Annotated in this window: 51 protein-coding genes (2 of these 51 running past the window's edge); 21 read left to right on the plus strand and 30 right to left on the minus strand. The window is 59.1% G+C overall.

Annotated features, from left to right (window positions below; translation table 11 throughout):
• On the plus strand, positions 1–882 hold the 3' portion of the coding sequence (locus ACIPY9_RS20825; RefSeq protein WP_400705809.1) for a hypothetical protein. Its footprint begins 135 nt before the window's first position; the window shows 882 of its 1,017 coding nt (coding positions 136–1,017); its start codon lies off the left edge, out of view; it ends in the stop codon at positions 880–882.
• A 187-nt stretch (positions 883–1,069) separates the two neighbouring features.
• Here ACIPY9_RS20825 and ACIPY9_RS20830 read toward each other — a convergent pair whose 3' ends face one another.
• Positions 1,070–1,525 carry a hypothetical protein gene (locus ACIPY9_RS20830; RefSeq protein WP_400705817.1) on the minus strand — a complete coding sequence of 152 codons (456 nt, stop codon included), beginning with the start codon at positions 1,523–1,525 and terminating at the stop codon, positions 1,070–1,072.
• A gap of 631 nt (positions 1,526–2,156) precedes the next feature.
• Here ACIPY9_RS20830 and ACIPY9_RS20835 point away from each other — a divergent pair.
• The 3 genes from ACIPY9_RS20835 (at position 2,157) to ACIPY9_RS20845 (ending at position 4,349) form a co-directional block, all read left to right on the plus strand.
• Positions 2,157–2,705, plus strand: coding sequence for a Bro-N domain-containing protein (locus ACIPY9_RS20835; RefSeq protein ID WP_400705820.1), 549 nt, complete (start codon positions 2,157–2,159; stop codon positions 2,703–2,705).
• Positions 2,706–3,225: 520 nt separating this feature from the next.
• Complete coding sequence (locus tag ACIPY9_RS20840) at positions 3,226–3,873, plus strand: hypothetical protein (protein WP_400705822.1); 648 nt, start codon at positions 3,226–3,228, stop codon at positions 3,871–3,873.
• Positions 3,870–4,349 (plus strand): surface-adhesin E family protein, encoded by a 480-nt coding sequence (locus ACIPY9_RS20845; protein ID WP_400705824.1) that lies wholly within the window; start codon positions 3,870–3,872, stop codon positions 4,347–4,349. Before ACIPY9_RS20840 ends, ACIPY9_RS20845 begins: the two co-directional genes overlap by 4 nt.
• A gap of 204 nt (positions 4,350–4,553) precedes the next feature.
• Here ACIPY9_RS20845 and ACIPY9_RS20850 read toward each other — a convergent pair whose 3' ends face one another.
• The 5 genes from ACIPY9_RS20850 to ACIPY9_RS20870 form a co-directional block, all read right to left on the minus strand.
• On the minus strand, positions 4,554–5,309 hold the full coding sequence (locus tag ACIPY9_RS20850; RefSeq protein WP_400705827.1) for a hypothetical protein: 756 nt from the start codon (positions 5,307–5,309) through the stop codon (positions 4,554–4,556).
• Between the two features lie 240 nt (positions 5,310–5,549).
• Complete coding sequence (locus ACIPY9_RS20855) at positions 5,550–5,768, minus strand: DUF6124 family protein (protein ID WP_400705830.1); 219 nt, start codon at positions 5,766–5,768, stop codon at positions 5,550–5,552.
• A gap of 383 nt (positions 5,769–6,151) precedes the next feature.
• A complete protein-coding gene (locus tag ACIPY9_RS20860) occupies positions 6,152–7,558 on the minus strand; it encodes an AdeC/AdeK/OprM family multidrug efflux complex outer membrane factor (RefSeq protein ID WP_400705833.1) in 1,407 nt (468 codons plus the stop codon).
• A 2-nt stretch (positions 7,559–7,560) separates the two neighbouring features.
• On the minus strand, positions 7,561–10,716 hold the full coding sequence (locus ACIPY9_RS20865; RefSeq protein WP_400705836.1) for an efflux RND transporter permease subunit: 3,156 nt from the start codon (positions 10,714–10,716) through the stop codon (positions 7,561–7,563).
• 3 nt (positions 10,717–10,719) lie between these two features.
• A complete protein-coding gene (locus ACIPY9_RS20870) occupies positions 10,720–11,862 on the minus strand; it encodes an efflux RND transporter periplasmic adaptor subunit (protein ID WP_400705839.1) in 1,143 nt (380 codons plus the stop codon).
• A gap of 562 nt (positions 11,863–12,424) precedes the next feature.
• On the opposite strand from ACIPY9_RS20870, the gene ACIPY9_RS20875 reads away from it, so the two are divergent.
• From ACIPY9_RS20875 to ACIPY9_RS20885, 3 genes are read left to right on the plus strand one after another with little or no spacing between them, the layout of a single operon-like run.
• Positions 12,425–12,745: an antibiotic biosynthesis monooxygenase gene (locus tag ACIPY9_RS20875; protein ID WP_400705841.1), complete on the plus strand. Its 321-nt coding sequence runs from the start codon at positions 12,425–12,427 to the stop codon at positions 12,743–12,745.
• A complete protein-coding gene (locus tag ACIPY9_RS20880; RefSeq protein ID WP_400705843.1) occupies positions 12,735–13,019 on the plus strand; it encodes a LysR family transcriptional regulator in 285 nt (94 codons plus the stop codon). The genes ACIPY9_RS20875 and ACIPY9_RS20880 overlap by 11 nt, the downstream gene beginning before the upstream one ends.
• 33 nt (positions 13,020–13,052) lie before the next feature.
• Positions 13,053–13,766, plus strand: a complete 714-nt coding sequence (locus ACIPY9_RS20885) for an NADPH-dependent F420 reductase (RefSeq protein ID WP_400705845.1) — start codon at positions 13,053–13,055, stop codon at positions 13,764–13,766.
• Between the two features lie 58 nt (positions 13,767–13,824).
• On the opposite strand, the gene ACIPY9_RS20890 is transcribed toward ACIPY9_RS20885, so the two are convergent.
• Complete coding sequence (locus ACIPY9_RS20890) at positions 13,825–14,715, minus strand: LysR family transcriptional regulator (RefSeq protein ID WP_400705847.1); 891 nt, start codon at positions 14,713–14,715, stop codon at positions 13,825–13,827.
• A gap of 164 nt (positions 14,716–14,879) precedes the next feature.
• On the opposite strand from ACIPY9_RS20890, the gene ACIPY9_RS20895 reads away from it, so the two are divergent.
• Positions 14,880–15,869 carry a zinc-dependent alcohol dehydrogenase family protein gene (locus ACIPY9_RS20895; protein WP_400705849.1) on the plus strand — a complete coding sequence of 330 codons (990 nt, stop codon included), beginning with the start codon at positions 14,880–14,882 and terminating at the stop codon, positions 15,867–15,869.
• 47 nt (positions 15,870–15,916) lie between these two features.
• On the opposite strand, the gene ACIPY9_RS20900 is transcribed toward ACIPY9_RS20895, so the two are convergent.
• Positions 15,917–16,501 carry a hypothetical protein gene (locus ACIPY9_RS20900; protein ID WP_400705851.1) on the minus strand — a complete coding sequence of 195 codons (585 nt, stop codon included), beginning with the start codon at positions 16,499–16,501 and terminating at the stop codon, positions 15,917–15,919.
• 159 nt (positions 16,502–16,660) lie between these two features.
• The gene (locus tag ACIPY9_RS20905; RefSeq protein ID WP_400705853.1) at positions 16,661–17,788 is read right to left on the minus strand and encodes an alkene reductase; all 1,128 of its coding nucleotides are present in this window, start codon (positions 17,786–17,788) and stop codon (positions 16,661–16,663) included.
• 126 nt (positions 17,789–17,914) lie between these two features.
• On the opposite strand from ACIPY9_RS20905, the gene ACIPY9_RS20910 reads away from it, so the two are divergent.
• Positions 17,915–18,832 (plus strand): LysR family transcriptional regulator, encoded by a 918-nt coding sequence (locus tag ACIPY9_RS20910; protein ID WP_400705855.1) that lies wholly within the window; start codon positions 17,915–17,917, stop codon positions 18,830–18,832.
• A 49-nt stretch (positions 18,833–18,881) separates the two neighbouring features.
• On the opposite strand, the gene ACIPY9_RS20915 is transcribed toward ACIPY9_RS20910, so the two are convergent.
• Both ACIPY9_RS20915 and ACIPY9_RS20920 read right to left on the minus strand, forming a co-directional pair.
• Positions 18,882–19,046, minus strand: coding sequence for a DUF2986 domain-containing protein (locus ACIPY9_RS20915; RefSeq protein WP_400705857.1), 165 nt, complete (start codon positions 19,044–19,046; stop codon positions 18,882–18,884).
• A gap of 136 nt (positions 19,047–19,182) precedes the next feature.
• Positions 19,183–19,761, minus strand: coding sequence for a TetR/AcrR family transcriptional regulator (locus tag ACIPY9_RS20920; RefSeq protein WP_400705962.1), 579 nt, complete (start codon positions 19,759–19,761; stop codon positions 19,183–19,185).
• 164 nt (positions 19,762–19,925) lie between these two features.
• On the opposite strand from ACIPY9_RS20920, the gene ACIPY9_RS20925 reads away from it, so the two are divergent.
• A complete protein-coding gene (locus ACIPY9_RS20925) occupies positions 19,926–21,020 on the plus strand; it encodes an alkene reductase (RefSeq protein ID WP_400705859.1) in 1,095 nt (364 codons plus the stop codon).
• A gap of 66 nt (positions 21,021–21,086) precedes the next feature.
• Complete coding sequence (locus ACIPY9_RS20930; protein ID WP_400705862.1) at positions 21,087–21,875, plus strand: SDR family NAD(P)-dependent oxidoreductase; 789 nt, start codon at positions 21,087–21,089, stop codon at positions 21,873–21,875.
• A 136-nt stretch (positions 21,876–22,011) separates the two neighbouring features.
• On the opposite strand, the gene ACIPY9_RS20935 is transcribed toward ACIPY9_RS20930, so the two are convergent.
• The 11 genes from ACIPY9_RS20935 to ACIPY9_RS20985 all read right to left on the minus strand — a co-directional run bounded on the left by ACIPY9_RS20935 (position 22,012) and on the right by ACIPY9_RS20985 (position 32,418).
• Complete coding sequence (locus ACIPY9_RS20935; RefSeq protein ID WP_400705865.1) at positions 22,012–22,428, minus strand: Imm50 family immunity protein; 417 nt, start codon at positions 22,426–22,428, stop codon at positions 22,012–22,014.
• Positions 22,429–22,739: 311 nt separating this feature from the next.
• On the minus strand, positions 22,740–23,141 hold the full coding sequence (locus tag ACIPY9_RS20940; protein WP_400705867.1) for a hypothetical protein: 402 nt from the start codon (positions 23,139–23,141) through the stop codon (positions 22,740–22,742).
• The gene (locus ACIPY9_RS20945) at positions 23,107–25,341 is read right to left on the minus strand and encodes an ATP-binding protein (protein ID WP_400705870.1); all 2,235 of its coding nucleotides are present in this window, start codon (positions 25,339–25,341) and stop codon (positions 23,107–23,109) included. The genes ACIPY9_RS20940 and ACIPY9_RS20945 overlap by 35 nt, the downstream gene beginning before the upstream one ends.
• Positions 25,338–25,952, minus strand: coding sequence for a biliverdin-producing heme oxygenase (locus ACIPY9_RS20950; RefSeq protein WP_400705873.1), 615 nt, complete (start codon positions 25,950–25,952; stop codon positions 25,338–25,340). Before ACIPY9_RS20950 ends, ACIPY9_RS20945 begins: the two co-directional genes overlap by 4 nt.
• A gap of 218 nt (positions 25,953–26,170) precedes the next feature.
• Positions 26,171–27,100, minus strand: coding sequence for a CDF family Co(II)/Ni(II) efflux transporter DmeF (dmeF, locus tag ACIPY9_RS20955; RefSeq protein ID WP_400705876.1), 930 nt, complete (start codon positions 27,098–27,100; stop codon positions 26,171–26,173).
• Between the two features lie 77 nt (positions 27,101–27,177).
• On the minus strand, positions 27,178–27,453 hold the full coding sequence (locus tag ACIPY9_RS20960; RefSeq protein ID WP_400705879.1) for a metal/formaldehyde-sensitive transcriptional repressor: 276 nt from the start codon (positions 27,451–27,453) through the stop codon (positions 27,178–27,180).
• A 66-nt stretch (positions 27,454–27,519) separates the two neighbouring features.
• Complete coding sequence (locus ACIPY9_RS20965) at positions 27,520–29,553, minus strand: LTA synthase family protein (RefSeq protein WP_400705882.1); 2,034 nt, start codon at positions 29,551–29,553, stop codon at positions 27,520–27,522.
• Between the two features lie 131 nt (positions 29,554–29,684).
• On the minus strand, positions 29,685–30,269 hold the full coding sequence (locus ACIPY9_RS20970; protein ID WP_400705885.1) for a hypothetical protein: 585 nt from the start codon (positions 30,267–30,269) through the stop codon (positions 29,685–29,687).
• On the minus strand, positions 30,266–31,564 hold the full coding sequence (locus tag ACIPY9_RS20975) for an exo-alpha-sialidase (RefSeq protein WP_400705887.1): 1,299 nt from the start codon (positions 31,562–31,564) through the stop codon (positions 30,266–30,268). Before ACIPY9_RS20975 ends, ACIPY9_RS20970 begins: the two co-directional genes overlap by 4 nt.
• 42 nt (positions 31,565–31,606) lie before the next feature.
• On the minus strand, positions 31,607–32,152 hold the full coding sequence (locus tag ACIPY9_RS20980; RefSeq protein ID WP_400705889.1) for a cytochrome b/b6 domain-containing protein: 546 nt from the start codon (positions 32,150–32,152) through the stop codon (positions 31,607–31,609).
• Complete coding sequence (locus ACIPY9_RS20985) at positions 32,152–32,418, minus strand: PepSY domain-containing protein (protein WP_400705891.1); 267 nt, start codon at positions 32,416–32,418, stop codon at positions 32,152–32,154. The genes ACIPY9_RS20980 and ACIPY9_RS20985 overlap by 1 nt, the downstream gene beginning before the upstream one ends.
• 168 nt (positions 32,419–32,586) lie before the next feature.
• On the opposite strand from ACIPY9_RS20985, the gene ACIPY9_RS20990 reads away from it, so the two are divergent.
• Both ACIPY9_RS20990 and ACIPY9_RS20995 read left to right on the plus strand, forming a co-directional pair.
• Positions 32,587–33,249 carry a response regulator gene (locus ACIPY9_RS20990; protein ID WP_400705893.1) on the plus strand — a complete coding sequence of 221 codons (663 nt, stop codon included), beginning with the start codon at positions 32,587–32,589 and terminating at the stop codon, positions 33,247–33,249.
• A complete protein-coding gene (locus ACIPY9_RS20995) occupies positions 33,246–34,631 on the plus strand; it encodes an ATP-binding protein (RefSeq protein ID WP_400705896.1) in 1,386 nt (461 codons plus the stop codon). Before ACIPY9_RS20990 ends, ACIPY9_RS20995 begins: the two co-directional genes overlap by 4 nt.
• Positions 34,632–34,770: 139 nt before the next feature.
• Here ACIPY9_RS20995 and ACIPY9_RS21000 read toward each other — a convergent pair whose 3' ends face one another.
• From ACIPY9_RS21000 to ACIPY9_RS21010, 3 genes are all read right to left on the minus strand, one after another.
• Positions 34,771–36,162, minus strand: a complete 1,392-nt coding sequence (locus tag ACIPY9_RS21000) for an amino acid permease (protein ID WP_400705899.1) — start codon at positions 36,160–36,162, stop codon at positions 34,771–34,773.
• Positions 36,163–36,436: 274 nt separating this feature from the next.
• The gene (locus ACIPY9_RS21005) at positions 36,437–37,723 is read right to left on the minus strand and encodes an NAD(P)/FAD-dependent oxidoreductase (protein WP_400705902.1); all 1,287 of its coding nucleotides are present in this window, start codon (positions 37,721–37,723) and stop codon (positions 36,437–36,439) included.
• Between the two features lie 63 nt (positions 37,724–37,786).
• The gene (locus ACIPY9_RS21010) at positions 37,787–39,277 is read right to left on the minus strand and encodes an aldehyde dehydrogenase family protein (RefSeq protein ID WP_400705905.1); all 1,491 of its coding nucleotides are present in this window, start codon (positions 39,275–39,277) and stop codon (positions 37,787–37,789) included.
• Between the two features lie 145 nt (positions 39,278–39,422).
• Between ACIPY9_RS21010 and ACIPY9_RS21015 the strand changes: the two genes are divergently transcribed.
• From ACIPY9_RS21015 to ACIPY9_RS21030, 4 genes are all read left to right on the plus strand, one after another.
• Complete coding sequence (locus tag ACIPY9_RS21015; protein ID WP_400705908.1) at positions 39,423–40,334, plus strand: LysR family transcriptional regulator; 912 nt, start codon at positions 39,423–39,425, stop codon at positions 40,332–40,334.
• Between the two features lie 149 nt (positions 40,335–40,483).
• Positions 40,484–41,734, plus strand: a complete 1,251-nt coding sequence (locus ACIPY9_RS21020) for an aspartate aminotransferase family protein (protein WP_400705911.1) — start codon at positions 40,484–40,486, stop codon at positions 41,732–41,734.
• A gap of 42 nt (positions 41,735–41,776) precedes the next feature.
• On the plus strand, positions 41,777–43,147 hold the full coding sequence (locus ACIPY9_RS21025; RefSeq protein WP_400705914.1) for a VOC family protein: 1,371 nt from the start codon (positions 41,777–41,779) through the stop codon (positions 43,145–43,147).
• Positions 43,148–43,541: 394 nt separating this feature from the next.
• Positions 43,542–44,870 carry a DUF3100 domain-containing protein gene (locus tag ACIPY9_RS21030; RefSeq protein ID WP_400705917.1) on the plus strand — a complete coding sequence of 443 codons (1,329 nt, stop codon included), beginning with the start codon at positions 43,542–43,544 and terminating at the stop codon, positions 44,868–44,870.
• Positions 44,871–44,917: 47 nt separating this feature from the next.
• Here the strand turns inward: ACIPY9_RS21030 and ACIPY9_RS21035 are convergent, their stop codons facing one another.
• Positions 44,918–45,835: a LysR substrate-binding domain-containing protein gene (locus ACIPY9_RS21035; protein WP_400705920.1), complete on the minus strand. Its 918-nt coding sequence runs from the start codon at positions 45,833–45,835 to the stop codon at positions 44,918–44,920.
• A 128-nt stretch (positions 45,836–45,963) separates the two neighbouring features.
• Between ACIPY9_RS21035 and ACIPY9_RS21040 the strand changes: the two genes are divergently transcribed.
• From ACIPY9_RS21040 to ACIPY9_RS21055, 4 genes are all read left to right on the plus strand, one after another.
• On the plus strand, positions 45,964–47,340 hold the full coding sequence (locus ACIPY9_RS21040) for an L-serine ammonia-lyase (RefSeq protein WP_400705923.1): 1,377 nt from the start codon (positions 45,964–45,966) through the stop codon (positions 47,338–47,340).
• 297 nt (positions 47,341–47,637) lie between these two features.
• Entirely contained in the window at positions 47,638–49,557 is a 1,920-nt protein-coding gene (locus ACIPY9_RS21045) for an IucA/IucC family protein (RefSeq protein WP_400705926.1), read from the plus strand.
• Positions 49,547–50,752, plus strand: coding sequence for an MFS transporter (locus tag ACIPY9_RS21050; RefSeq protein WP_400705929.1), 1,206 nt, complete (start codon positions 49,547–49,549; stop codon positions 50,750–50,752). Before ACIPY9_RS21045 ends, ACIPY9_RS21050 begins: the two co-directional genes overlap by 11 nt.
• 23 nt (positions 50,753–50,775) lie before the next feature.
• A complete protein-coding gene (locus tag ACIPY9_RS21055) occupies positions 50,776–52,884 on the plus strand; it encodes a TonB-dependent receptor (RefSeq protein WP_400705932.1) in 2,109 nt (702 codons plus the stop codon).
• Between the two features lie 62 nt (positions 52,885–52,946).
• Here the strand turns inward: ACIPY9_RS21055 and ACIPY9_RS21060 are convergent, their stop codons facing one another.
• The 4 genes in view from ACIPY9_RS21060 to ACIPY9_RS21075 are tightly spaced (at most 14 nt apart) and all read right to left on the minus strand, a layout consistent with a single transcriptional unit that may run on beyond the window.
• On the minus strand, positions 52,947–54,104 hold the full coding sequence (locus ACIPY9_RS21060) for a M20 aminoacylase family protein (protein ID WP_400705935.1): 1,158 nt from the start codon (positions 54,102–54,104) through the stop codon (positions 52,947–52,949).
• A 5-nt stretch (positions 54,105–54,109) separates the two neighbouring features.
• A complete protein-coding gene (locus ACIPY9_RS21065) occupies positions 54,110–55,627 on the minus strand; it encodes an aldehyde dehydrogenase family protein (protein ID WP_400705938.1) in 1,518 nt (505 codons plus the stop codon).
• Between the two features lie 3 nt (positions 55,628–55,630).
• On the minus strand, positions 55,631–56,521 hold the full coding sequence (locus ACIPY9_RS21070; RefSeq protein WP_400705941.1) for an NAD(P)-dependent oxidoreductase: 891 nt from the start codon (positions 56,519–56,521) through the stop codon (positions 55,631–55,633).
• A gap of 14 nt (positions 56,522–56,535) precedes the next feature.
• Positions 56,536–57,189, minus strand: the 3' portion of a protein-coding gene (locus tag ACIPY9_RS21075; RefSeq protein WP_400705944.1) for a VOC family protein. Its footprint extends 237 nt past the window's final position; only the last 654 of its 891 coding nucleotides appear in the window; the start codon falls outside the window, past its right edge — the gene reads right to left on this strand; the stop codon is at positions 56,536–56,538.

A 57,189-nucleotide genomic window follows, 5' to 3' on the forward strand; every position in this document is an offset into this window, starting at 1 on the left:
GACGAGCAAAAAGAGATTCGCATAAGACGTTATTGCAAGGCATTGGTCAATTGCATATCGACTGCAGACTATACGGCTGCCAATGAGTTGGCTACAGATATTGAATTCGCCGATCTACTGCAGGCTTGTGTGAATGATAGCGACAGTAATAAATCTGAGGCCTATGCGCAATTAACAATTACATTGAAATTTGGCTCTCTAGATAAAGAATATCGTCGTCACTTCATGCTTTCGCTCAAGCAGCTTGCTCATGAAGACCTAGAACTGTTAAGGCTTGCACACATATCGACTAAACATGAGTTGATCCCTAAGCATGGATACGGGGTCCTTTCCCAAAGTGACATATTTAACGACCACAAACTTGGAGTGATTAGATCGCTTTCAGTTCAGACTCTACGCCAACTGGGGCTGATTAAGCCTGAAGGCATTACAGATCTAGGAAAACTATTTATCAAATCTATATATAGCAGAGAGCTTTGTGATCATCATGAAGACTTTAAGATATGGCAGAGCCCTCCGGTTATCATTTTGACGGGAGGAAAGAAAGACAGTCATAACGACACCGTAATCGATAATTTTAAAAGTCTGCGGGTTCGTTGTGTCACTGTACCTATCCTCAGCTTCCCCAAAGGAATTGAGCAGAATCGGCCATATAAAGCGATAATTTTCGCAGGTAATTACGAAGGGCTCACCTTTAGCAAATATAGCGAATTAGAAGCTTTTACTTCCTCAACCCCTAACCAATGCATAAATTTAGGGTACACGCTATCAAGCACCTCTCACGGGATGTGTTCTCGACATATCGACTTCAGTGAAACTCAGACAGTGGCAGAGCAAGTTGCAAAGGTTGCCCAAACCCTGGGGTTTTTCGTTGACGCATAGATATTGTTTATATCAGCGAGCGCAGCTTTTCCTTTATGCTTAATTAATTCATTCGATGTAATGAATGACTGCTTAGGGTCGCTAGCCGCCCTAAGTGGCAGATAGATAGAACTGCATTTACGTTAAACAGCCGACACAAAAAATCCCACTTTTCGGGCTTTTTTCGTACACGGTGTAAAAGCTCTAATTACTTGTTCCGCAATAGCACATACGCTTCACCGCCGTTGCGGTCATGATGAAGAATAAAGTTGTTGTCCTGGATACGCACCTTCGATGGCACACGATCTGCTACCGGCGTTTGCGAGTAAGTCTGCGCGGCACTCAGCAGTTGGCGGGTCAGGCTGTCGTCGGGTTGCTTCGGAGTGGTAACGACGCATTCCTTTTCGGAAAGTTGCACGGAGAGATTTTTGTCTGCGGTGAAGCCGGTGCGCGTGAAGCCCATGTCCAGGAGGTCGTTGATGCCGAACCGCTTGGCCGCTTCTGCAGAGCCGGCGAATGAGGGGGCGGTCTTCAGACAGATGTCGACGAAGGCTTCGATGGCCTTGGAGGTGACAGGCGTCGATGCGGTTGGCGTTGCAGTGGTGCAGCTGGCGAGGACGAACAGACTGGACAAGGCAAGTGTGCGGAACAAAGTATTGGACATGAAGCGGGGGTCCTTCCATTTGAAATTCGGAGTGCAGGCGTGGGCTGATCGGCGCCGGAACGGACTGCCTGCGAATGGTAAATTAAAATGGAGCACTGCGTTTACGACTTTGTGAACCCCGGCGCTTGCTGGCAATGCGCTCACGACGGTAGGCAAATTCGCTTACCAACAGATTGCATAACAGCGACTGACAATAGCCTCTCGATTTCGGGAATGCTGACCGGTCGCTATGGGTCGACAGTGTTGAATTGATAATTTCTTATTCTTCTTACTCGTGAAGCCAACGACATTATGGCCTCTGCCCCCGCGCTTATTCCCTTTCCCTTGAGTGAAATTTCCTAGAAAATCCCGACCGCTTGCGTGTGTCGATTTGGGGATTTAGTGTGCTGCGTCGCTGCAAAATCAGCGACCGGATTTAGCGATCCGAATCCCAAGGCACAGCAGTGCTGCATGACCTGTATCAGGCAACGTCCTTGCCTGAGGCACGTGTTATGGCGGCTGTGCGTCGGAGACCTTCGGGTCTGCCGGTGTGCCTTTGGGGCCGGTTCGCTAACCGTCGTACAGTCGCCACCCTTATGCGTTTAGCGACGTATCGGGTGGTTCATCATCCCCCCAAAGGAGTTTTACCCTCATGGACCTTCCCTACCCGTCACCTCCCTGTACCGATCACTTTGAACCCACCGTCTTCATCCGCCATCACCGCATGCTGCGTGCCGTGATCCTGGACGCTCAGGTCTGGTTTCCCTTGTCGGATCTGGCTCGCCTGATGGGCAAACAGCTGGACGAGCGCGCCACCCTCAAACTCGACGCCGATCAACGTCGCACGGCATGGCTATTGACCCATGGGCAATGGGAGAAATGTCTGATGATCAGCGAGTCAGGTGCATTTGCGTTGTTGGTGCATCACTACGTCCCCGAAAACCGGGCATTACGCCGCTGGTTATCGCAGGAAGTGTTGCCCACTCTCGACGCTCAAATCGCGGATGCCAACGACCAGCCTCAGCTGTATCAGATGCGCTGGCAGGGCCATGTATTGGGCGCACTGCAATGGCATGGAGAGTTGTGGATGAAATTGCGTGATGTGCCCGAGCTGGTTCAAATACAGCCTGATACGACAAGAGAGCCTTGGTGGCGAAAACTGGTCGCAGGAATCCGCAAAAGGCCCACTGCATTGACCTGACGCCTGAACGAATTCCTCAACGACTGTTCGCTGCTAAACAAACAAGGGTGGCGGCTTTGACGCGGGTTAGCAGACCGGTGGGAACAAGCGCAATTAACCGGCGCACCCGAAGGTGCCCCACGCAAAGCCGCCATAGGCGGTACTCACGGCACTTGTCATCCACAAACAGGCTGCTAAACCCGATCACTGAAATTCAGCGACCGACGCAGCCTAGTGCTGAGAATTTACAGGCGCAAGGGCTGGAGATTTTCTAGGAAAGCTCATACGGAATAAAGGGCAATGGACGCAGGAAAGGTCCTGCAAACACGGGATTTTCGTTAGCTGAAGTAACGAATACCCATCAGCCGCGTAGGAGCGAATTCATTCGCGAAGACGGTGCTTCAGACGACATATACCTGTTGTGTGATTGATTGGCGAACTCCCTTTACCACCAGCCTCCTTTTCCGTTTCTTTCAATTTGTAACAACGTCCTGACGCTATTAAGATCGCGTCTTTGCAGCCCACCAGGAATCTCCAGGCAATGGACATGCGTCGCCGTTTATCCTTCTCCTACAGCAAAGCGGTACTACCCCTTTTCCTCGGACTGTGTTCCGGTAATGCACTGGCCAGCAGCCTAAGCGAAAGCCTGGTCTCGTGTGAGCCGTCATTCTTCACACACCTGTATTCCCAACGCGCCGATATGGGGAAGACCGTCAAGCTGGCCCGCAACGATCAGCGCGGTCTGGCTTGGCTACCGGTGCCAGACCGCCGCAACTTCGACACCGCGTTCCAGCATTTCACCCCTGTTGTCGACGACCAAGGCCTGCGCCTGACCAGCTACTACGACCGGATCATGGATCTGGACGAGCAAGGCACTTACTACTTCTGGGGTTTTGAAATCGATGCCAGCCGCGAGCAAGTCATGGCCAAGTTGCCGAATGCGAAATGGCAGGAGGCCGGCGAATACTTCATTTCCAGACCACGGATCAAGGCGAACGCCAATTCTGCTTGGCAGGACAACCTTGCGGCGGCTTCAGGCATCGCTCCGATGGCGGGTTCCGCGGAAAAGCTTCTGATGCTCAGCGTCGAGAACGGGAAGACCCGCCTGCTCTGTTCGTTGCAGGGCAGCGTCGATGAGCGCCTGTTGCAGCAGGAACGCCCGGACATAGCGCAAGGAACCACACGATGAAGCGCCTGCCATACTTGGCCGCGATATTGCTTCTGGGCGGCTGCGCCCAAGGCACTGTGTCGCAGAAAGCCGTGGCCGAAACACCGACCACGCCCCCTGCTGGCATGTTCAAACTGCTTGCGGACGCCGAACTGGCAACCTACTTCGACGCCCATTCGGTCACCCTGTACCAGGGCAATCCGCATTTGCGCCAGTTCTCCCTAATCAACAATTACCTCGGACCCGCCGCCCCCAGCGATAAACTTCCAGATATCCGCAGTTCGCGGGCGATCCGGGTGATCAACTGCGAGCGGGACGAAATGGCGCAGTTCGGCCGGGTATATTTCTCCCAGCCCTTTGCCCGAGGGAATGAAGTGGCACGCAAGAGCGATATTCCGCAATGGGAACCGTTGGAGCGGCAGTCGCTGATCGGGATGTTGCGCGACTCGGTATGCAAGATCAATGCAGCGCATCTTCGGGCGGGTAATCCGGGGTAGCTGGATCTGTGCATGAGCAGGCGGCTGTCACGGCACGCCTGCTTTATTGCGTGGGCAATCTTGCGATAAGTCACAGGCCGGCCAGATATTGTGCAATTTTCGACCTGTTGGTGTCCTGCCTTTCGCGAATGAATTCGCTCCTGTCAGGTTCTACGTGCTTCAGCCCACCCCTCACTGTCTGTAACACATCAGGCAGCCTCAAACTCATTGAACCTTGTCCTCCATGGTATTGAACAATACTCCGAGGCTCATGGGGTCCAGACAGTCTGGTGCCAGAATTTGCACCTGTTTGAAATAATCCCGCGCTGCCGATTTTTCGATATCCCCTTTGAGGGCAAGCAGGTAGTAACCGTCTGCGCGAAACTGTTTAAAACTCAGATTCGTCGGGGTGTATGTCTCCTTCAGCGAGGTCAGCGGTCGTTTACTGTCAATCGTGGGCATCTTCAGTTCTTTGAAACAGAGTGAATTCATTGCGGGCAGCGGGTAGTGCTCCGAGTATGGGTCTGGCGACTCCAAAGTCTTTATAAGCTGGTTCCGCAGTCGTACAAGCTCTGGATCATCAAACTTGAAGCGCTGGAAAGCTGTGTCACAGGAGCGCAATAGAGTCACTGCCCCGGCCAATAAGCCTTGATCTGCAGCCGTCTGGTACAGCGCACAAGCTTCAGCATGTTTCGCAGCATCCCCTTCTTGCATGTTTGCCAGCAAATAAGTAGCGACGGCATGCCCTGCGCCGCTGGCTTTGCGCAGTTCGCTCTGGAACGACTGGATGTTGTGCAGCATTTTCTGCAGGTTATCGACCTGCATCTTTTTATCTGTCTGCACCTGTTGCTCCTGCTCTATCAACAGATCAAGCCATTGCTGATTTGCTTCAGCCATGCGCATCGCATTTTGAAAAACCGCTTCAGTTTCAGCGGTAGATGCAGCCTCTGCGGCAGAGCACAAGACAAGGCTGAGCAACAAGGTTGATAGGTTCCGTATCAATGGCATGTCCTCTTTGAATGGATAGAAAGATATGTTCTTCGACTCTCTTCTGTATCAGAGAATCTCGCAAGTTGAAAAAGTGTCGGGCAGAACAGACTGAAGTAACAAATACACTGGAGGCATGCAGGAACGAATTCATTCGCGAAGACAGTGATTCAAACGACATATATCTATGGGATGCACTTCACCAGCCTCTCGCGAATAAATTCGCTCCTACAATCAGGCTCTGCGTACCTCAACATGCGCCAGCGAACGATCCAGCTCAGCCTTAGCCATGCCGATCAAATGCACGACCGAAAAAGCCAGGTCCCGTTTGGGACCGTTGAGGGTATCGCCGGTTTCATAGGCTGTTGCGGCGGCGCAGCGTAGTAGTTCGCTGACGTGCAGCAGGGACTCTTCAAGGGAGAAAACAGGGGGTGCCGGGGTTACTTCGATCATTGGGAAAACTCCGATGGAGCCACCGAATGCTTGCTGCTAAACAGACAGGGGTGGCAGCTTTGACGCGGGTTAGCAGACCGGCAGTTTTCCCAATTCCGGCGCACTCGAAAGTGCCCCACGCAAAGCCGCCATAGCGGGACTTGCGTCGGGAAAAACTGAAACAGGCTGCTAAACCCGATCACTGAAATTCAGCGACGGACGCAGCCTAGTGTCGGGAATTCACAGGCGCAAGGGCTGGAGATTTTCTCGGAAAGTTCATACGGAAGAAAGAGCAATGGGCGCAGGAAAGGTCCTGCAAACGCGGGATTTTCGTTAGCTGAAGTAACGGTTGAGTCGATCCTCATGACTGAGGGGCAAGGCCCCTCAATCACGCTGGCCGGGGCTCAGAGTTCCCAACCGCCTCCCAAGGCCCGATACAGATTGACCTCGGCCGTCAGTTGCGCCAGGCGGTCGCTGATCAGGGTCTGCTGATTGCTGAACAGCGAGCGTTGCGCATCGAGGAAGGTCAGGTTGCTGTCCACACCGATCCGATAACGCCGCTCCGCCAGGCGGTAGTAGTCCTGGCTGGCTTGCACCAGATCGTTCTGGGCCTGCATCTGTTCGGTGTAGGTCTGGCGTGCGGTCAGGCCATCGGCGACTTCCTGGAAGGCGGTCTGGATTGCCTTCTCGTAGGTCGCAACGTTGATGTCCTTCTGTAGCCTTGCGTAATCCAGATTCGCCTTCAGTTGCCCGGCATTGAAGATCGGCAGGTTGATGGTCGGTGTGAAGGTCCAGCTGCCCTGCCCGCCCTTAAGCAGGTTGCCCAGTTCAGTGCTTGCCGACCCCGCACCGGCGGTCAGGCTGATACCAGGGAAGAACGCTGCCCGTGCCGCGCCAATGTTGGCGTTGGCGGCCTTCAGGTTGTATTCGGCCTGAAGGATATCCGGGCGGCGGGTCAGCAGGTCTGATGGCAGGCCTGCGGGCACTCTGGCCAACTGCTCCATATTCAGCGGCTGAGGTGCGGGCAGGTTGGCGGGCAATGCCGTGCCGAGCAGCAGTACCAGAGCGTTTTCATCCTGGGCGACCTGACGCTGATAGCGCGCCAGCGAAGCTCGGGCGCTCTCGACCGATGTGCGTGCCTGGGCCAGATCCAGGGCCGACGCCACGCCGACTTCGCTGCTGCGCGAGGTCAGCCGCAGGCTCTGTTCGTAGGCGTCGAGGGTGTCCTGGGTCAGCTTGAGCAACTCACGGTCGGCCTGCCAGGTCAGGTAGGCGTTGGCGACGCTGGCCACCAGGCTGATCTGGGTGGAACGGCGCGCCTGTTCGGTCGCGAAGTAACTTTGCAGCGCCTGATCGGTCAGGCTGCGCACCCGGCCGAACAGGTCCAGTTCATAGGACGAAAGGCCGACCTGAGCCGAGTAATTACCGCTGATCGTGGGTTGGCCCGAAGTGCTCAGGTCACCCGGAGTGCGCTGGCGCGTCCCAGAGACCTGGGCTCCGATGGCCGGGAACAGGTCGGCACGCTGAATGCGGTACTGGGCCTGGTAAGCCTCGACATTCAAGGCCGCGACCTTGAGGTCGCGGTTGTTGCTCAGGGCCGTCTGCACCAGTTGCTGCAATGCCGGGTCACGAAAGAACGTGCGCCAGCCTTGCTCCGAAGCGGCCTGATCGGCGGCATGTACCGCCGAGTAGCCCGGCCCTTGCGGGTATTGGCTGGCAACCGGTGCGTCCGGTCGCTGGTAGTCGGGTATCAGCGAACAGCCGCCAAGCACGATGGCGGTAACCGCCAGGGCCATCAAGGACTTGTTCATGCTCATGGCTCGTTCTTCTCCGGGTTCGAGGTATTGTCCTGGGGCATGCGGTTGCCTTTGAACAAAGAGGAAACACCGACAAAGAACATCGGCACCCAGAAAATCGCGAGGACCGTGGCGGTGATCATGCCGCCGATCACCCCTGTACCAATGGCGTGCTGACTACCGGAGCCGGCACCGGTGGAGATGGACAGCGGCACCACGCCGAGGATGAACGCCATGGACGTCATCACAATGGGGCGCAGACGCATCCGGCAGGCCTCGGTGGCCGCCTCGACCAGCGAGCGGCCTTTTTCGTGCAGTTCCTTGGCGAACTCGACGATCAGGATCGCGTTCTTCGCCGCCAGCCCCACCGTGACCAGCAGGCCGACCTGAAAGAACACGTCGTTGGACAGCCCGCGCAGGCTGGTGGCGATCAAGGCACCGATAACGCCCAAAGGCACCACCAGAATCACCGCGATCGGGATCGACCAGCTTTCATACAGAGCCGCCAGACACAGGAAAACCACCAGAACCGACAACGCATACAACGCCGGAGCCTGGGAACCGGACAAGCGCTCTTCAAACGACAGCCCCGTAAACGAAATGCCCACGCCCGGCGGCAGTTCCCTAGCGATACGTTCAACTTCGGCCATTGCCTGCCCCGAGCTGTAGCCAGGTGCCGGAGTTCCGAGAATCTCCACCGCCGACACGCCGTTATAACGCGACAGTTTCGGCGAACCGGTAATCCACTCGGCGCTGGCGAAAGCCGAGAACGGCACCATGCGGCCCGTGGCGTTGCGCACATACCATTTGTCCAGATCCTGAGTGGTCACCCGCGAGTCCGGCTGGCCCTGCACATACACGCGCTTGACCCGGCCACGGTCGACGAAGTCGTTAACATAGCTGCTGCCGTACGCCACCGAAAGCGTGGTGTTGATGTCGTTCAGCGACAGCCCCATGGCCCGGGCGCGTTCGTCGTCGATGGTCAGGTGGTACTGCGGCTCATCCTTCAGACCGTTGGGGCGAACACCGGCCAGGATCGGGCTTTGGGCGGCCAGTTCCAGGAACCGTGCCTGCGCCTCCATGAGCCTTACATGGCCGATGCTGTCCTGATCCTGCAGGAAGAAGTCAAAACCGGTGGCGTTGCCCAGCTCCAGCACCGAAGGCGGCACCACCGCGTAGACCATGGCGTCACGGTACTTGAGGAATTGCTGCTGTGCACGCTGGGCGATCTTGAACACGGTGTTGTCCGAATCGCGCTCGTCCCATGGCTTGAGCAGCACGAAGGCGATACCGGAGTTCTGCCCACGGCCAGCGAAGTTGAAGCCGTTGACGGTGAACACCGAGTTGACGGCCTTGCCCTCGCCGTTCTCCTTGTCGAGCAGGTACTGGGTCATTCGGTCCAGCACTTTCTGGGTGGTTTCGGCAGAGCTGTTGGGGGGCGTCTGCACCTGGGTGAAGATCACGCCCTGGTCTTCTTCGGGCAGGAACGAGGTCGGAATGCGCGAGAACATGAAGACCATGCCGCCCACGATCACCAGGTACACCACGAAGCCCGGCACCTTGTTGCGGATGATGCTGCCCACACCGCGCTCGTAAGCATCGACACAGGCATCGAAACAACGGTTGAACCAGCCGAAGAAACCACGCTTGGGCTGCCCGTGCAGTGCCGGGTCGATCGGCTTGAGCATCGTGGCGCACAGCGCCGGGGTGAACACCAGCGCAACGAACACGGACAGCGCCATGGCCGAAACGATGGTGATCGAGAACTGGCGATAGATCACACCGGTAGAACCGCCGAAGAACGCCATCGGCAGCAGCACAGCCGACAGCACCAGAGCGATCCCCACCAGCGCGCCCTGGATCTGCTCCATGGACTTGCGTGTGGCTTCCTTGGGCGACACATGCTCCTCGGCCATGACCCGCTCGACGTTCTCCACCACCACGATGGCGTCGTCCACCAGCAGGCCGATGGCGAGGATCATGCCGAACATGGTCAGGGTGTTGATGGTAAAACCGGCTGCCGCCAGCACCCCGAAGGTCCCCAGCAACACCACCGGCACGGTCATGGTGGTGATCAGCGTGGCACGCAGGTTCTGCAGGAACAGCAGCATCACCAGGAACACCAGCACCACGGCTTCGATCAGCGTATGCACCACGCCATTGATCGACTCGGTGACCACCGGGGTGGTGTCATAGGGATACACCGCTTCCACGCCCGGCGGGAAAAACGGCTTGAGCTTGTCGACGGTGGCACGAATGGCCTTGGCGGTGTCCAGGGCATTGGCACCGGTCGCCAGGCGAATGGCGATACCCGAGGCCGGTTTGCCATTGGCCTGGGCGTTGATGCTGTAGTTCTCGCCGCCGAGGTTGATGGTGGCGACGTCGCTCAGGCGAACCTGGGAGCCGTCGCTGTTGACCTTGAGCAGAATGTCGCCGAACTGCTCGCCGGTCTGCAGGCGGGTCTTGCCGATCATGGTGGCGGTGAATACGGTGCCCCTGGGCGCAGGCAGGCCGCCGATCATGCCGGATGCGACCTGTACGTTCTGCGCCTGAATCGCTTCGGTGACATCCACCGGGGTCAGTTGGTACTGGGTGAGCCTGGCCGGGTCCAGCCAGATGCGCATGGCGTACTGAGTGCCCCAGACCTGGAAGTCACCCACGCCCGAGGTACGCGAGATCGGGTCCTGGATATTGGAGACGATGTAGTTCGACAAGTCTTCCTTGGTGTGCTTGCCGTCGGTGGACACCAGGCCCACGAACATCATGAAGTTCTGCTGGAACTTGGTCACCCGCAGGCCCTGTTGCTGCACTTCCTGTGGCAGCAGCGGCGTGGCCAGGTTGAGCTTGTTCTGCACCTGTACCTGGGCGATGTCCGGGTTGGTGCCCTGATTGAAGGTCACGATGATGCGCATGCTGCCGTCGGAGTTACTTTCCGAGGAGATGTAGCGCAGGTTGTCGATGCCGTTCATCTGCTGCTCGATCACCTGGACCACGGTGTCCTGCACCGTCTGCGCAGATGCACCGGGGTAAGTGACCTGGATCGCCACGGCGGGCGGGGCAATGTTCGGATACTGGTTGATCGGCAGCCGGAGAATCGACAGCGCCCCCACCAGCATGATCACCAGGGCCAGCACCCAGGCGAAGATGGGTCTATCAATGAAAAACTTCGACATGGGTTACTCCGTTTTCGCGCTGGCGGATGCCACGGCGGGGGCGCTGTCGTCGCGCTTGACTTCATGGGCCTCGACAGTCGCGCCGGGCTTGATGAACTGCAGGCCCTCGATCACGATCCTGTCACCGGCCTTCAGGCCGCTTTCCACCAGAATGTCCGGGCCGACCACCTGCCCCACCGTCAGCTCGCGCTGTTCGATCTTGTTGTCGGCGGTCACCACCAGGGCCGTGGGCGTCCCCTTGAGGTCGCGGGTCACCCCCACCTGCGGAGCCATGATCGCCTGTTCGGCGATCCCTTCAGGCAACCGCGCGTGCACGAAAATGCCGGGCAGCAGCAGGTGATCGGGGTTGGGGAAAACGGCGCGCAGGATCACCGAACCGGTGGTCTGGTCGACCGACACTTCAGAGAATTCCAGCGACCCTTGCAGCGGATACTGGCTGCCGTCTTCAAGGGTCAGATTGACCTTGGCGGCATTGTCGCCGGCCTTCTGCAACTGGCCGCTTTCCAGGGCGCGACGCAGCTTGAGCATGTTGCCGTAGGACTGGGTCACGTCGACGTAGATCGGGTCCAGCTGCTGGATGGTCGCCAGCGCCGTGCTCTGGCCATTGGAGACCAGCGCGCCTTCAGTGACCATCGAGCGGTCGATACGGCCACTGATGGGGGCCAGTACCTTGGTGTAACGCAGGTTGATCTGAGCGTTCTTGAGCTGCGCCTCGGCCTGCAATTGCTGGGAGCGGGCAGTGTCGTATTCCTGTTTGCTGACCGCTTGCTCGTCGATCAATTGCCGATAACGACTGGCCAGCGAACGGTACTGCTCGACACTGGCCTGAGCGTTGGCCAGCGTAGCCTCGTAGGTCGAAGAATCGATCTGATACAACTGCTGGCCCGCCTGAATGTCCGAGCCTTCCTTGAACAGGCGTTTGAGCACGATACCGTCCACCTGCGGACGCACTTCGGCAACGCGATAAGCGTTGGTCCGTCCGGGCAGATCGCTGGACAGGCTCACGGCCCGCGGCTGCAAGGTCACGACGCCTACCTGGGCTGCTTGAGTGGCTGGTGACGTGGCTTGTTGTTTGTCGCAACCACTGAGCAGGTTTGCCAGCATGATGACTGAAGCCAGCGCGGGCCAGACGTGTCTGGAATGCATAAGTATCCTCGGCATAAGCAAGCGGAAACGTCGCAGCGACGCCTCGTTGAAATCGGATTAGTGGCTCAGGCCTCTGGCAGGCACACAGAAACGCCGTGCCAGTGCATGAGTTGTCATGGGCATCGATAAAAGAAAGTCAGGCGGGCTTTATTAAAGTTATAGAGTGTTGGGTGACGTTAATGCGTTCGCGCCCTCGACTAACCATCAGACTTTCCCAGGCGGGGCACGGTCATAAATGGAGGACTGACAAAAGCGCGGTTAGTTGAAGCGTCAAGGCAGAAACACTCTAGCATATGAAATCCGGTTCAATTATCCGGAAATCCGCATAGAACCTATGAGCAGAATTTGATAATCCCGAACGGGGACTTCATGCACTGTTGTATTGCGAGGCGTGCAGATCGATTAATTATTTCAAGATATATCAGACTATTGCTACTGGCTTTGATTTTTCAAGGTTTTTTATCCATGAATTGAATTCATGAGCCTATTTAGTCAGAGACACATAGTCTTCTGCGCTCCTCGTATCTAGATTTGAGCGCAGACTTACTCAAGGATCGGACCAATGACTATCCAGGCAGTCAATACATTGGAAATCCGTTTTTCCAAAATTCCGAATATCAAGTTTGATCGTGCCCTGCTGGCCAATAACATTGAAACCTTACAACGTGCGGACGGTTGTCTGGGCTATACCTTGCACCGCAGCCAGACAGAAAAGGCACTGTGGATTCTCTGTGGCTATTGGCACAGCGAAGTGCAAATGACGGAACACTTCGCCAGTCATGAAATGACGTACCTGGTCAATACACTGATCGACGCCGGTGCCAACCTGACCTTTGCCAGTATGGTGCCGCAGGCCGAACAGGTACCTGCCCATGCACATTGATGCCCGGGTCCTCGAAAGTATCGACCTCAACAGTTTGCTGACATTCTTGCTGGTGTATCAGGAGCACAGTGTGAGCCGTGCTGCCGAGTGCCTGCACGTCAAACAGCCCGCCGTGAGCAACACGCTGGCCCGACTGCGTGAGTATTTTGCAGACCCGTTGTTCGTGCGCCACGCCACAGGGGTGATACCGACCCGTCGTGCGCACTGTATCGCCGAGGAACTGGCACCGGCCTTTGTGCAGATCCAGACGGCCCTGGCGCGTCAGCAGCGTTGATCACCGAAACCTGTCTATCCCGGAGACTCCGATATGCCCTTTACACGACGTACCGCTCTGGCGGCCCTCACGGCGTTTGCCGCCATGCCCGGCATGAGTTTCGGCTCAGACGACAACATCAAGCCCCTGCGTATCGGTGTGATCGGTGCCGGCTGGCTGGGCGGAAGTGTCGGGCGCTGCTGGGTCAAGGCCGGGCATGAGGTGCTGTTTTCTACCCGCCACCCTGAAGAGCTGGCGTCCTGGGTCAAACCACTGGGCACGCGCGCCTCCTATGGCACGGTGCAGCAAGCCGCCGAGTTCGGGGAAGTCATCCTGATTGCCGTGCCCTACGAAGCGATCCCGGATATCGGTCGTACATTCGCCGCACCGTTGAAAGGCAAGATCATTCTCGATGCCTGCAACCCTCCGGGCTCCAGCAACAGCCCGTTGGCTCAAGAGGCCCTGGCCAACGGTGCCGCCGTCACCACCGCCCGGTACTTGCCCGGCACCCGAGTCGTGCGGGCCTTCAGCGCCGTGGACGCCACCGCCGTGGAAGCATCGTTTGCCGGTGGAGCACGGCGCCTGGGCGTACCGATTGCCAGCGATGACGGCGCAGCCCTGCAGACCGCCGCCCGACTGGTGCGCGACGCAGGCTGTACGCCGGTGATGGTCGGCAGCCTGGCGCAGGCCGTGAGTTTCCAGCGCGGCGGGCCAGGCTTCCGGGCCAACACATCGGAACAGGAACTCAGGCGTCTGCTGGGGTTATAACTCCATCGTCCTGCATCGATACAAACCGTGAGGAGACAAGATGCTCTCCATGACCGCCTCAATGCCGGTCCGCAAACGACGCAATCACAAAATCCAGAAAGCTGCGCAGTTTCGGGGTCAGGCGCCGGTCGGGGGCATACAGGACATTCATGGGGGATGCTGGCACGACGTACTGAGGAAGCAGCTTCACTAACGTGCCGTTTCGCAGTGCATCCCTGACCAGCTCCTGCGGCTGCAGCACGACGCCCAGGCCTGCCACGGCAGCAGCCAGAAGCGGATCGCCCTGATTAATCGTCAATCGGCTTGTAATCGGCACATCGATTCGCCCTTCCGGCCCGTCGAAACTCCAGTGCGATCGACCGTCCGAAAACGCAAAACCCAGGCACTCATGCTGTTGCAGATCCCAGGGATCGGTAATCGGTGGACGTCGCGCCAGATAGGACGGTGCCGCACACAGCACGAGCTGGTACGGTGCCAGCGGTATCGCTTTCAGGCCACTGTCCGGCAGTTCTCCGATGCGGAAAACCACGTCGTAGCCATCATCGACCAGATCGACCAGTTCGTTCGCCAGGATCAACTCCACCGACACCTGAGGGTACTTGACCATGTATTCCAGCAGGCGCGGCGACAACGTGTGCATGCCAAACGTGACGGGAGCATTGACTCGCAGACGGCCGCTGGGGACGCCGCGCGTCACCGCCGCAAGACTCTCTGCCGCTTCCATGTCGGCCAGAATCATCTTTGCGCGCTGATAGAACGCACGGCCAAAGTCGGTAAGGCTCTGCCGCCGTGTGGTCCGGTTCAACAGCGACAAGCCCAGATGCTGCTCAAGCAGCTTCACGTGTTTACCGACCAGTTGCGAGGACAGATTGAGGTCGTCAGCGGCGGCGCTGAACGAGCCCAGTTCCACGGCTTTGACGAAGGTAGCCATCTGGGTCAGGCGATCCATTACAAACTCTCTGTTTCAAGTCTTGGGCCATCGTAGAACTTTATCCGCCCGGGACCAACGCCTAAATTGACCTCACGTTTTGAGCGGTACCCGGCGGAAACGAGGTGACCGCTTGCCCTTTTCAACCGGATCAGAGCACCGATCCCCCAAGAGAGATATGCCCCATGGCACGTATTGTCCGAATCCATGAATACGGTGACGCCAGCGTCCTCAAGCTGGAAGAACTGGATGTACAAGCCCCTGCCCCCGATGAAGTGCAGATCAGTGTGAAAGCCATCGGCCTGAACCGCGCCGAGGTGATGTTCCGCAATCACGCGTACCTTCAGGAAGCCGAGTTCCCCAGCCGTCTTGGCTACGAGGCTGCCGGGGTTGTCGTCGCGGTCGGCAGTGCCGTCCGTGATATCGCAGTGGGCGATGCCGTTGCATTGATCCCGCCGCTGGATATCGCACGCTGGGGCACTTACGGCGAACTGGCGAATGTGCCAGCCCATCTGGTGGTCAAAAGCCCTGCGAACCTGTCCTTCGAGGAGGCGGCAGCGGCCTGGATGCAGTACGTCACGGCCTGGGGTGCCCTGATCGAACAGGCGAAACTGCAACAAGGTGATTTCGTGCTGGTGACAGCGGCTTCAAGCAGTGTCGGCCTGGCGGCTTTCCAGATGGCACGCATGGTCGGTGCCACGGCCATCGCCATCACCCGGACCCGAGCGAAGAAACAGGCACTGCTTGAGGCGGGTGCCGCCCATGTCATCGTCAGCGACGAGGAAGACATTGTCGAACGCGTCATGGCGCTGACGGACGGGCAAGGCGCCCGCGTGGTGTTCGACCCCGTGGGCGGGCCGGCTTTCGAACCCCTGACCCAAAGCATGGCCCGAGGCGGCATTCTGCTGGAGTACGGCGCCCTCAGCCCGGAACCGACGCCGTTCCCGCTGTTTACCGTGCTCGGCAAGAGCCTGACCCTCAAGGGCTATCTCTATGCAGAGATCGTCTCGGACCCGGAAGCGCTTTCGCGTGCCAAGACCTTCATTCTGGCGGGGCTGGAGTCCGGCGCACTGTGCCCGATCATTGCCAGGACATTCACGCTCGATGACATTCAGGAAGCCCATCGCTTCCTGGAAGCCAACCAGCAGATCGGCAAAATCGTCGTCACCGTCTGAGTCCTGCTGAAAAAGGGGCCGGCTGGCTCAAGCCTTCCGGTCCCTTCTCACATCCCCGGGGTGAACGGCTTGTAACTGCTGTCCCTGTAGCGTTCGATGCTGTAAATGGTTTTGCCGACATGGCTGCCACGCGGGTAAGTGACATCGGGATTGGGGCTCAAATGCCAGCCCGTGCCGTCCTTGTCAGGCTCGACCAGGGTCGAAGTCATCGTGCAGGTCCCGGAATCCCCCGAAGTCATCTCGAATTGGTAGTAACGGCCAGCCTTGGGAGTGAAAGCGGCCGTGACGAAGCAATATTGCGTGCGCTCGCCCTGCCAATTCATAAATACCTGCGTCTCCACACCGGGCCGCACTTGCGTTTCATAGAAATCGAACGTCAGATCCTGCCCGGCCTTGGGCATGCCTTTGTCCTGGGTGTGAATGAACGGCAGCTCGCCCCGACGGATCACCCCGCCCGTACGCACACCATTGACCTCCTGATAAATGGCCGAGTGCTGGGTGAAGTTGACAATGCGAACCCAGGCCGGATTCGGTTCGTTTTCAGGGGCCTTGAAGAACGAGCTGTGCGGCAGAAACTGGCAGCCAGCAATCAGGGGAAGACAGAGCAGAGGGAGGTTGCGACAGGTGAACATGTCCGGATCCTTGACAGAGTTGCGCATACAGACTGCAAAAAGTCCGATGCATTCCGTCAGGAGGGCCAATGAATCACAGGATGACTCGGCCTCATGAGCAGTCGAGCGCCCCACGCCCATCGCTTCGGGTAAAAAGTGATGGGCGCATCTGTTCAGTTTTTACGGACGATAAGGGGAATAGTCGATGTAACCTCGGGCATCGCCACCATAGAAAGTCCCGCGGTCTGCCGGGGTCAGGGGCCAGTCATTTTTCATGCGGGCCACCAGATCCGGGTTGCTGATGAAGTCGACACCGATGCCCACGAGATCAATCAGCCCTTCGGCAATCATTTGCTCGGCACGCTCACGGTTCATGCCGCCCGCAAGGATCAAGGCGGTGTCTCTCATATAGCCTTTGATGTCGCGCATCAGGCTAAAGAAATTGTCATCGATTCCACCTTGAAGCTGCTTATCGAGGCGCTCGAAGTTTGACTGGTTCATGAGGTGGACGTAGGCCAGACCTCGCTCACCGATGGCTTTGGCAAGTGCGGTGTAGGTTTCGTCAATTCTGTCATGCAACGGCATGTCAAAAAGCTGCCCATATGGAGAGATCCGGATCCCCACACGTTTTGCACCGATGCGCTGCACCACGGCATCGATCACCTCAAGGGTAAAACGCAACCGGTTTTCCAGGGTCGTCGCCGAATAGCGATCCGTGCGGTCATTCACCAACGGGTTCAGGAACTGTTCATGCAGATAGCCATTGGCACCATGAATTTCTATGCCATCAAATCCGGCCTCAATCGCGTTGGCCGCAGCCTGGGCAAAGTCTTGAACGATCCGTTCGACTTCATCCGTCGTCAGTTGCCGGGGAGCAGGAGGCGTGACCTGGTCGGGTTTGCCTTCCTCGTTGTACCCGTAGGCTTTGGCACCTCTGGCTTGCATGGAACTGGGACTGACCGGTGTTTTGCCACCCTCTTGAATCGAAGGATGTGAAATCCGGCCGACATGCCAGAGTTGCGCGAAGATATGCCCGCCAACGGCATGTACGGAATCGGTTGTGAGCTTCCAGCCAGCGATTTGTTCGGCAGAGTAAATGCCCGGATTGAACAGGTAGCCCTGCCCTTCCCGGGAAATCGGCGTGCCCTCGGTCACGATCAAGCCAGCCGTCGCACGTTGAGTGTAATAAAGCGCCGTTTGCTCATCTGCGATATCACGCGGCGCACGGGCACGTGTCATCGGTGCCATTACGATACGGTTGGTCAGCAGGGTGCCGGACAGGTCGAAGGGTTCAAAAAGGCTGCTCATGACAAGGCTCTCTGGAATCAGGTCAAGCGATGCTAGATAAAGGCCATTGATGCTACTAGCGCCCTTAAACTCAAAACAAAATTGCTAGAATCGCAATTTATGACACTGACAATCGACTGAGCAGCCATGCAGATCAAAGCCCTGCGCTACTTCCTCACCGTGGCCACTACTGGCAGTTTTCTGGCAACGGCCAGGCTTTTCGGGGTTCCGGCTTCATCGGTATCGCGCTTCATCGCCGCCCTGGAAAAAGAACTGGGCCAGCAACTCTTCTATCGAAGCACACGTGCCGTCAGGCTGACCGAGGAAGGCGAGCACTTCTATCTACAGGTTCGGGAGGCCATCGAGCTACTGGACTCCGCCGCCGATCAGCTTGCCCATCGGGATGCGGGTATCAGAGGCCTGGTCAGGATCAACGCGCCCGAAGCCCTGGGCAGACTGCACGTAGCGCCGCTGGTGAACGATTTGCAGGTGAGATACCCGGACCTCTCGGTTGAACTCACACTCACGGATACATTCATCGACCCCGTGCAGGAAGGCGCAGACATTACCGTCCGCGTCGGCGGCCTGATGGATTCCGGACTGATTGGCCGTATGGCTGTGCCTCAACGCTATGTGCTGGCAGCCAGCCCGGACTACCTTGCCCGCCACGGTTCACCCGCAACCCCTGACGATCTGGCCCGGCACAACTGCCTGTTGTACAAGGGCAAATCCGGCATGCAACGCTGGTATTTCAGGCGCTCTGATGAAGACGTTCTGAAGGTATTCGACGTGAGTGGTCAGTTACGCAGTAACAATGCGGAAGCCTTGGTGGCCGCAGCAGTTGCGGGTCGCGGACTGGTCCTTTTCCCGACCTGGGTGTTCAGAAAGGAAAGCTTTCAGAACGGCAGTCTGATCAGCGTACTGCCAGAATGGGAGGTCGCCGCCTCGGCGCAGGAATCATTCATCCAGATCCTCTCTCCGGAGAATCGATTGCGATCCAGAAAGGTTCGCGAGGTCTCGGCGTTTCTTGTTGAAGCGATCGGGTCGCCGCCCTATTGGGATTGATCGAGCCTGTGACCGGGGCTCGCTTGCCGAAGTGTTCACACGATCAGGATCAGCCCTCACTCGCAGTATTTGCTTCCTGACTGGCCTCAGCCGCCATTTTCAGCCGGTCAGCCTTGCAGATGTACTTGGGCTTGTTGTTTTTCGGCGCCAGCTTGGCGTTCGCCTTTTTGGCGTGGGCCTTTAAGAGCTGCTGGATTTTCTTACGACGATTCATGGTGTGTACTCAATCTGTAAATGCCGGGTGGCGGCTCCGGAAAAGCCGGACGGTATGCGCGGAAATGGTTCATATGACTGGCCATTGTTCATCAAGAGACAAACCTCTGCCAGCAGCCTGTCGATACCGCCAGCGCCTATGACGAAGAGCCGGACAGGCGAGAAAGCGCGGCGGTGCAACAAGCCTCCAGTATTTCATCGGCCAGGGGGGAATCGTCAGGGCATGCTCTTGAAAGCATCAGCCCCCCCACGAGCTGTGCCAGGGCGTCGATCCTTCTGGTCCGGGCCTCCTTTTGCTCTACCCCTTCCGTCTCGACGATCGCCTCTGCCCCAGCGGCAATCAGGCGCTCGATACCTTCAGCAAACACCTGCCTGACCTGCTCCGGTTGGCGCGAAGCATCAGCGGAAAGCGAAGCGATCGTGCATCCATCGCTGGGTGAGTCGCGATGCTCGCGCGACAGGTATTGCGTGATCAGTTCAGCACGCCCGGCATGCGAGAGACGGGCTTGCTGCTGTGAAAAACCACAGGCCGCGGCCTCCGTCATCAGGTCGGCTTTAGAGCCAAAGTGTTTGTAGAAACCGCCATGGGTGAAACCGGCAGCGCCCATCAGATCCGCCACGCTCACGCCGTCATAACCCCGCTCGCGAAACAGCGCGGAGGCCGTCTCGACAATATGGGCTCGGTTTGCCTGCGCCTGGGCTTTGGTGACCTTCATCTCTGCACTCACACGGTTAACGCCGAAGAATGAGTCGATCATACATTGATGTCACCCAACATCAAAATAATTGACATTTTAGATTTCGATCATCATCTTAAGTAAGCGCCTCCGCCAACGGCACGCCATTCCGCCACCTGAACACCGCCACCAAAGGTATATCCATGACCAACCGCACGCTTTTCGACGCTTTCCGCCTGGGTAATCTCACGCTCCCCAACCGTATTGTCATGGCCCCCCTGACGCGCAATCGCGCAGGCAAGGGGCTGGTTCCTACCGAGTTGACGGCTACTTACTACCGGCAACGTGCTTCTGCCGGCCTGATCATCACCGAGGCCACACAGGTTTCAGAACAGGCTCAGGGGTATCAGGACACCCCCGGCCTCTACACCCAGGCACAGATCGATGGCTGGCGCAGAGTGACCGACGCCGTGCATGCCGACGGTGGCCGGATCTTCGTGCAGTTGTGGCATGTGGGGCGTATTTCCCATGTGGACTTGCAACCCGGAGGTGCCGCCCCTGTCGCCCCGTCGGCCATCCGCGCCCAGACCCAGACGTTCGTGAACAACGGTTTTGCCGAGGTCTCCGAGCCGCGAGCCCTGGCGCTGGACGAGTTGCCCGGAATCGTGAACGACTTTCGCCAGGCCGCCGCCAATGCCATCGCCGCCGGTTTCGATGGGGTGGAAATTCACGGAGCCAATGGCTACCTGCTGGAACAGTTCATCAAGGACGGTGCCAACCAGCGCTCCGACGCCTATGGTGGTTCGATCGAAAATCGTGCGCGCCTGTTGCTGGAAGTCACCGCCGCCGTGGCCAACGAGATAGGCGCAGACCGTACCGGTGTCCGTCTCTCGCCCGTGTCGCCAGTCAATGACATGACCTGCAGCGATCCTCAGTCTCAGTACAACTACATTGCCGAACGGCTCAATGAGCTGGGTGTTGTGTACCTGCATGTCGTCGAGGGCGCTACCGGAGGCCCACGCCAGGTCGCGCCGTTCGACTATGCCGCATTGCGCAGCCGCTTCCACCAGACCTACCTCGCCAATAACGGCTACGACCTGGAACTGGCCTCCTCACGACTCACCGAAGGGCAGGCAGACCTCTTTGCATTTGGCCGTCCATTCATCAGCAACCCAGACCTGATCGCACGCCTGAAGACCGGTGCACCGCTGGCCGCGATAAACCCGGCCACGCTGTATGGCGGCGGGGCCGAAGGCTATACCGACTACCCGGCACTGGCCGATGCGCACGCTCAGTAAACACAAGGCACCCGCCCGATACGCGGGTGCGCCTTTCGACATTCACTTGAATCAGGAGCCATCTTCATGAGCACATTACCAACGGTATTGATCACAGGCGCCTCCAGCGGAATCGGGGCAACTTACGCGCAGCGATTCGCCCGCCGTGGTCACGACTTGATCCTTGTGGCACGCGATAAAGCACGGCTGGAAGCGCTCGCCACCCGACTGCGGGAAGAAAGCGGCGTCGCTGTCGAAGTGCTGCCGGCCGATCTGAGCAAAACCAGCGACCTGGCCAATGTCGAAAAGCGACTGAGCAGCGACGCCAGAATCGGCGTACTGATCAACAACGCCGGGATCGGTCAGTCGGGAGGCTTTGCTGACCAGAATGCAGAGAGCATCGAAGCGCTGATCGCACTCAACATGACCGCCGTGACACGGCTCGCAGCCGCCATCGCCCCCAGGCTGGCCAAGGCCGGTGAAGGAGCCATTGTGAACATCGGGTCCGTCGTCGGGCTCGCGCCCGAGCTCAACATGACGGTATATGGCGCGACCAAGGCTTACGTCCTGTTCCTGTCGCAAGGCCTGCAGCTGGAGCTGGGCCCGCAAGGCGTGTATGTACAGGCCGTTCTGCCTGCCGCCACGCGCACAGACATCTGGAAGCATTCGGGCATTGATGTCGATACGCTGCCTGAAGTCATGGAAGTCGATGACCTGGTGGATGCGGCCCTGATCGGCTATGACCGCCGGGAACCGATCACCATCCCGCCCCTGCATGTCGCCAGACGCTGGGATGAACTGGACAGTGCCCGCCGCTTGCTGCTTTCCGACATTCGTCAGGCTCACCCTGCCGAACGCTATCAGACCGCATCATGAGCACCTGAAGAAAGAGAGCGGCCCCGAGCAGATAGTCTGCATCGGGGCCTGCGGGGTCAGGGAGCCGTGGCAAAGCGTCAGCGGCACTGACAGAGCATGATCATCCGGATTCGGTTTTGCCGAATGTCTGTCTTTATCAAGCCAATAAATTCGTAATCTCTCCAACAGCGACATCGGCACAACGGATTATTCCGCCAAAGCCCCAGATTGGAAACATATCCACAAGAATCGATGAGTCCTGTGCTCTTTTCAGCTCAATGGATTCGAGCACGTTCTGATGGTTGAAATCATTCAGAGACAGCTCGTGGATATCGCTGAATATGAACTCGATCAGAAGGCTTTTCTGGCAAACGGTTTCAAGATCTGCCGTCCCCACTCCGACCATTTCATGCTCACGATAATGAACACAAAGTTTGGCTACAGTAGGCGAATCGGAGCGGGGAAGATGCCGGGAAACCGAAAAAGAGACAACTTCCGCATCGTGAAACGATGGCAAGAAACCAATGGCCTCAATCACACGCTCAACGCCATGTATCAACTCTGCGGGTCCCATACTTGCCTCTCAAATGATCTTATTGGAGTGATTTTCGTCAGAACAGGACGACGTAAGCCAAAACGGTAGAAGCGAATCGGGCCGCGATCCGCTCATTCGCGAGACATCATTGAAGGCGATAGATCTTCTTCAACTTCACAGGCCTCTCGCGAATGAATTCGCTCCTACAGAAAGGCCTGTAAATCATGATGTTGCGTTTTGTTATCCACGGCCGGTACCGACGCCCTGGATAAATCCGGTCCTGTTGACCGCACGACAGCGATCTTCAGGAAGTCTGCATTATGAAAGAACCTGGCGTCTGACAACAACGCTCAAGGCGCAGCCGGATAAAACTCCCCATCATCCCCCTGAACCCTCGCCTTCAGCCGGCGAGCGATTTCTTCCAGTTTGGTCATCGCCCGGTCAGAGGGATCCTTTGTATAAAGCTCGCCCATGTCCGGGCGATACCAGAGAGGAAAGGATTCCCCGGTAATGGACACCATGAAATCCTGCGGACTATTGGCCGCATCCCTGACAATCTGGGCGTCTGTTTTTACATACGCCAGCCATTCCTCAAGGGAAATCCGGGGACCCGCCTCATCCGCCCAGAAAGCCTTGCGGCTGATATGCACGTCATAACCGGCGAATGTGAAAGTGCTCAGGCCCAGCAACAGCAAAAAAACCAAAGCCCGCATGCCGTCACCGCGCCACCGGCACCGTAAACCTGAACTCACTCCCCTCTCCGACCGTGCTTGCGGCGGTCAGCATGCCGCCGTGGGCCTTGATGATGCCCTGGGAGATGTAGAGCCCCAGACCGGTTCCGGTCGGGTTGCCTTCCTTGATGGTCCAGTAACGCTCGAAGATATGCGGCAGTTGTTCCGGCTGGATGCCTTCGCCGGAGTCCCGGACGGTGAAGACGATTTCGTCTCCGTTGGGCACCGCCAGCACATCGATACGCCCCTGTTTGGGGGTGAACTTGATGGCGTTGCCGATCAGGTTGGACAGCACCTGGAACAGACGCTCGGGATCGGCATTGACCTTGAGGTCGGGCTCGGCGTTGAAGAAGATATCGATGGTTTTATCCATGGCCAACGGTGCCAGCAATGAATAGGCCTCCTCGAAGATATGACTGACATCCAGAGGCTGCGGCGAAATGATGTAGCGCCCGGCTTCGATCTTGGAAGTGTCGAGCAGGTCTTCGAGCAGGACGTTCATGCGGCTGGCAGCCTGTTGCATGGTGTCGATGGCCGAAGAAATGCGCCGCGAGGTGTGCGGGCCATCGGAACTGAAGGCCTTTTGCATCATGCCGCAGAGCATGGAAATGACCGTCATGGGGTTGCGCAGGTCATGGGACACGACCGCGACCAGTTCGTCACGTGCGCGTACAGCCTGTTGCTCACGGAGCACTTGCCGGGCAAGGTCGGCCTCCAGTGCCGAACGGCGCAGGTCACTGGCCGCGAACACATCGCCATGGCTCCACTTGGTGGAAATGCCCGCCATCTCGACTTTCCAGATCTCGAAAGAGGTCCGCGGCCTCAGGCGCAAGCCCTCACCCGACTCCTCCATATCCAGTGGTTTATCCGGGTTACCGCTCCATTGAATGCTTTCCTTGACCTCCGGACGAAACCACAGCACGCCGTTGTCGACCGGTTTGGGCAAGCTCATGGCCAGAACACCGCTGGCGCTCTGTTGATAGGCCGCGGCCGCCGGGTAGACGCTCGACAGATGATGGCTGGAAAAGACCGTTTGCCCGCCTTTCATCAGCCATTGGTGCAGTTCGCGAACTTCATGGGGCTCGGGGCAGGAACCAAAGACATGCAACTGCTTGTCCTCGATGATCGCCACGCCAGATGCGCCCACCAGGTCCATCAACAATTGCGGGTGCCGGGTCAGGCCGTCAAAGACATTTTCCGAGGCGGTCAGCATGGAGTCGTTCAGGCTTTTCAGCATCTGAACCTTCGCTTCGCGCTGACGGCTGACCTCCAGTGCCTCCATCGCACGAATCTGCAGCGACAGCACCTGACCGATAGCCTGGCAGGCACCGCGCAATTCATGCGAGACATACAGCGGCGTGCGGTGCCCGCAACTGATCAGCCCCCAGAGCTTGTCGTCCTTGAGCAGGGAAACGCTCATGGAGGACAGCACCCCCATGTTTTTCATGTATTCGCAGTGGATGGGCGACACACTGCGCAATGTCGAGAAACTCAGGTCCAGCGGCTGCCCGTTGTCGGGACGCAACTGCGGCACCAGTGGCACAGGCGTGTAATCGGCATCGGGAATGATGCGCAGCCAGTTGCGACGGTAGAGCTCACGCGCCTGCTCCGGGATGTCCGAAGCGGGGAAGAACAGGCCGTTGAACAGTTCCATGTCCGGGGAGGACGCTTCGGCGATGACCTGGCCGTGGCCTTCTTCCTCGAAACGGTAGATCAACACCCGGTCATAACCGGTCAGCTTCTGGATTTCACGGACGCTGATCTCATACAGCGCCTCCAGTGTCTTGGCGGCCTGCAATTGGCGCAGCATACGGCCCAGGTTAGAGATCCGCTCTCCCATGGCTGTCTGTGCATGCCTGTCCTGAACTTCAAGCTCCAGCACCAGAACACCTTGATTCCGGTGCAACAAGGCCTCGAATTCACGGCCATTGAGTGTGATCAGAATCTGCGGCACATCATGAAATGATTCATGGGCACTGGCGCTCTTGAGCACCGTGGCCCAGCCCTCGCCCACCACCTGTTCCAGTGGCTGCCCCAGAACATCACCGGGCTTCCTGCCCAGCAGCTCTTGCACGTTGGCACTGACCTGAAGAACTGCAAGATCAGGCTCGGTCAGCGTAAACAGCACGCCGTGGGGCTGAATCGCGCCCGGGTACTGAATAGGTTCATTTGCACAATTGGCCAGGAGGGCTTCAAAAGCGTCTTTATCGAGTTGGCTCATAGCAGCACCTCTTGTGCATCGAGCCAGTGCTCGAAACATGCAAATGTAGATTGGGCCGCCTGTGCGGCGGCCTCTGTGGTTGCGTCATCACCTGACACGCAGTCCAGATACTCTAGAAACGCTTTCCAGCGCGGGCCGGTGGCGCTGCCGTAGACGTTCAGAAAGGATGCACCACTGTGTTCGTCCAGCCCCAGGCGCTTGTGGATTTCACGTCGCAGCACTTGCCCGCCCAGGGTGGCACCTTCAAGCACGTACATCACGCCCAGGCAGGCACCGGGGCTGTCGATCACCGGCAATTGCGGGCATTGAACAAGGGAGTCGATATCCGGTTCTGTCATGCCCAGGGCCTGCAAATCCGTCAGCAATGCGGGGGTCTTGATGCGCTCGGCCTGTGCAAGCGCTGGCGGTACCAGACCACTGGTCAGCAAGGCCGCTTCCAGTGGTCTGTAGAAACCGTGATAGGCCTGGAGCAAGCGAAGAAAGTACGCATGGTCCAGAACAGGGGAGAAAAACGGCAGGCGTTTTTCCAGATCGACATGTAACTGATTCGTTGCAACGCGAAGAGCGTCAAGCAATCGTGTCGGGGTGACCTGGGTATACGTTGCCAACATCCACTCGTGCTCTCAAGGATTGAAACGACAAGAAACCGCATCCAGGCGAAATAAGCCCTCAACATACAGACTGCCAGCAATATCTGACAGGGGGTTTCAAGAATTACCGATGAAATACAGTAGCTTAAGCATCGGAAATTTCCTGTCTCTGATGTGAGAATTCTTACCTACAAGACAATTTCAGAGTCACCGCTCAACCAGAACACCGTGATTTCGCATCACGCCATCCGGCATTCAATTGTCAGATGCGACACTTCATGTACGTCGCGCAAGCGCTCCCGGATCACCTCGGCTGACACATTTATTTCAGACTGCACACTCACGATGGCCGCCCGGGCCTGCGGGCCGACCTGCCAGACGTGCAGGTCGGTGATTTTCACATCGCCATCCGCCTCCAGCACCTCGCGGATTTCCTGCGCCACATGCTCGTCGGTCACATCGAGCAGAACATTGGCGCTGTCCTTGAGCAGACCGTAAGCCCACCGGGCAATCACACAGGCCCCGACAATCCCCATCAGCGGGTCGAGCCAGACCCAGCCCAGATAACGCCCCGCCAGCAAGGCACCAATGGCCATCACGGACGTCAGTGCATCAGCCATCACATGCAGGTAGGCAGAACGGAAATTGTTGTCGCCCCCATGTGGGTGCCCATGCTCATGCGAGTGGGTGTCATGAGGGTGGTGATGGCCGTGGCCGTGATCATGCCCGCCCGACAACAGCACAGCGCTCAATACGTTCACGGCAAGGCCGATGACCGCAATCAGCGTGGCTTCGCCAAAGGCCACTGTCGCAGGTTGAAACAGGCGCACCAGCGACTCGATGCCAATCCCCAGCGACACCATGAACAGGATCAGTGCCGAGGCGAATCCCGCCAGATCCCCCACCTTGCCGGTTCCGAAGCTGAATCGCCCATTGTTGGCGTTGCGTCGGGCAAAGGCATAGGCCCCCGCGGCAATGCCCAATGCACCGGCATGAGTCGCCATGTGAAAACCATCGGCCAGCAGCGCCATCGAACCGGTGATATACCCGGCTGCGATTTCGACCACCATCATCGCAAACGTCAGGGCAACGACCCACAAGGTGCGGCGGGCGTTTTCATCGTGGGATGCGCCCAGAAAGACGTGGTCATGGCTGTGTTCATTCGTCATCGTGAAGATTCCTGGCAAGACCTGCCCTCTCCATTCAGGCCAATGGCATGGATGGCGAGCAGACCGAAAGGGGGGATTCATTTGGAATAGCGATGGATTGCCTCGAGCAACTCTTCCAGGCCCTGAGCCCGTTCTTCGTCACTCAATCCGGGACGCGCCACATGTTCACGGGCATGCGCTTCGATGATCTGGTCAAGCAGGCCATTGATGGCCCCGCGAGTGGCCGCGACCAAGTGCAGGGTCTTTGCACAATCGACCTCCCCCTCCAGTCCACGCTCGATCGCCTGCACCTGTCCGGCAATGCGCCGGACACGCTTGAGCAGATCATCCTTTTCGGCCTGCAAATGAGCCATACCATACCCCCCCTACCTATATTGAGTGCAAGCCTAGATGGTTATGAAGGAGATGGCAAATTCAAATCAACGCACGTTGCGGTACAGCATCAGACGTGAACTCTCATGCAGTCCTCGCGTCAGCTCACGCAATCGCTCGAACTCCTCGGGGTGTTGCCCGGCCACATTGTCCAGCGGCGTGCGTGAAGCCAGGTCATGCAAAGTAGGCGAGCGGCCGTCGTGCTCCATCTGCAACAGAAAGTGCCGGGTAACGGCGCCAATCAGCGGGAAGGTGCCTTCACGCAGGACCAGCGGCACCACACGCTCGCCTTCCGGTGCCGGTTGCTGGATATCGCGCCCCATGGCCCCGTTGCTGAACTCGACACCCACCATGCCCGCCACGGTCGGCAAAAGATCCGCCAGCCCCACCGCCTCTTCGATGACACGAGGCTTCAACAGCGCCGGCGCGTGAATGAGCAGCGGGACGTTGTTGCTTTCCAGACCCAGTTGCTCGAAGGCCGGAGCCATGTGCGGGATCTGACTGATCCGGGTGTTATGGTCGCCAAACATCACGAAAATGGTGTTTTCGTAATAACCGCCCGCCTTGGCCATTTCCATCAGACGACCGATATTGAAATCCAGCAGGCGTACGGCGTTGTATTGCTCGACACTGCGCGAACCCGCTGCCTGCACCTGCTCCAGACTCAGGTTGCTGACCTCGAAACCGTCGTTCTCCTTGGGAATGGTGAAAGGCCGGTGATTGCCCGCCGTCTGCAGATAAGCGAAAAACGGTCGATCCTTGGGCAACTCACGCAGGATCCTGTCGCTTTCCTTGAACAGGTCCAGGTCGGAAATGCCCCAGACGTCCACCTGCGGTGAAGTCCAGTCGCGTTCGTCATACAGGCGCACATCATCGATGCTGCGGCGAATAAGGGCGTTCATGTTGGCCCAGCCCGAGTTGCCGCCGATCATGTACAGCTTCTGGTAATCCTTGAAGTCATTGATGATCGTGTTCTGGCGGGTCAGCAACGGATGGCGCGTCGCGGTTTCCTGACGGGTCACGTCCGGGACTCCGGTGATGCTGGCCCAGACCGTCTTGGCCGTGCCGGTCACCGGGACATAGAAATGTTTGAAGAACCAGCTCTGGGTCGCCAGACGGTCCAGATTCGGCGTGGGATTGAGCGGGTTGCCATAGGCCCCGACCGCGCTGGTGCCCAGGGATTCGAGCATCACGAAAATCACGTTCGGCGCACGTTCACCGCCAACCCGATAAGGCTGCACGGCTTGCTGACGCTGAAAAGTCAGACTCTGAGGATCCGGCTGCGGCACGCTCAGGTACCTGACGACCGCGTCATAGTGGCGGCGCACCTGATCTTCGTCGTAGCGCGACTGTGCGACCTTGAGCGTGTCATACAGGAACAGCGCCGGGTTGAGCCCCAACGCCGCCACGTGGTTATTGCCGGAGAAAAACGCATCGCTCCAGCGCAGCGGCACCGGGTTTTCCAGGTTGAGGTTTTCCACCCTTCCCAGCAGCCCAAGAAAGGTCGCGCCTGCAATCACGACTGCGCCCCAGGCTGCCGACCATCGCTTGACCGGACGCGGCGCTCGCTCCAGAGTGACGTGCTCCAGCCAGAACAGGACGCGTCCCAGCCCCAGCAACGTCAGCAGCCACCCGAGGCTGATCCACACCACCGGGTAGGTTTGCCACACCATGTCGCGAGAGATCTGTGCATCGTCCAGATACCGCAGGACGCTGGCGTTGAGCCTGACGCCAAGATAGGCGTAATGGCCGAAATCGATGATGTGAATCAGCGTCAGCATACCCAATGCCAGCAGCAAAAAGGATCGGCCGATCCAGCGCAAGGCACGCACACGGACCATGTTCCAGCGCGGCAGGCACAACAGGAACGCAACCGGCAGAGACACCAGCAGCGCCAGACGCAGGTCGAAGCGCAGACCGATGCCCAGGGTTTGCGCCACGGTAGGGTCAGTGAACAGTTGCCCGGCGTCTATCCCGGAAAAGCGCCAGAAGAACACGCCTCTCAACAGCGTCGACAGCAGGAAAAACAGCACGATGATGCCTGCCCAATAGCGCAGGCGTCGTGATTGCAGCCAACTCATTTTCATTCCTCTCGTTAGGCTATCGCGGGGTGTACGCCAATCATTGTGGGAGCGGATTCATTCGCGAAGAGACCGGTACGCCCAATACATCTCTGCTGTCAGAAAAACTGTCTTCCCGAATAAATCCGGTCCTACCCGGCTCGGGTGCGGTAAAGACGCCGCGTCACGAACACCAACAACGCCCCGCAGCAGTACAACGCCAGCAGCGGATCGATCAGGTAATCCCAGTAGTTTTCCGAAGGCTTGATGCGGAAGGTGAAGGCCAGCGTGGCCAACGCCAGCATCAAGGCACTCAGGTGGCTGCGCAGGTACAGCAGCCCGAGGGTGACGAAACCGACGACAATGATCATGGGCCGTGGGTTGAAACCCCAGCGGTAGGGGTCGAAGTACGTCAGGCCCAGCGTCGCCGGATACAGCAGCAAGGCCAGTGTGCCCATGACAGACCACACCAGCACGCGCTGGCGATTTTCCAGTGGCTGGATCAACCCCAGGCGCTGCAGGCTCAGCCAGACCAGCCCCACCAGACTGGTAATCGCCAGGTCATCGCTCAGGCTGCGCACATAGGCGGCCAGCGACAGACCATCGATGGAAATCACACTCACCAAAGAGGCTCCGGCCAGTATCGCCAGTCGCCAGCGCAACGAGGATGTCCATGAAGCCAGAATCAGAAACAGCGTCAGTGCAAACGCCAGATGGGCCAGCCATTGAGCAATCATAGAAAGTGCTCCGCCAGCCAGGCATCGTTGAAGCTGACATGCTTGATGAAGGTGTTATTCCAGGAATACACCACGTGATACATGCCGTCCGGGCTGCGGATGAAGTACGGGTATTCATATTCGAAATCACAGCCCTGGGGCGAGCAGACCCGCTGATCCAGATTGCTCAGGAACTCGGCTTCCAGAGGCTGACGTCGAGCGCCGCTGGAAGCTCTGAAGCCTTCACCAAGGATTTCCCGATAAGCCTCCAGCGAGAATGGATTGCCCAGCGGGTCGGGGGACTTGTCCAGATCGATCACGGGCCGCCACTGATTCATCTGCTCGTCGGTGCCGTACAGACTCAGCTTGAAACGGCCGTCTCGCAGATCGTTCAAGGCCACCAGCAGGCCGCGCCCCGGCACACCGACCGCCGCCAGCGACGAGTTGGGATTGCTCGGTTCCAGCGGCGTCGGTTCACTCCAGGTCTGACCGCCGTCTTCGGTACGGCTGGCCAGCACGCGGTGATAGGTATTGCCTGCATAACGCAGCAATGCCACGGCGCGCTGACCGTCCAGCGGCACGACCGTGGGTTGCAGGGAGTTGGTGCCACGGCTGATGCGGAACTTGTCGATCACATCGCCGTTGGGGCTCAAGTACAGGTACTCGGCAAACTTGCCCAGAAACTCGTGATAGACCGGCAGGCCAATGGAACCGTCGGCATGAAACACCGGAGCGGCGCGAACCAGCGTGCTGATGTTCAGGAAAGGTGAAGTAATGAGCTGACGCGGTGCCGACCAGGTCACGCCCATGTCTTGGGAGACCATGGCATTGACCGAACTCCCCGCCCAGCCGCCCACCGAGACCGACACATAGAACAGCCACAGACGTTGGTCCGGAGCCAGTGCAACGACCGGGTTACCCAGTTTGCGAATGTATTTCCCGGTTCCGGCCTGGGTGGACTCTCGGGTCGCCAGCACCTGTTCATGACCCCACTCGCCAGCACTGGCATCGAAACGGGCCGCACGAATCTCCACGTCCCCGGCCCCTTCCCGAGAACCGGCGAACCACACCGACATCAGGTCGCCACCGGGCAAGGCCGTGACGGCCGAGGAATGAACGAAATCATCCAGATCCGAGGAAGCGAAACGCGAGTTGTACATCGCTTGAGGGGCTGCACCCTCAACACTGACCGGCGCCGCACTCACGGCAAAGGAAGACAGGGTGTGCAACGGATGGCTGAGCCAGGCGCTGAAAAAGATCGTGACAACAGCAAGGCCTGCGCTCCATGCAGCCAGCTTTCGGGAAATAACAGGCATGACAATCCATCACCGTAGCGAAAGAAAATTAAAGGGGAATATTCAGTGGTCGGTTTCGTCAGGCAGCGCTCGCCGTTTGCCGGTCAGCATCGACAGAGGCAGGTTGTCACGCACCTGGAAACTCTCGAAAACCGCTGCCGCCATGTGCAGCAGCACCAACACACACAATGCGTCGGCCAGGGTTTCATGGATCTGCAATGGCCAGTCGGCGCCCCACAGGGCGTCGACCTCCTCCATGAGCCAACCTGTCAGGCCGATGGAAAATATCAACACCATCATCAGGACCATGACCAGCGCGCCCAGAGGCGAATGGCCGAGCCGGTGAAAAGGCCGCCTGTCGATCAGCGCGCCAGCATGAGCGCGCAGGCGGCCCGGAGTCGGCCAGAAATCGCTCCAGCGCGCACTGCGCGGCCCGATGAATCCCCACACCACTCGCACAGCCAGCCAGGCCACCGAGTAATAGCCCAGCCAGACATGCCAGTCGCCACCGGCTTCGTTGAAGAAGTAGTTGGCGATGAAAACACCCGCGACAGACAGATGAAACAGCCTGACCACAGGGTCCCACAGGCGCAGGGAAACGCGGCTCATCAGCCTTTGATCTCGGTCTTCACGGCCTTGCCGGTGACCGGGTCGTGGTAGATCTCGACCTTGCGCTTGTCCTTGTCGAAACCGTAGATCTCGTAGCAGTTGCCGTCAGTGACCTTGAACTTGCTGATCTGGTAACCCTGGGCCTTGAGTTGTTCCTGGAATCTGGCCTGATCCTGCCATTGGGACTTGTCGGCTGTGGTGCATTGCGGGCCGGCCAGGGCAAGAGGGCTGGCCATCAGCAGGGAAATCAGCAGGACTTTACGCATGGTGAACACTCGCAGCAGTTGAAGGAGCTCCTACTGTGCGAAACGAGTCTTAGGAAAAGCTTAAGGCGCAACAGCTCGTTACATCTTCCCGGACATACGGCACTACGCGGCCTTGTGGCGGAACGGCATGATGGCGCCCTTCTCCCAGACTCCCCGTTCGGACCCTGTATGCGCCTGCTTCTCGTGGAAGACGATCGTGCCATCGGCCAAGGCATCAAAGTGGCCTTGAACAGCGAAGGCTACACACTCGACTGGCTGGAAGACGGGCTCAGCGCCCTGCACGCTCTGCGCAGCGAGCGCTTCGATCTGTTGCTGCTCGACCTGGGCCTGCCGCGCCTGGACGGCTTCGATCTTCTGCGCCAGTTACGCGCCGAGCAGCAATCGTTGCCGGTACTGGTGCTGACCGCCCGTGACGGCACCGAAGACCGGATTGCCGGGCTGGATGCCGGTGCCGACGACTATCTGGTCAAACCCTTCGACGTCAATGAACTGAAAGCCAGGGTCCGGGCCTTGCTGCGCCGCAGCCAGGGGCGAGCACAACCCTTGATGGAACACGCGGGCATCAGCCTGGACCCGGCGTCCCAGCAAGTCAGCTATCAGGGCAACGAAGTGCCCATGACCCCCATGGAGTATCAATTGTTGCATCAGCTGATGATCCGCCCCGGCAAGGTGGTCACCCGCGAGCGCCTGTCCACGACGCTGTATGGCTGGCAGGACAAGGTCGAGAGCAACACGCTGGAAGTCTTGATCCATAACCTGCGCAAGAAACTGTCCACCGACCTGATCCGCACCGTTCGCGGCGTCGGCTACCTGCTGGAGCTCAAGGCATGACCTCGGTACGCGCACGCATTCTGGCCCCGGTCCTGCTCTTGTTGCTGCTGGGTGATCTCATCATCGGCCTGCTGGTGTTGCGTGACAGCCACCATGAAATCGAAGAGGTCTACGACGCTCAACTGGCGCAAAGCGCACGCTTGCTGCAAGGCGTACTGCGCCAGAGAGCCCAGGGGGAGCAGGATCTGGACAAGCTCTATCAGGCCTTCGATGAAGCCATGAGCCGGGTGGGCACCAGCGGCGTTGCCCACCCTTATGAAACCCGACTGACCTTTCAGGTCTGGCGCACATCGGGCGAACTGCTGGTGCGTTCTGCCGAAGCCCCGATACTCAGTGAACCGCCCCGCGAGGAAGGCTCACATGACCTTGTGGAAAATGGCAATGAATGGTGCGGCTTCCTGCTGGCCGATCCACAACAGGGTTTTCTGATCTGGGTGGGTGAGCGCGACGACGTACGGCAAGGGCTGATCCAGATCATCGTGAGTCATACCGTCTGGCCGACGGTGATTGGCGTTCCGCTGCTGATCGTGTCCATCTGGCTGGTGATCGGCTGGGGTTTGCGTCCGTTGCAGTCGATGGCACGGGTAATCCGCAAGCGAGACGCCGAAAGCCTGGAGCCTCTGACCCTGTCACCATTGCCGAAAGAACTGGAACCCATGCAGACCGCGCTCAACCGCCTGCTGACCCAGATCGATCATCTGCTGGAGCGCGAGCGACGCTTCATTGCCGACGCAGCCCATGAGTTGCGCACGCCCCTGACCGTCCTGCGCATTCACGCCCAGAACGCCCGTCAGGCCGAACTTCCCGAACAACGTCAGGAGGCGCTGGATTTCATGGTGCATGGCGTGGACCGGGCAGCCCGTATCGCCAGCCAGCTCTTGACCATGGCCCGGCTGGAACCCCATCAGAATCCGGAGCAGTTGAAGACCTTTGAACTCAAGACACTGGTTCAGGAGGAAATGGCCGAACTCACGCCACTCGCTCTGGAAAAGCAGGTCGAACTGGTGCTTGAGGCCGATGAGGAATGCGTGATTCACAGTGATCCGGGTGCAATCACCATTGCGCTGCAGAACCTGCTGACCAACGCTCTGAACTTCGCCCCGGCCGCCAGCGAGATTCGGGTCGTGCTGCAGCGCCAGAATGACGGCAACGCCCACCTGAGTGTCGAAGATGCCGGCCCCGGCATCGACGAACACCACAAGGCGCGCCTGCTCGAACGCTTCTACAGCCATGGCAACAGCAATGGTGCCGGATTGGGGCTGGCAATTGTCGACATGATCGTGCGCAAGCTGCAAAGCAGCCTGCACCTGCACAACGCCCCGCAAGGCGGGTTGTGTGCGCAGTTGCGGATCTGCAATCAATCATCGCCTCTTCGCGAATGAATTCGCTCCTACAGCGCCCGTAGGAGCGGATTCATCCGCGAAAAATACGCCCTGCAAGGCGGGTTGTGCGCGCAGTTGCGGATCTGCAATCAATCGTCGCCTCTTCGCGAATGAATTCGCTCCCACCCACCGTGAAAAATCAGGCCCCGGACGCTACATACGCTCCGGTCACCTTCCTGCGGCGCAACAAGGCAATCAGCAGAATGAAGCCCGTCACGCCAGCGGTCATCAGGGTTTCATAGCGATAGTTCGGGCTGATCAGCATGTAACCCAGCACCAGCGTGATCAGTGCAATGACGCACCAGGTCAGCCACGGGAACAGCCACATCTTGAAGGCCAGTTCGTTGCCGTCCTTTTCCAGCATCGCCCGCATCCGCAGTTGGGACACCGCGATCACCAGATACACCAGCAACGCAATGGCGCCGGTCGTGGACAGCAGGAAACCGAACACCTTGCCGGGAAAGGCATAGTTCACGAAGCAGCCGGCAAACCCTGCCAGCGTGGAAAGAATCACCGCCACCGTCGGCACGCCGCTACCGGAAACACGCTTGATCGGCACAGGCGCTTCACCTCGCGCACTCAGGGAATACAGCATCCGCGAAGCCGTGTAGAGGCCGGAGTTCATGCAACTGGTCACGGCCACAAAGACCACGATATCGACCATCAGCTTGGCACTGGGGACGTTGAGGACTTCCAGCGCACGCTGAAAGGAGCCCACTTGCAGCAGGCGCGGGTCGTTCCAGGCCACCAGCGACACGATGAAGAAGATCGAGAAGAGGTAGAAAATCGCGATGCGATACACCACCAGGTTGGTGGCCTTGCGAATCTTCTCTTTGGGGTTGGCCGTCTCATCGGCAGCGATGGTGACGATTTCTGCACCGAAGAACGAGAAGATCGTTACCAGCACACCGCCCAGCACCGCCCCGAAACCGTTGGGCATGAAGCCGCCGTTCAGCCACAACTGCTCGACGCCGGAGGTTTCGGCCAATGGCCAGAAGCCCAGTACGGCCAGGGTGCAGACCGCGATGAACGCCAGGATCGCAATGACCTTCACCAGCGCGAACCAGTACTCGAACTCGCCGAAATTCTTCACGCTCACCAGGTTGGTGCAGGACAGCGTGATCATGATCAGGAAAGCGAACAGCCAGGACGGCACCGAAGGCATCCAGGCGTGAAGAATGTCGGCCCCGGCAATCGCCTCGACCGGGATGATCAACACCCAGAACCACCAATACAGCCAGCCGATGGTGAATCCGGCCCAAGGCCCGATGGCCTGCCCCGCATAGGTCGAGAACGAACCGCTGTTCGGGTTGGCAATCGCCATTTCACCCAGCATGCGCATGACCAGCAAGACCAGCAGACCGGCAATGCCGTATGAAATCAGGATCGCGGGGCCGGCGGTGGCGATGGCATTGGACGAGCCAATGAACAGACCGGCACCGATGATGCCGGCAATGGAAATCATCGAAACCTGACGAGATGTCAGCCCGTGTTTCAGGGAGCGATGCTCGTTCTTTTTATGAGAAACCATGTTCTACCCTCAACGTGAACGTTGCACAGGGCGGCACGCAAAGAGGCAGCCCGACGCGCAATCTGTCTTGAATAAGCGTTGTTATTGGCGCAGCGTGGGCTGCTTTATTGGCTTACGTTCAAACGGAATTCAGATAGACCGGATGCCGAAAGACTGCCACGGCAAAGCCGGGCGAGTATGGAACTTGCCATTTGGATTTCCTTGCATTGATTTCGACGGCAGCAGAAATGGAATGAAGTTTTTTTGTTGTATGGCGTTTTATTCTTCTAGGAAATCAGAGTACGACGCGCAGGCATTGCCCCGCGTGATACAGGGTAAAACCGGCATCGTAGGCCAGAGTGCGCAATGAACTGCCCGTCACGGTCTTGCTCTTCGAGAAACTGACCGGCAAGGCCTTGGCATCCTCGGTGAGCAGGTAGTCCGCAAAGCATTTGCCCACCAGCGTTCCCGTGGTGACACCCCGGCCATTGAACCCGGTTGCCGCCAACAGCCCCGGCGCAGGCTCGAACAGGCGCAGCAGATGGTCTGGCGTAAAGCCGATACGGCCCGTCCAGGTGCATTGCCACTCGACCTTGCCCAGTTGCGGGAAGTAATGCTGCTGGATGCGGTCGGCCCATTGGCGAATGAACCACAGCGGGTAATTGCCGGCATTGCCCAGGCTGCCGAGCAACAGCCGCCCGTGTGCATCACGGCGAATGCTGCTCAATACCGTGCGGGTGTCCCAGGAGCCCTGCCCGCCCCGCAGAATGTTTGCCTGCTCCGGTCCACTGAGCGGCTGCGATGCCACTTGATAGTAATAACCGGCAAAGATGTGATCCTTCACATCCGTCCATTCGCCTTCGGTGTAGGCATTGGAAGCGATGATGACTTTTTCGGCCCGCACACTGCCCTTGTCGGTGGAAACCTTCCAGCCATCGTCGGTGCGTTGCAGGCCGGTGACGGGCGACTCACCGAACAGCAGACCGCCACGGGCAACCACATTGATTGCCATGCCGGACGCATAGGCCATCGGGTTGACGGTCCCGGCCCGGTGATCGAGCAACGCACCGGCGATCTTGTCGGTGCCGCAGGCGTCTTCACACGTCTTGCCGGTCAGCAGTTCGACATGGGCACCGCGCCGCTGCCATTGTTCGGCACGGCTGCGCAGGTCATCCAGCCCCTTGGCGTTGTGCGCCATGTGCAGGGTGCCGGTACGGGTTTCCTGGCACTCGATGCTGTATTTATCGATGGTGGAGAACACCAGTGCCGGAGCAGCCCCCAATGCACCATTGAGGCGACTGGCCTCGGCACTGCCCAGCACTTTTTCCAGCTCGTCCGGCGCAACCCAGGTCCCGGCGTTGACCAGCCCTACGTTGCGACCCGAACCACCGTGGCCGACCTGATGGGCCTCCACGATGCAGACCGACTTGCCGCCCTCAAGCAATTGAAGTGCAGCCGACAGACCGGTAAAACCGGCCCCGATGATGCAGACATCCGCCGTACGCTCACCGATCAGTGGCGGATTGAGCGGCCGCTGCGGCGTCAGTTGCTCCCACAGACACTCTTGACGAAATGGCGCCATTGCAGAACTCCAGCCTGCGCGATGAAGAGTCAGGCCCGCCCCGCGAGCCTGATACCCTGTGTGTCAGTCGAACACGATGCCCTGAGCCAGTGGCAGCTCGCGGGAATAGTTGACGGTGTTGGTCTGACGACGCATGTAGGCTTTCCAGGAGTCGGAACCGGATTCACGCCCGCCGCCGGTCTCCTTCTCACCGCCAAACGCCCCGCCGATTTCCGCACCGCTGGTGCCGATGTTGACGTTGGCGATGCCGCAATCACTGCCCGCAGCACTCTGGAAGGCCTCGGCTTCACGAATGTCAGTGGTGAAAATGCAGGACGACAGGCCCTGTGGCACTTCGTTGTTCAGGCGCAGCGCTTCCTCGAACTCATCGTAGGCCAGCACGTAGAGAATCGGCGCAAAGGTTTCATGACGCACCACATCGCTCTGGCCGGGCATTTCAGCGATGGCGGGCGTCACGTAGTAGCCGTTCGGGTATTTGTCCTGCAACTGACGCTCGCCACCGAAGACTTGCCCGCCTTCGTCCCTGGCCTTGGTCAGCGCATCCTGCATGGCCGTAAACGCCTGTTTGTCGATCAGCGGGCCGATCAGATTGCCTTCACGCGGGTCGCCCACGCGCACCTTGCCGTAGGCCGCCTTGACCTTCGCCACCACTTCATCCTTGATGGAGCGATGCACGATCAGGCGACGTAGCGTGGTGCAGCGTTGACCGGCCGTGCCCACCGCACTGAACAGGATGCCGCGTACGGCCAGATCCAGATCGGCGCTCGGGGCCAGAATCATCGCGTTGTTGCCGCCCAGTTCCAGAATGCTGCGACCGAAACGGGCCGCCACACGTGGACCGACTTCACGGCCCATGCGGGTGCTGCCGGTGGCGCTCACCAGCGGTACACGCGGGTCATCGACCAGCACCTCACCGGCCTCGCGATCACCAATGATCAGTTGGGCCAGCCCTTCGGGCGCATCACCGAAGATTTTCAGGGCTTTCTCGAACAGCGCCTGGCTGGCCAGTGCGGTCAGCGGGGTTTTCTCGGACGGCTTCCAGATCACCGGGTTGCCACAAACCAGCGCCAGCGTGGTGTTCCAGGCCCAGACCGCCACCGGGAAGTTGAACGCACTGATCACGCCGACCACGCCCAGCGGATGCCAGGTTTCACGCATGTGGTGACCGGGACGCTCGGAGGCAATGGTCAGGCCGTACAACTGGCGGGAAAGGCCGACCGCGAAGTCGCAGATGTCGATCATTTCCTGCACTTCGCCCAGACCTTCCTGAGTGATCTTGCCAGCCTCGATGGACACCAGCTCGCCCAGCTCGGCCTTGTGCTCGCGCAGCACCTCACCAAAGATACGCACCAGCTCGCCACGACGCGGGGCCGGGACCGTGCGCCACTTCAGGAAAGCACTCTGGGCACGTTCGATACGCGCCAGCACCTGTGTCTTGTCTTCCAGGCTGACGGAGGCAATCTGGCTGCCATCGATCGGGGTGTAAACGGGATAGTCCCCTTCTGTGTAGGCACTTTTCGCAACACCCAGGCTTGCTAACAAATTGGCGACCACATTGATTCTCCTGCAGATGACACTGGTTGAAATCATTGATGTGGATCAGTATTGATCCGCAACAGTCCTTGTCACAAACGACCATTTAGAAAAACATGATTCCGTTTTGGAATGATTCATCTCGCACGTCAACAGGTAACCGGTAATGTCCAAGCGTTTGATGCCCTCAACGACCGCCTTGCAGTGTTTCGAAGCCGCGGCCCGTCATTTGAACTTCACACGCGCCGCACAGGAACTGCACCTCACCCAGAGCGCCGTGAGCAAGCAGGTCGCGCAACTGGAAGAGATGCTTTGCCACCCGCTGTTCCAGCGTATCCGTCGTCGCCTGCACCTGACACCGGCGGGCGAGCTGTACATGGCCGAGGTGAGCAAGATCCTCATTCAGGTGGACATGTCCAGCCGTTATATCCTGACCTACGGCGGCGAAACGGAAGTGCTGAAAATCGCCACCCAGCCGACCTTCGGCGACCGCTGGCTGGTGCCGAACCTGAAGGGGTTCAGCAGCCAGAACCCCGGTATTCACCTGGATATCCGCAGCGAGCTGGAGCCCTTCGACCTGGTCCGGGCCAAGGCCGATGTGGCGTTCTTTTTCGGTCAGGGCACCTGGCCGGGTGCCACCTGCATCGAGCTGTTCAAGGAAGAAATGGTGCCGGTGTGCGCACCGGAATGGATTGCCCGCCACAGCATTCCCAGCGCTCAGGCGTTGACCGGCCATATCCTGTTGCAATGCACCTCACGGCCCGAGGCCTGGCATGAATGGTTTCTGGAGCAGAACCTGCACTCGCAGAACAGTTATCACGGCCCGCGTTTCGACACCTTCTACATGTGCATCCGCGCGGCCCAGGCCGGTTGCGGCATTGCCTTGATCCCGCGCTATCTGGTCAGCGACGAACTGGCCGAAGGCAAGCTTGTCATTGCCTGGGATCACGCCATGCAGAGTGACGGTTCGCACTTTCTGGCCCATGCCGAGCATTCGGCCCAGGTGCCCAAGGTCAAGGCCTTCGTGGAGTGGATCAGGCAGCGGGTAAAAGCCCGACATTCAGAATTATTGGAATGACACAGCGATTTTATTTCGTTTGCGGGGTATGCCCGTTGTTCGTTTAGATAGATGCAACGTCCAACACAGCAGGATGAAGCAATGTCTTTGCGCATGCCCCCTCATACCTTGAATCGAACCCGCCGTGATGCGTTGCCGGAGCATTTCCAGTGAGCAACGACAATATCAGCGCCTCCATTTCATTCGTTCATCCTGTCACGCTTTCCCACGGCAAGAACGCCGAAGTCTGGGACACGACCGGCAAGCGTTACATCGACTTCGTCGGCGGCATTGGCGTGCTGAACCTGGGCCACTGTAACCCGCAGGTGGTCAAGGCCATTCAGGAGCAGGCCGAAAAGCTGACCCATTACGCGTTCAATGCCACGCCCCACGATCCGTACATTCAGTTCATGGATCAGTTGGAGCGCTTCGTACCGGTCAACTACCCCTTCAGCGGCATGCTCACCAACAGCGGCGCAGAAGCAGCGGAAAACGCCTTGAAGATCGTGCGCAGCGTGACCGGACGTTCGGCAGTGATCGCCTTCGACGGTGCCTTTCATGGCCGCACCCTGGCGACGCTGAACCTCAACGGCAAGGTCGCGCCCTACAAGCAACGCATCGGCTTATTGCCCGGCACGGTGTATCACCTGCCGTTTCCGAGCAAGGACACCGGTGTCACGACTGAAGAAGCGTTAAAGGCCATGGACCGTCTGTTCAGCGTCGAAATCGATGTCAGCGATGTGGCCTGCTTTATCTTCGAAGCCGTTCAGGGCGAAGGCGGCTTCCTGTCCATGGAGCCGGAATTCGCTCAGGCATTGCGCACGTTCTGTGATGAGAAAGGCATTGTGCTGATTGCCGACGAGATCCAGTCAGGCTTCGGACGCACGGGTCAGCGCTTTGCGTTCAGCCGTCTGGGGATCGAGCCGGACCTGATCCTGCTGGGCAAAAGCATCGCCGGTGGCATTCCGCTGGGGGCTGTCGTGGGCCGCAAGCATTTGCTCGACACGCTGCCCAAGGGCGGGCTGGGCGGGACCTATTCCGGCAACCCGATCGGCTGTGCAGCCGGGCTGGCGTCGCTGGCGCAAATGACCGATGAAAACCTGTCGCGCTGGGGCGAAACCCAGGAAAACATCATCGTCACCCGCTACCGTTCCTGGCAGGAACAGAAGCTGTCGCCTTATCTGGGCAGGCTGACCGGTGTCGGGGCCATGCGCGGTATTGAACTGCGCACACCCGAAGGCGCTCCAGCCACGCAACAACTGGCCCGACTGCTGCAATCGGCCAGAGATGCCGGGCTGCTGTTGATGCCCAGCGGCAAGTCACGCCACATCATTCGTTTGCTGGCACCGCTGACCATCGAGCCGGAAGTGTTGAATGAAGGGCTGGATATTTTCGAGCGTTGCCTGGCGGCCCTCGACTGAACGCGACCTGTTGACTGGAATTTGTGCGGAGAAACGATCCAGATGAGCACTGCAAGCTTTGCAAACCGTGATGATATTCGAGCCAGCTTTTCACGCGCCATGTCGCACATGTACAAGACCGAAGTCCCGCTCTACGGCACCTTGATGGAGCTGGTGGCCGAGGTCAACGACGGTGTCATGACCCATCAGCCCAACGTGCTGGAGAGTCTGAAGCAGACCGGCGAGATCCAGCGTCTGGACATGGAGCGCCACGGCGCGATTCGGGTCGGTACGGCTCTGGAACTGGCCACCCTCGCCCGCCTGTTCGCGGTCATGGGCATGGAGCCTGTGGGCTATTACGACCTGACGCCCGCCGGTGTGCCGGTTCACTCCACGGCATTTCGGGCCGTGCATGAACAATCACTGCAAACCAGTCCGTTCCGGGTCTTCACCTCTCTGCTGCGCCTTGAACTGATCGAGAACGATGAGCTGCGTACCTTTGCCGCACAGGTGCTGGCCAAGCGTGAAATCTTTACCCCCCGAGCGCTTGAGCTGATCCAACAGCATGAGAAGGACGGTGGTCTGAGTGAAACGGATGCCGCCGAGTTCGTTCAGCAGGCACTGGAAACCTTTCGCTGGCACAACACCGCGACGGTTTCGCTGCACGACTATAAGCAGCTCAACGCTCAGCATCGCCTGATCGCCGATGTGGTCGCCTTCCGGGGCCCGCACATCAACCACCTGACGCCACGTACGCTGGATATCGATGCCGTGCAAGTCGGCATGCCCGGCAAAGGCATCACGCCCAAAGCCGTGGTGGAAGGCCCTCCGCGTCGCAATTGCCCGATCCTGCTGCGCCAGACCAGCTTCAAGGCGCTGGAAGAAGCCATCACCTTCATCGATGAGTCAGGCAGCCATTCGGCGCGCTTCGGGGAAATCGAACAACGCGGTGCAGCGTTGACGCCCAAGGGGCGGGAGCTGTACGACCAGTTGCTCAATGCGGCCCGTGACGAACTGGGCGAATTCCCCAACGAAGCCAATGCCGTACGTTACGCGCAACTGCTGGAGAAAACCTTCCAGGCCTTCCCCGACAGTTATCAGGAAATGCGCGAACAGGGCCTGGCCTACTTCCGTTACTTCCCGACCGACACAGGTATTGCCGCCCGCAACAACGGTCAGTTGAGCAACGACCTGGAACAACAGATCAAGGCCGGGCACGTCCGCTTCGAGCCGCTGGTGTACGAAGATTTCCTGCCGGTCAGTGCAGCAGGCATCTTTCAGTCCAATCTGGGTGACGATGCGCAGTCCCACTACGCAACCAGTTCCAACCAGGATGAGTTCCAGAAAGCCCTGGGCCGTCAGACACTCAATGAACTGAAGCTGTATGCCGATACCCAGCGCCGGTCAATCGAGACGGTCATCAACCTTATATAAAACCTGTCGCGGATGAATCCGCTCCTACCATCTCAATGCCCCCGTAGGAGCGGATTCATCCGCGAAGAAGTCATTGCAACCGATGAGTCTTTATCGGCTGGAATACCGTCTTCGCGGATGAATCCGCTTCTATCTGTGTTCACTTAAAGGCAACGATAAATAAAGTTCGCAATATTGGTGGGCAGCATGCCGCTCTGCATACTCGCACCCAAGGTTCATAGCAGCCTGGGTCGAGATGACGATCTGACCTTCATAAAAACATTCAGCCCCACAAGGGTTTCCATGCACCGCATGGACTTTTAAAGCTGCCCCGGGCGCCACAACGCGCCTACCTGAAAAGCATAAAAAAGATTGATAAGGCCTTAAAGGTCATTCAGCAGGCAAGGGGATCATCATGCAACACTCACAGGCCGCAGTCGCGGGCGACAAGGAGGCTGTTTCAGCCACCGTAAAACTGTATACCTGGGCCGCGATCATCCTCATCGCCGCCGAGCTGATCGGTGCGATCAGCATTCCCCTTGGTCCTGGCAAGGTCGTCCTGCTACCCATGGTCTGGGCACTGGTCCTGGGCGCGGTGATCGGTATCGCCAGCCGCCGCATGCCGGGCACCATCGGCATCGATCACAGCACGCAATTGCGTGCGGCTTCCATTCTTCAACCGGCCCTGTTGATTTTCATCGCCAAGCTCGGCCTGGTGGTCGGCGGTTCGCTGCCTGTGGTCTTCGCTTCTGGCTGGGCACTGATGTTCCAGGAATTCGGCCACTTCGTCGGCACCGTCATCCTGGGCCTGCCCGTTGCGCTGATGCTGGGCATCAAGCGTGAAGCCATTGGCGCAACCTTCTCTGTGGGCCGTGAACCCAGCCTGGCAATCATCGGTGAACGCTATGGCATGGACTCTCCCGAAGGTCGCGGCGTACTGGCCGAATACCTGACCGGCACCCTGTTCGGCGCGCTGTTCATTGCCATCGTGGCCGGTTTCATCACCAGCCTGGGCATCTTCCACCCCAACTCGCTGGCCATGGGCTCGGGCATTGGTTCCGGCAGCATGATGGCCGCCGCAGCCGGTGCCATCGCCGCGCAGCAAACGCCGGAAGTTGCCAAGGAAGTCATGACCCTGGCGGCGGCCTCGAACCTGATCACCACCACCATCGGCACTTACTTCACTCTGTTCATCTCCCTGCCGCTGGCGGTCTGGGGTTATCGGGTGCTGGAGCCGCTGATCGGTCGCACCACCAAGGCGTCCATCACCAGCGAAAACATCAGCAGCAAGGATGTTTCCCTGGAGGTTCCCGAGCTGAGCTGGGCCGGCAAGGTCAGTGCGTGGCTGGCAGCCGGTGCGCTGGCACTGATCGCCAACTATGTGGGCTACAAGACCTTGTCCGCGGATGCCTTTACCGGCATGGGCATCATGATCTTCTGTGCCTTCGTCGGTGAGATTCTGTGCAACCTGGTGCGCCGCAAGATTCCGGCCGTGTGCATGGTGTCTCTGGTGGCGATGTTCCTGACCTCCCCGGCCTGCCCGTTCGCGGCAGAAATCTCCCGCATGAGCAATTCGGTCAACATGCTGGCCGTGATTACGCCGATGCTGACCTTCGCGGGTCTGTCGATCGCCAAGGATCTGCCGGCATTCCGCCGCCTGGGCTGGAGGATCGTACTGGTGTCGTTCCTGGCCAACCTGGGCACCTTCATCGGTGCAGTCCTGATCGCTGAAATGTTCCATTGATCCGGTCTGCCGGTCTCTGAAAGGGCGCGCCGATTGGCGCGCCCTTTTCATTTGGCCTGTGACGCTTCGCTCACCAGCCAGTCATGGACCGCACGACGCGACGGCGTGCTCAACGCCCCTTCGCGATAAGCCAGCACGTATTTCTTCTTGGCCTTGATGGGATGCCCGAAAGGCACGATCAACGAACCCTGCTCCAGTTCGTCGGTGATCAGCGCCTTGCGTGCGATGGCCACCCCCATCCCCATTCTGGCCGCATCGATGGTCAGGTGATTGCGGTTGAAGGTATGCCCACGCCGGACATCGATCCCGACAGCCCCGATAGCGGCCAGGTAAAACTCCCACTCGGCATATTCATAGCTGCCACGCCAGGCGGTGATGTCGTGCAACAACGGGAAATGCACCAGCTGGCTTGGCGTATCCAGCGGCGGTTTGCCTTCCAGTAGCATCGGCGAGCAGACAGGGAACAACTCCTCCTCCAGCAAGGGCGTGGTCATCAGGCCGGGGTAGCTGCCGTCGTTGAGGTCAATGGCCAGATCGAAGTCGTCGTCGCGCAACGAGCCGCTGCTGTCTTCGGCAATGATCCGTAATTGAATATCGGGAAAGGCTTCCTGCAAACGAGGCAGGCGTGGCATCAGCCACTTGCCGAGAAACGAAGGGATGCAGCGCAGCTTGAATACGCCCCCGATCCGCCCGGAATACAAGAGGCGCAATTCGTCGCTGATACGGCTCTGCACCTCATTGGCCACCAGCGCCAGCCGCTGCCCTTCGGCAGTCAGCTCAAGCCCACGTCCGACCCGATGAAACAGGGCGAAACCCAGACGTTCCTCGAGCTGACGCATCTGCTGGCTGATGGCGCCAGGCGTGACATGCAGCTCTTCGGCGCAACGGGTAAAGGAAAGGTGTCTGGCCGCGCAGGCAAAGACCTGTAACCAGGCGTGCATCTGTGCGTTGAAGATTCTGCTCATTGAAGAGTTCCGCTAAAGCGTTGCATAGGAACAATCGTTTGTCGTTTGAAGGCCATCCGGCCAAACATTGGAGCCATTAAAAAGGGAGTCCATAACTCCCATGGAAACTCATTTGCAGGATCTCCGTGATGGCTATCAGCGTCTTCGACATGTTCAAAATCGGCATTGGCCCTTCCAGCTCACACACCGTAGGGCCGATGCGAGCCGGAGCATTGTTTGTAACCGACCTGCGCAACCGCAATCAGTTGCAGAGCGTAGAGCGGATCGAAGTGCGATTGTACGGTTCTCTTTCGGCCACGGGCATAGGCCATGGCAGCGATCGTGCGACGGTGATGGGGTTGATGGGCGAATGGCCTGACCGGATCGACCCGAGCCAGGTCAATCAGCGCATCGACGCCCTGCTGGAAAACGGCCTGTTGTTGCTGGACGGTGAGCGGGAGATCCATTTTCTCTGGCAGCGCGACATGTGCCTGCTGGACGAAAGCCTGCCCTATCACCCCAACGGCATGACACTGTGCGCCTATGGGCCGACCGGCGAGATTTTCGAGCAGACCTACTATTCGGTCGGCGGCGGTTTCGTGATCGATGCCGAGCAGGCAGCCAGCGGAGTGCTGGACAACGACGACACCGTTCTGCCCTATGACTTTTCCAGTGGAGCCCAATTGCTCAAGCTGTGCAAGACCCATGGCCTGAGCGTTTCCCAACTGATGATGGCCAACGAAAAATCCTGGCGCAGCGAGGAAGAGATTCGCGAAAGGATTCTGGTCATCTGGGAAGCCATGCGTGACTGCGTGAACAAGGGCCTGAGCGAAACCGGGATTCTGCCCGGCGGCCTGAACGTCCGGCGGCGCGCCTATCGCCTGCATCAAAACCTGCAGAACCTCGACAACCCCAACGTGATCGGCTCGACCCTCAGTGCCATGGAATGGGTCAACCTGTTCGCACTGGCGGTCAACGAGGAAAACGCCGCCGGGGGCCGCATGGTGACCGCGCCCACCAACGGCGCAGCGGGCATCGTGCCAGCAGTGCTGCATTACTTCATGAAATTCAACCCCGCCGCCAATGACGACGACGTGGTGCGCTTCTTCCTCAGTGCTGCCGCCGTGGGCATTCTGTGCAAGAAAAACGCTTCGATCTCGGGTGCTGAAGTGGGCTGCCAGGGCGAAGTCGGCTCGGCCTGCGCCATGGCCGCTGCCGGGCTTGCCGAGATTCTCGGCGCGTCCCCCGAGCAAGTGGAAAACGCCGCTGAAATCGGCCTGGAACACAACCTGGGCCTGACCTGCGACCCGGTCGGCGGGCTGGTTCAGGTGCCTTGCATCGAGCGCAATGCGATTGCCGCGGTCAAGGCCATCAACGCCGCCCAGATGGCCCTGCGTGGCGATGGCGAACACTTCATCTCTCTGGACCATGCCATCCGCACCATGCGCGACACCGGCGCCGACATGCATGACAAGTACAAGGAAACGTCTCGCGGCGGCCTGGCGGTCAATCTGGTGGAATGCTGATCCACTTCTTCTGACAGAGCCCTTGAACAACAAGGGCTCTGTGCCTGCCTGCATCACGAAAAAGCCTCTGTTCCGCATGTCCTTTCTGGCTGTACAGAGGCTGTGAATGTGCGGGGCTCTTCCCGGATGAATCCGGTCCTGCCGACTGTACCGTACCGGAGAGCGGCGTGATGTCCTACCTGTCACATAGAAAAAATCTAACGCTAATGAAAGGAATTACTATTAGCATTTAAAAATATTGGGAGTACCCTCTGCGCCGTTTTGTATCTGGTATGTATCAACAAGGAGTTGATCTTGATGCACGCGCACATAAAAAAACAACAGCAACTACTCTCTCGCTGGAGCGAGGCCCTTGAAACACCTGCCTTCAAATCCCGTCACATCACCCTCGACCACCTGAGCAACGCCCTCGAACCGGCATTGCAACGTTCCTTCCAGCGCCTGATCCAGGCACTGTTTCGCGAAAGCCTGCTGGATGCCAGCACACTTGAATACGATGACCGGCAACGCTGCTGGCTGCCCCTGGAAAACGGCAGTCGCCTGTGTTTCGAGCACCTGTCTTCAGGACGCATGAACAGCTGGGACGTAAAAGGTGACATCACCCTGCACAACCCGACAGGCATTGCGCAGAAGATCCAGCTGCCTTCGCGGTTGCTGATGCTGCTCAGCACCCGACTCAACCCACCGGCTTCAAGCGAAGTGCTGGAACGTCTGTCACTGGAACTCGATGACAGCTTCAGCAACGATACGCTGTGCCTGGCGTTCCATCAGGGCTGGACACTTGAGCTGAAGGATCAGATCAAGACCGGCGACAGCAACCTGCTGGCCTGGATCAAGACCAATGGCAACCTTGCGAACCCGACATCGCTGCTTGAGCAATGGGGCACGCTGGGCCACCCCTGGCATCCGAACTACAAGACCAAGCTGGGCCTCAGTGCCGCTCAGGTCATTGCGTTCTCGCCGGAATTCGAGGCGAGTTTCCCGATCGTGTTGTGTGCACTGCACCGTCAATACGCACATGTGGAATCGCTGGGCGATACACCCGACTACTGGGACTGGTGGAAAGGCCACTTCCCCGAAGCCGCCGAGCAGTTGTGCAACCACCTGCAACAGCGTGGCCTGAATAGCCAGGACTATCTCCCGTTGCCTGCACACCCCTGGCAGGTCCAGGAAGAGCTGCCCCGCTCGTATGCCCAGGACATCGGCGATAACCTGCTGGTCCTGACTGACATCGTGGCCTTCGTCGGACACCCGACCATGTCCTTCCGGACCGTTCTGCCGCAGGCCAGCCGTACCGCGCCCATGGTCAAACTGCCCGTCGCACTGCGACTGACCAGCGTGCAGCGTACGGTGTCTCCTCGCTCTGCGCGCATGGGGCCACGCATCAGCCACCTGATCCTGCAGATTCTGGATCGGGAGCCAGAAGTCCAGCGCCTTCTCAACATCGTCCCGGAACGCATCGGCGTGCATTACGCGCCGCAACCGGCCGACGACGAGCGTTCACGCCACGCCGCCGTGCTCTATCGCGACAACCCGCTCACCTTGCTGCGCGAAGGTGAACTGGCGATTCCGGTCGGCAGCCTGTTCGCGGTGAACGAGCACCAACAGCCGTTGCTGCGTGACTGGGTGAAGCTGGCTCAGGGGCGTGATGACAGCGAAGCCATGCTGGCTTTCTTCGAGCAGTACCTGTCCATCGCAGTGCCCAGCCTGCTCGGCCTGTATCTGATGTACGGCCTGGCCTTCGAGGCTCACCAGCAGAACAGCTTCATGGTGATGGGCGCCAACGCCCAGCCGGATCGCCTGCTGCTGCGCGATTTCGGAGATATCCGGATCGACCGCAAGTCCCTGCACGCCAAGGGGCTGGATATCCCGCTGCACGATCCGAAGATGACGCTGTACGACGAATCCGGTTTTGTCCGCGACAAACTTCTGCACACCACCTTCATGTGCCACCTGGGTGAACTGGCCCTGCTCTGCGCCCGTCACTGGAACCTGCCACAGGACATGCTCTGGAATCGCTTGTCCGCCCAGGTCAGCCAATGCTTCGACACCCTGCGCGACCGGGTCGACCCGGAACGCTGGGAAAGCGAACGCAAAGCCTTGCTGGAGGACGACTGGCCTGCCAAGTCGTTCATGCGCATGCGCCTGCTCGACAGCCATGCCGATATCGTCGGCCGCCTGAGCAATCCGCTGCGTGTGACTGCCAATGGCTGCTGATGGACGCGCATTGCGGCTATTGGTGCTGATCCAGCTCGTCTCCATGGGTGCCATGGAGATGAGCGGTCCGTTCTGGCCCTTGCAGATCAAGCATCTGCTCGGGCCGGAGCAAGCCCATTACACCGCTCTATTGTCATCACTGGTGTATGCCGGCCCCATGCTTGCGGCCATGGTGCTGACGCCGTTATGGGGCAAGCTCGGTGATCGCACGGGGCACAAGCCCATGATCATTCGTGCCTTGCTGGCTCTGGCGCTGTGCCAAGGCCTGGCGGCGGTCATCACCGATCCATGGCTGCTGGTGTTGGTTCGGGTCGCCCAAGGCGCACTGGCCGGTTTTCTGGCCACGGCTCAGGCGTATGCCCTGGCCTGCTGCGACAGTTCAAAGCGGGGTCACACACTGGCGCGCCTGCAATCGGCAACCGCTGTCGGCTCATTGCTCGGGCCTGTTCTGGGTGGCTGGCTGATGGATACTTCGGGCTTCGCGATGCTGTGCTATGGCGCAACGGTCGTATGCCTGCTGTGCGTAGTGGGCAGTTTCTTTCTGCCTGCCGACAAGCCCGCTGCCCGCCAGAAGAAATCGGTCACGCCCGTGGCCCTGCCCAAACGCTGGCTCGGTGCAGTGCTGTCGATCATCGTGCTGATTCAGGCCGCCAAGCTCATGCCGCAACCCTTCTACGCCCTGTACGTGGCCGATGTGTTGCTCGCGCCGGGCTGGCTGATTGGTGCCACCTACGCCGCCAGCGCCGCATCGCTGGCCATTTGCGCTCCGCTGTGGGGTCGCCTGTTCGACCGCTGGCAACCGGCCTACACCTTGCGCGTCATCGAGGGCGTGGCCTGGTTGTGCGCTCTGACACTGGCGGCCACGGCACTGGCCAGCGAATGGATGGGCTTTCTGGCCAGTCGCCTGCTGTGGGGTGTCTGGCAAGGCGCACTGCTGCCGGTGGCCTACACCCTGATCGCCAATACCGTGAGTTCCAGTCAACAAGGCTTTGCGTTGGGGCTGGGCAACAGTGCGGCCAAGGCTGGCGCGCTGCTGGGCACCGTACTCGGCGGTATCGGCATGGGGCTGATCGGACTGGCTCACAGTTTCTGGCTCGTGGCCCTGACCTACGCCATCGCAGCGCTGGGCATCCACTGGATACGCAACTCCAGCTCAGTGCCCGAAACCCAAAACGCTGTCTCCACACACACTTAACTACAACTAGAAAAGACCACATCATGACCCGAAGTAAACTTTCTCTTCTGATCCCTCTGCTCGGCTCCATCAACACACTGGCCTGGGCCGAAGAAGTCTCGCAGGCCAATACCATCAGCCTGCCTGACAGCGTCGTTTCGGCCACTCGCAGCGAAGCCAGCATCGCTTCGATTCCAGGTTCGGTGCAGGTCATCGACGAACAGCAGGTGCGCGAACAGAGCGGTGCCGGGCGTCGCGTGTCCGACATCCTGGGGCAACTGGTTCCGGGCCTCGCGCCCTCCAGCGGCGGTATGAGCAACTTCGGCCAGACCCTGCGCGGGCGCAACATGCTGGTGTTGATCGACGGTGTGTCGCAGAACGCCACGCGAGACAACTTCCGTCAGCTCAACAGCATCTCGCCAGCCAGTATCGAGCGCATCGAAATCATCTCCGGCGCCAGCAGCATCTACGGAGCCGGCGCATCGGGCGGTATCGTCAACATCATCACCAAGCGCAACCAGGGCCAGGACATTGCCTACAGCAGCAAGCTGGGCATGACCACCGGCAACAACCTCAACCACAAGGGCTTTGCCTATGAAGCCTTCCAGAGCGCAACCGGGCGCAAGGACGCACTGGACTGGTATGTCTCGGCCAACCTGACCCAACGCAACGACCAGTTCGACGGCAACGGTAAACGCATCCCTCAGGACACCTCCCAGGGCAGCAACATGGACACCGAAACCTATGACCTGCAAGGTCGTTTCGGTTATGAAATCGATGCCGACAAAAAGATCAGCCTGGCCCTGCAGGACTACAAGGACGAGCAGGACACTGACTACACCAAGAACCCGGCCAACACCCGGGAAGCGGTTGCGATCAAAGGGCTGAATCTCGACGACCAGCCTTACACCCATAACCAGTCGGTGAACCTCAACTACTCCGATCACGACCTGTATGGCCAGTCCCTGCAACTGGAAACCTACTGGCGTCGTGCCGATGCGCTGTTCTTCCCCGATCTGTCACGCGGCAATGCCGGCATTGCCGACAACAACAGCGTCCAGGATGTCTACGGTCTGCGCGCCGCCATCGAAAGCGATCTGCCGTCCATTGGCGAAGCCACCGGCAAGCTGGTGTGGGGTGCCGACTACAGCAACGAGCGCACTCGTCAGCGTGGCGATCAATACCGTGTCACCGGGCTGAACTACGTCAAGACCGGTACGACCTATGAAATGGGGCCGGACATCGAAACCAAGACCAAGGCGATTTTCGGCCAGATGTCCTGGGACATCCGTGACTGGACCTTGCGCGCCGGTATCCGCCGCGAGTGGATCGAAAGCGAGGTGTCCGACAGCATTGCCTACGGTGAAATCGTGCAGACCGGCGTACGTGCCACCCTGCCTGGCGATACCCTCAAGTACGACGCCACCCTCTACAACCTGGGCGTGGTCTACCACCTGAGTGAAAACCAGGACATTTTCGCCAATTACAGCCAGGGCTTTTCGCTGCCGGATCTTCAGCGTTTCATGCGCGATGTCAGCAGCACCTTCAATATCCAGAGCCTCAACGCCCAGGCCATCAAGGTCGACAGCTATGAGCTGGGCTGGCGCGGTAACTGGGATAAATGGCAAGCCGACACGACCGTGTATGAAAACACGTCCGACGTCACTCAGTTCTTCGATGCCAACGAGCGCGTGCTGCGTCTGATCAGCCAGAAAGAGCGTGTACGCGGTATCGAGAACAGCCTGACCTATCGTGCGACAGACAACTGGTCGCTGGGTGGCACTTATGCATGGGCCAAAGGCGAGACGCAGCAGAACGGTAAATGGATCGACCTGCCTGCAACGCGCATTTCCCCGGCCAAGACCACGCTGTTCGTGAGTTACAGCACGGACGACTACAGCCTGCGTCTGCAAGGCATGCGTCTGGAAAGCTACGATGCCGCCACCAAGGACAACAATGGCCGTGACATCGAAGGCTACACGCTGGTAGACCTTCTGGGCTCCGTGCAATTGCCGGTCGGCCGTCTGGAAGGTGGGGTTTACAACCTGAGCAATCGTACCTATCAGACCCTGCTGGCCCAGGCCAACGCCCGCGCTCCTTATGCGAATGCAGAAGGACGTACGCTGAGCCTGAGTTACTCGATCGACTGGTAAGAAAAGCGCCCCTCTCCCACAGACTCCGTGAGAGAGGGGCTTTCCTGCAACAAGGTAGCCGGTCAGCTTACTGGCAGGCACTGCTCCACCAGCGACGTCCAGACTGCGACGCCCGGCTCGATCACCTGATCGTTGAAGTCGTAGTAAGGGTTATGCAGTGCAGCCGAAGGCTTCTCGCCATCCACGCCCAGCCAGACATAAGCACCGGGACACGCCTGCAGCATGAAGGCGAAGTCTTCGGATGCCATCGACGGGTTGCAGCCCCACTGCACGTTGGCCTCCCCCACTGCCGCCACCGCCGCACGACGAATCGTGGCCGCCGCTTCGACATGGTTCTCGGTGACCGGATAACCGACGTTATAGACCAGTTCTCCTCGCACCCCGAAGGCCGCCGGCAGACGCTCGACGAACTCGCCGATCAGTTGCTCGACCTTGTCCCGTACCGGTGTCTGCAAGCAACGCACCGTACCGCGTAACACGGCGGTTTCCGGAATGACGTTGATCGCCTCGCCCGCATTGAACTGAGTGATGCTGACCACCGCTGAATCCAGCGGCGACAGACGTCGCGACACGATGGTCTGCAACCCCAGCACCAGTTCGGCTGCCGCCACGATCGGATCGGTGCCCTTGTCCGGCATGGCCGCATGGCTGCCCTTGCCGGTCAGGGTGATCTCGAAGGTGTCCAGCGACGCCATCATCGGCCCCGGATTGATCACCACATTGCCTGCCGGAACGCCGGGCCAGTTATGCAGCCCGTAGATCGCATCCATCGGGAACAGGGTGAACAGACCGTCCTCGATCATCTTCTGCGCACCGCCGAGGTTTTCCTCGGCGGGCTGAAAGACGAAATGCACCGTGCCACGAAAGTTTCGCGTCTCGGCCAGATGCCTTGCCGTTGCCAGCAGAATGGCCGTGTGGCCATCATGCCCGCATGCATGCATGCAGCCCTTGTGCACCGACTTGTGCGCACTGTCACCCAATTCCTGGATAGGCAGCGCGTCCATGTCGGCACGGATACCGATGACCGGACCATCGCCGGTGCGCAGGGTCCCGACGACGCCGGTGCCCCCGAGCCCGCGATGGACTTCAATGCCGAAGCTGGTCAGCAACCGAGCCACCTGATCGGAGGTCTGCAACTCTTTGAAGCCCAGTTCGGGCGCCGCATGAATCGTGCGACGCCAGACGGTGGCCTGTTCGATCAGGGCCTTGGAAATCGTCATCACCTTCACTCCAGACTCGCGCCATAGCCAAAGCTTGCCGCTGGCTTGGCGGCAGTTTCGACCCAGACGCTTTTCACTTCGCTGTATTCGCGCAGTGCATCGAGGCCCGAAGAACGACCATAGCCGCTTTCACCGTAACCGCCAAATGGCGAGCTGACGTGAATGGTCTTGTAGCCATTGACCCAGAAAGTCCCGGCACGCACTTGTTTGGCAACGCGATGGGCACGACCGACATCACGGGTCCAGACACCACCGGCCAGGCCGAAACGGCTGTCGTTGGCGATGCGGATGGCGTCTTCTTCGTCCTTGAACGGAATCGCCACGACCACCGGCCCGAAGATTTCTTCCTGGGCGCAATACAGATCGTTGGTGCCCGCCAGTACGGTCGGATTGACGTAGTAGCCTGGTTTGTTCGGGATCGGATCGGCGTCTTTGCCCACCAGTTTCGCGCCGTCTTTCAAGGCGCCTTCGACCATGGTCTTCACATGGTTGTATTGCTTGGCGTTGTTGATCGGGCCGATCTGGGTTTCCGGGTCGCTCGGGTCACCGACCTTGAATTGCGTGGCGGCCACAGCCAGAGCGTTGGTGAACTTCTCGAAGATCGACTCCTGCACCAGCAGGCGCGAACCGGATACGCAGCTTTGGCCGGCACCGGAGAAGATCGCAGCCTGGGCACCGCGAAGGGCGACTTCCAGATCCGCATCCTCAAACACGATGTTGGCCGACTTGCCACCCAGTTCCAGCACGGCCGGGATGCAACGCTGAGCCGCCGCAACGGCGATATGACGCCCGGTGGCAGGCGAACCCACGAACACGACCTTGCGAATGTCGGCCTTGGCGATGAAGGCCTGGCCGATGGAGTGGCCGAAACCGGCAATCACGTTGACCAGACCTTTTGGCACACCGGCACGTTCGATCAGGACACCGATCATCAACGAGCTGAGCGGCGTCAGTTCGGACGGTTTGAGAATGACCGCGTTACCGGCGGCAATGGCCGGTGCGATCTGCCAGCCGCAGGTGAAGATCGGTGCGTTCCATGGGGTGATCTGCAATACGGTGCCCAGCGGCTCGTATGTCACGTAGTTCAGGTGCGTGGTCGGCACCGGAATGATTTCACCGTGCAGCTTGTCAGCCCAACCGGCGTAGTACTCGAACATCTCGGCCACTTTGAGCACTTCGACACGGGCATCGCGGATCGGCTTGTTGGCGGTCAGGGATTCGATCTGCGCCAGATTTTCCTGTTCTTCACGAATCAGGCTGCCGATCTGGTACATGGCACGGCCACGCGCCTGAGCGGTCATTGCCCACCATTGTGTCTGAGCCGCCCTGGCCGCCTTGTCGGCAACCTCGACCAGCGAAGCATCGGCATCGGGAAAGGTCAGCAATACACTGTCATCGTGGGCATTGCGCACTTCGACAGGCGCACCATGACCTTCGACGAACGCGCCACCGACATAGCTGGCAATGACACTGCGATCGCCCCAGTAAGGGCGCATCAGTTCAAGGATTTTTGCAGTGCTCATTGATTATTCTCCACGGCCAAAAAGTTGGGCATCGGTACGCTGCACGATTGCGCAGAAGTCTTCGTTGTCTGCCAGGGTTTCGCTGCTGGCTTTCCACAGTTGCGCCACGATGCGCGACAGCGGCAGTTCCATGTCCAGGCTGTCCGCCAGATCACTGGCCAACCCGACGTCCTTGCGCATCAGGCCCATGGTGAAACCGGAATCGTAAGCCTTGTTGAGTACCCAGGTCGGGAACATCACTTGGGTAGCACCACTGCGGCCGGAACCGGCATTGAGGCCTTGCAGGAGTTTTTCCGGGTCGACACCGGCCTTGGCGGCCATGGCAACGGCTTCGGCGGTGCTGATCAGGTGACAGGCGGCCAGCATGTTGTTGGCGATCTTGGCGACGTTACCCGCACCGCACTTACCGACGTGAACCCGAGTGCCGCTCATGCCCTCAAGTACGGGCATGACGCGAGCCAGATCATCATCCTCGGCACCGATCACCATGGACATGGTGCCGGTCGCTGCGCCTTTCGGGCCGCCGGAAACCGGGGCATCGATAAAGGCCACGCCGGTTTTCGACAGCTCGGCAGCCACCTTGCGGCTCATCTCCGGTGTGGACGTGGTAGTGTCGACCACGATCAACCCCTTGCGGCCGAACTCGATAATGCCGCCTTCGCCCAGGCATACCGACTCGACATGCTCGGCCTTGGGCAGGGACAGGATCAGAATGTCCGAGTCCTGAATCAATTGTTTACGGTCGGCAACCGGCTTCACGCCCTTGCCTTCGGCTTGAGACAGGGCGGCCTGAGACAGGTCGAAACCGCTCACGTCAAAGCCTTTGCCCGCCAGGGTAGCCGCCATGCCGCCGCCCATGTTGCCCAGTCCGATCACACCTACTTTCACAGTCATGTTCCGCATCTCGGTTAAAGGTTTTGTACGAATTCAAGGATGACGTTGCCGGCCGCTTCGGGTTGCACCATGACGCGGCCCGGCACTTGTTCATGAGGGACTTCGTTGTGTTCAAGGATGAAACGAAGCGTGTCCAGGCTTTTGGTATGCAGTCCGATGGCAATGGCATGCGCCCGTTCGCGTGCTGCATGCGGCAACCTGATGCCCGGGTATTCCAGGGCTGCGGTTTCGGCGTCCATGGCCCGCAGGAGTCCACAACGGGTATCGGCCTGCAAGACACTGCCGTTGTAGGACACGGCATCACCGTAGAGGGCCTTCCAGCGAGGCTCCAGCTCTGCCGGATCGGCCAGGTAGGTCAGGCTGACAATCCCGTCCACGCCGTTGCAGTGGTTCTGCCAGCCGGGCACCCAGATCAGTTCGGGCCGATGCTGGTGACAGATGAAGTTCGAGGCATCGGGCAGCGCCGGGTCGATGAACAGGCCGAGCGACACCACCGCTTCATCCGGCGTCCCGTCAGGCAATGTCATGCTGCGACGAAAATCGATCCTTCCCTGACTGGCCAGACCGGCCTCGACCAGGCGAGCGTGATCCGCATCGGCATCCTTGCTGTGCAGCGCAACCAGCGACACGCCCTCTTCCCCGCGGTCCAGAAACTCACCCAGCTGGCG

The sequence above is a fragment of the Pseudomonas sp. NPDC089734 genome (assembly GCF_044748865.1).
Taxonomy (GTDB): Bacteria; Pseudomonadota; Gammaproteobacteria; order Pseudomonadales; family Pseudomonadaceae; genus Aquipseudomonas.

Bases quoted from the DNA above. Each gene is read 5' to 3' on its own strand.
- ACIPY9_RS20830 (WP_400705817.1), bottom strand. From the start codon at position 1,525: ATGTCCAATACTTTGTTCCGCACACTTGCCTTGTCCAGTCTGTTCGTC.
- ACIPY9_RS20835 (WP_400705820.1), top strand. From the start codon at position 2,157: ATGGACCTTCCCTACCCGTCACCTCCCTGTACCGATCACTTTGAACCC.
- ACIPY9_RS20840 (WP_400705822.1), top strand. From the start codon at position 3,226: ATGGACATGCGTCGCCGTTTATCCTTCTCCTACAGCAAAGCGGTACTA.
- ACIPY9_RS20845 (WP_400705824.1), top strand. From the start codon at position 3,870: ATGAAGCGCCTGCCATACTTGGCCGCGATATTGCTTCTGGGCGGCTGC.
- ACIPY9_RS20855 (WP_400705830.1), bottom strand. From the start codon at position 5,768: ATGATCGAAGTAACCCCGGCACCCCCTGTTTTCTCCCTTGAAGAGTCC.
- ACIPY9_RS20860 (WP_400705833.1), bottom strand. From the start codon at position 7,558: ATGAACAAGTCCTTGATGGCCCTGGCGGTTACCGCCATCGTGCTTGGC.
- ACIPY9_RS20865 (WP_400705836.1), bottom strand. From the start codon at position 10,716: ATGTCGAAGTTTTTCATTGATAGACCCATCTTCGCCTGGGTGCTGGCC.
- ACIPY9_RS20870 (WP_400705839.1), bottom strand. From the start codon at position 11,862: ATGCATTCCAGACACGTCTGGCCCGCGCTGGCTTCAGTCATCATGCTG.
- ACIPY9_RS20875 (WP_400705841.1), top strand. From the start codon at position 12,425: ATGACTATCCAGGCAGTCAATACATTGGAAATCCGTTTTTCCAAAATT.
- ACIPY9_RS20880 (WP_400705843.1), top strand. From the start codon at position 12,735: ATGCACATTGATGCCCGGGTCCTCGAAAGTATCGACCTCAACAGTTTG.
- ACIPY9_RS20885 (WP_400705845.1), top strand. From the start codon at position 13,053: ATGCCCTTTACACGACGTACCGCTCTGGCGGCCCTCACGGCGTTTGCC.
- ACIPY9_RS20890 (WP_400705847.1), bottom strand. From the start codon at position 14,715: ATGGATCGCCTGACCCAGATGGCTACCTTCGTCAAAGCCGTGGAACTG.
- ACIPY9_RS20895 (WP_400705849.1), top strand. From the start codon at position 14,880: ATGGCACGTATTGTCCGAATCCATGAATACGGTGACGCCAGCGTCCTC.
- ACIPY9_RS20900 (WP_400705851.1), bottom strand. From the start codon at position 16,501: ATGTTCACCTGTCGCAACCTCCCTCTGCTCTGTCTTCCCCTGATTGCT.
- ACIPY9_RS20905 (WP_400705853.1), bottom strand. From the start codon at position 17,788: ATGAGCAGCCTTTTTGAACCCTTCGACCTGTCCGGCACCCTGCTGACC.
- ACIPY9_RS20910 (WP_400705855.1), top strand. From the start codon at position 17,915: ATGCAGATCAAAGCCCTGCGCTACTTCCTCACCGTGGCCACTACTGGC.
- ACIPY9_RS20915 (WP_400705857.1), bottom strand. From the start codon at position 19,046: ATGAATCGTCGTAAGAAAATCCAGCAGCTCTTAAAGGCCCACGCCAAA.
- ACIPY9_RS20920 (WP_400705962.1), bottom strand. From the start codon at position 19,761: ATGAAGGTCACCAAAGCCCAGGCGCAGGCAAACCGAGCCCATATTGTC.
- ACIPY9_RS20925 (WP_400705859.1), top strand. From the start codon at position 19,926: ATGACCAACCGCACGCTTTTCGACGCTTTCCGCCTGGGTAATCTCACG.
- ACIPY9_RS20930 (WP_400705862.1), top strand. From the start codon at position 21,087: ATGAGCACATTACCAACGGTATTGATCACAGGCGCCTCCAGCGGAATC.
- ACIPY9_RS20935 (WP_400705865.1), bottom strand. From the start codon at position 22,428: ATGGGACCCGCAGAGTTGATACATGGCGTTGAGCGTGTGATTGAGGCC.
- ACIPY9_RS20945 (WP_400705870.1), bottom strand. From the start codon at position 25,341: ATGAGCCAACTCGATAAAGACGCTTTTGAAGCCCTCCTGGCCAATTGT.
- ACIPY9_RS20950 (WP_400705873.1), bottom strand. From the start codon at position 25,952: ATGTTGGCAACGTATACCCAGGTCACCCCGACACGATTGCTTGACGCT.
- dmeF (WP_400705876.1), bottom strand. From the start codon at position 27,100: ATGACGAATGAACACAGCCATGACCACGTCTTTCTGGGCGCATCCCAC.
- ACIPY9_RS20960 (WP_400705879.1), bottom strand. From the start codon at position 27,453: ATGGCTCATTTGCAGGCCGAAAAGGATGATCTGCTCAAGCGTGTCCGG.
- ACIPY9_RS20965 (WP_400705882.1), bottom strand. From the start codon at position 29,553: ATGAGTTGGCTGCAATCACGACGCCTGCGCTATTGGGCAGGCATCATC.
- ACIPY9_RS20970 (WP_400705885.1), bottom strand. From the start codon at position 30,269: ATGATTGCTCAATGGCTGGCCCATCTGGCGTTTGCACTGACGCTGTTT.
- ACIPY9_RS20975 (WP_400705887.1), bottom strand. From the start codon at position 31,564: ATGCCTGTTATTTCCCGAAAGCTGGCTGCATGGAGCGCAGGCCTTGCT.
- ACIPY9_RS20980 (WP_400705889.1), bottom strand. From the start codon at position 32,152: ATGAGCCGCGTTTCCCTGCGCCTGTGGGACCCTGTGGTCAGGCTGTTT.
- ACIPY9_RS20985 (WP_400705891.1), bottom strand. From the start codon at position 32,418: ATGCGTAAAGTCCTGCTGATTTCCCTGCTGATGGCCAGCCCTCTTGCC.
- ACIPY9_RS20990 (WP_400705893.1), top strand. From the start codon at position 32,587: ATGCGCCTGCTTCTCGTGGAAGACGATCGTGCCATCGGCCAAGGCATC.
- ACIPY9_RS20995 (WP_400705896.1), top strand. From the start codon at position 33,246: ATGACCTCGGTACGCGCACGCATTCTGGCCCCGGTCCTGCTCTTGTTG.
- ACIPY9_RS21000 (WP_400705899.1), bottom strand. From the start codon at position 36,162: ATGGTTTCTCATAAAAAGAACGAGCATCGCTCCCTGAAACACGGGCTG.
- ACIPY9_RS21005 (WP_400705902.1), bottom strand. From the start codon at position 37,723: ATGGCGCCATTTCGTCAAGAGTGTCTGTGGGAGCAACTGACGCCGCAG.
- ACIPY9_RS21015 (WP_400705908.1), top strand. From the start codon at position 39,423: ATGTCCAAGCGTTTGATGCCCTCAACGACCGCCTTGCAGTGTTTCGAA.
- ACIPY9_RS21025 (WP_400705914.1), top strand. From the start codon at position 41,777: ATGAGCACTGCAAGCTTTGCAAACCGTGATGATATTCGAGCCAGCTTT.
- ACIPY9_RS21030 (WP_400705917.1), top strand. From the start codon at position 43,542: ATGCAACACTCACAGGCCGCAGTCGCGGGCGACAAGGAGGCTGTTTCA.
- ACIPY9_RS21035 (WP_400705920.1), bottom strand. From the start codon at position 45,835: ATGAGCAGAATCTTCAACGCACAGATGCACGCCTGGTTACAGGTCTTT.
- ACIPY9_RS21040 (WP_400705923.1), top strand. From the start codon at position 45,964: ATGGCTATCAGCGTCTTCGACATGTTCAAAATCGGCATTGGCCCTTCC.
- ACIPY9_RS21045 (WP_400705926.1), top strand. From the start codon at position 47,638: ATGCACGCGCACATAAAAAAACAACAGCAACTACTCTCTCGCTGGAGC.
- ACIPY9_RS21050 (WP_400705929.1), top strand. From the start codon at position 49,547: ATGGCTGCTGATGGACGCGCATTGCGGCTATTGGTGCTGATCCAGCTC.
- ACIPY9_RS21055 (WP_400705932.1), top strand. From the start codon at position 50,776: ATGACCCGAAGTAAACTTTCTCTTCTGATCCCTCTGCTCGGCTCCATC.
- ACIPY9_RS21060 (WP_400705935.1), bottom strand. From the start codon at position 54,104: ATGACGATTTCCAAGGCCCTGATCGAACAGGCCACCGTCTGGCGTCGC.
- ACIPY9_RS21065 (WP_400705938.1), bottom strand. From the start codon at position 55,627: ATGAGCACTGCAAAAATCCTTGAACTGATGCGCCCTTACTGGGGCGAT.
- ACIPY9_RS21070 (WP_400705941.1), bottom strand. From the start codon at position 56,521: ATGACTGTGAAAGTAGGTGTGATCGGACTGGGCAACATGGGCGGCGGC.